Here is a 57428-nt window from a genome sequence, read left to right as displayed (position 1 = left end):
ACCGTGCGCGCGACGGCGGTCGGCGGGCAGACCCTGCTGGCGCAGATCATCCGGATGGTCGAACAGGCGCAGGGCTCGAAACTGCCGATCCAGGCCGTGGTCGACAAGGTGACGCTCTGGTTCGTGCCGGCGGTGATGCTGGCCGCGCTGGCGACCTTCCTGGTCTGGTGGGTGGTCGGTCCGTCGCCGGCGCTCAGCTTTGCCCTGGTCAACGCGGTGGCGGTGCTGATCATTGCCTGCCCGTGCGCGATGGGGCTGGCCACGCCGACCTCGATCATGGTCGGCACCGGCCGCGGCGCGGAAATGGGCGTGCTGTTCCGCAAGGGCGAGGCCTTGCAGCTGCTGAAGGACGCGCAGGTGGTGGCGGTGGACAAGACCGGCACCCTGACCGAAGGCCGTCCGCGGCTGACCGACCTGGAGATCGCCGACGGCTTTGATCGCAGCACGGTACTGGCAGCGGTGGCGGCAGTGGAGTCGCGCTCGGAGCATCCGATTGCCCGCGCGATTGTGGATGCGGCCACTGCGCAGGGCATCGCGCTGCCGGCGATGGTCGATTTCGAATCGGTCACCGGCATGGGTGTGCGTGCCGGTGTGGGGGGCACGCGGGTGGAGGTTGGCGCCGATCGCTTCATGCGCGAGCTGGGCGTGGACATCACGCCCTTTGCTGCGCAAGCCAGCCAGCTCGGAACGCAGGGCAAGTCGCCGCTGTATGCCGCCATCGACAGGCGCCTGGCGGCGATCATCGCGGTCTCCGATCCGATCAAGCCGAGCACGCCCGCGGCCATCGCGGCGCTGCACCAGCTGGGCCTGAAGGTGGCGATGATCACCGGTGACAATGCGGGCACCGCGCAGGCGATCGCGCGTCAGCTCGGCATCGATGAGGTGGTCGCCGAGGTGCTGCCGGCAGGCAAGGTCGAGGCGATACGTCGACTGAAGGCGGTGCATGGGCACGTCGCCTTCGTCGGCGACGGCATCAACGATGCGCCAGCACTGGCCGAGGCCGATGTCGGACTGGCCATCGGCACCGGTACCGATATCGCGGTGGAATCGGCCGATGTGGTGCTGATGTCGGGCAGCCTGCAGGGCGTGCCCAATGCCATCGCGCTGTCGAAGGCGACGCTGGGCAACATCCGGCAGAACCTGTTCTGGGCCTTTGCCTACAACACCGCGTTGATTCCGGTGGCGGCCGGCGTGCTGTACCCGGTCTGGGGCGTGCTGCTGTCGCCGGTGTTCGCGGCCGGTGCGATGGCCCTGTCCAGCGTGTTCGTGCTGGGCAACGCGCTGCGCCTGCGCCGCTTCCAGCCGCCGATGGCGGATGCGCCTGCTGCGACCCGTTGAAGGAGACCTGCATGAACATCGGTGAAGCCGCCAAGGCCTCCAATGTCTCGGCGAAGATGATCCGCTACTACGAACAGATCGGCCTGATTCCCGCGGCCGATCGCACCGAGTCGGGCTACCGGGCGTACTCGCAGGCGGACATCCACCGCCTGCGCTTCATCCGCCGCGCACGCGATCTGGGCTTCCAGGTGGCCGAGATCACCGATCTGCTCGGCCTCTGGAACGACACCTCGCGGCACAGTGCCGACGTCAAGCGCCTGGCCGAACAGCACATCGTCGACCTGGAACAACGCATCGAAAGCATGCGGCAGATGGCCGACACGCTGAAGTCCCTGATCAGCTGCTGCGCAGGCGACGAACGTCCGGAATGCCCGATCCTGGAGCGGTTGGGTAAGGATGAAGAAATGCAGCTGCCGGTGGATGCACCGAAGACCGGCGCGGTGCGGCGGCGCGCGCACAAGCACTGAGACGCTGTCGCGCATATGAAAAAGCCCGCCGGATGTGATTGCACCGGGCGGGCCTGGTCATCGACGCGAGGCTGCGGATCAGGCGGTGCGCGGCGGGAAGCCTGCGTCGTTCACCGCGGCAAACACCCGCTCCTGCGAGGCGGTGGTCTGCACCTTGACCCGCCCGGTCGGCGGGTCGGCCTCCACGCGGGCGTCCGGATCAATCTGCTGGATCGCACGGGTCACGCTGCGCGCGCAGCCGCCGCAGGTCATGCCGTCAACATGGAATTCCATCTGTCGCTCCGTCGCTGCTCTTGAGAGGGATCCAGTGTGCACCTTCCAACGATGGCAGGGTCAAGCGCGGGGCTGAACGCCAGGCCAGCGCCGCCAACGCGTCACCCCTTCCAACAAAAACGGCAGCCACCTGTACCAGCGTGGCTGCCGTGGAGGAATGACCCCGCGCGCGGCGGGGCGGGGCAGCACCGGGTCAGGCCCGGGCCACCCGGTGCGACGTCAGAACTTCCAGGTGGCGCCGAAGTACAGCTGGCGGCCTGCATAGGTGTTGGAGATGAGGCGGGCCTTGCTGTCACTGCCCAGGTGCACGCGCTGTTCGGACTTGGTGGCGTTGATCACCGAGGCGGTCAGCGTCCAGTCCGGGGTCAGGTTGTAGGCAACGTTCAGATCCAGCTGATCGTAGGGCTCGGTGTAGACGGTCAGGCCGTTGTTGAGCCCGCCCACCACCTGGCCACGCCGGTTGAACGAAGCGCGTGCGAGGAACTTCTCGTTCTCGTAGAAGACGGTCACGTTGGCCTGGTTCTTGGCACTGCCGACCAGCGGCGAGGAGCCGATCTCCTGGCCATCCAGCACGATCGATGCCAGGTTGGTGTCGTTGTAGGTGTAGTTGGCCTGCACGCCCACGCCAAAATCGAAGGTGTACTGGCCGTACAGCTCCACGCCCTGGGAAACGCCATCACGGCCGTTGGCCTGGGTCTCGTAGCGCTGCACGGTCACCGCCTCGCCACCGATGACCATCGGCGTGTCACGCACCACCGGCAGGGTGAAGTTGTCCACGTTCTTGCGGAACAGGCCCACGCCGGCAACGGCACCGGGCTGGAAGTACCACTCCAGGCCCAGGTCGAACTGGGTGGCCTTGAACGGCTCCAGCTGCTTGTTGCTGCCCTGGCCGACCCAGCCGGCGGTCGATGCACCGCCCGCCACGCGGCGATCATTGACGTACTCCTGGCTGTAGTAGCTCAGTGCACCGGGCGCGGCGATGTCGGTGTAGCCGGGGCGGGCGATGACCTTGGACGCCGCGCCACGCAGGACCAGCGTATCGGTGATGTCCCAGGCGATGTTGAAGCTCGGCAGCACATCGGTGTAGGTGCGGTCCACGCCGATCAGGTCGTAGGTCTTGCTCTGCGCCAGATCATGCGGAAGGCGCACGAAGCCACTTTCGCAGCTGTAGGTCGGATAGGCCGCCGCGGCCGGATCGGTGCACGCCATCGGCGCGCCGGAGGCGTTGTCCAGGAAGTAGTCGTTGAACTTCTCGATCGAGTCGGAGGACTGGGCGAACTGCTTGGTACGCACCACGCGCACGCCGACATTGCCGCGCAGGCGCTCGGTACGGAAGTTGGCCTGGAAGTATCCGGAGTAGATCTTCTCGTTGACGTTGTAGACGAAGTCTTCCTCGGTCCTGTTGTGCGAACCGCCGTAGGTCTGGTTCAGGTAGTCGATGTAGGCCGGGTAGTTGATGCCCGGGAATACATTGGCGTTGAAGCCGCCGGCAATGTTGCTGATCGGGTTGGACAGGAAGAAGCCCGGCTGCGCGTTGCCGGCGGTCGGGTCGCAGCCGCTCTGGTAGCGGCTGTTGTCATAGTCGGCCGGGTCGCGGCCCGGGCACACCCAGTAGGTATTGCCGGTGTTGCGGTGGACCTTGCCGTCACGGTACTTGGCGCCGAACTGGATCGAATCCAGCCAGCCGGACTCGAACAGCTTGGTCACATCGGCCTGGAAGTAGCTCTGCTTGACCTCGGTGCGCTTCCACGACGAATCGGTGGAGCCGGTATCGACTTCGGCGATGCCGTTCATCAGCTGCTGCTGCAGGTCCGGCGAGAAGGTCGCAGACGGGGTGCCGGTCAGATCCCACGCGCTGTACAGATTGCCGGGCAGGTAGACGTTGCCGTCCTTGCGGCGCGGCTTGGCCGACATGCGGAAGTTCATCGACGGGCCACCTTCGGACCAGGTGCGGCCACCGGTGAACGAAGCCTTCCACAGCGGGCTGATATCCCAGTCGATGCTCAGGTCGGCGGTCTGCGAGAGTGCCTTTTCCTTACTGTAGCCACCGGTCAGCTGCGGGGTGGGAACGGTGCAGTCGTCCGGGCCCCAGCCGCCGGGTGCAAGACCGGCGGCCTTGGCCTCGTCCTCGCTGCAGTAATAGGTTTTACCGGCCAGCTTCTCGAACTGGCCACCGGTGACGATGCTGCCACTGGGATCGAAGTCCAGGCCGTTGAGCAGGCGGCCGCCGGCCCAGTTGCCGTCGCCGTTGAAGCGGGCCATGCTCCATTCGGGAATTTTCAGCATGTTCTGGGTGTAGTCACCCTGAAGCTCGAAGCGGAAGTAGTTCGCGGTCAGGGTGAGGTTGTCGACCGGCTTGAACTGGAAGGTCAGCTGGCCGCCCTTGCGCTCGCGCTTCTCTTCCTTCACCGCGAAATTCACCGAGGTGGGCATGAAGAAGTCGGTGTAGTTCTGGCCGGACTGGTTGTTGAAGCCGGAGCGGCCCCACCAGTAGTGGATGCCATCCTGTGCCTGCGTATTGCCGTAGGCATCACGCGCCTTGCCGGCGCCATACCACTGGTAATCCTCGGTGCTGGCCTCCATGGTCCGGGTGGTGCGCTTCTGCTGGGTCACGCCCACCAGCACGCCGAAGCGTTCGTCCTGGCTGTGCCATGAGTACAGCGCAGACGCCTGCGGATCGATATCGTGATGGGTGTCGGAGGAGGTGCCCTCGAGCGTGACGAAGCCCGAGTTGGATTCCATGTCCAGCGGGCGTCGGGTGTGCAGGATGACCGTGCCGCCGATGCCGCCTTCATCGATGCGCGCTTCCGGCGACTTGAACAGCTCGGCGCTGGACAGCATGTTCGACGGCAGCAGGGTGTAGTTGAACGAACGCGTGGCTTCGTCGTTGGTTTCCGAAGTAGCAACGTAGTTGCCGTTCAACTGGGTCAGGGTCAGGTCCGGTGCCAGGCCGCGCACGCTGACGCTTTTGCCTTCACCGCCACTACGGGTGATGACCACGCCGGGGACGCGCTGCAGCGCATCGGCGACATTCTTGTCGGGGAACTTGCCGACGTCTTCGGCGGTGATCACTTCGACCACGGCGTTGGCGTCGCGCTTCTGCTCGAGGCTCTTCTCGATGGCGTAGCGGTAGCCGGTGACCTGGACACTGTCCAGGGTGGTGGCGTCCTGCGTGCCGGTGCTGGCGGCCTGCTGCGCGGCGGCGCCAGCCGGCAGAACGGCGGCAGCCAGGGCCAGCGCGATGGCCAACGACAATGCGTCCTGGCCATGCGTACGTGTTGAATGCTTCATTCCCATCTCTCCCTCTCTCCTGGATTGATCCGGTGACGTGGCACGGACAACTTGAATCGATCTAATTTGAAGTGACATTGTCGCTGTCGCCATGCAGTGGCAGTGGCACCGTGCGCGTGGCCTGGTACGTCCTGTTCCCGCTTCCCCAACTCCCGGCCATCGCAATGTCGTCTTGGATCGATCTAAGCGATGGGCGGGCGATTTTTAGCATGGGTCGCCCGTGGGCGCATGCTGCTGCGCAATATGGTACTGGCGTGGCAATGCTGTGACGGTTTGCTGAAAACAGTGGAAACGTTTTCGTGCGCAGGGGAGGGTGGGTCGGCAGGGCGGCGCCCTGCACCTGCGGGTAGTGCCGGCCGCTGGCCGGCAACAGCCAAAGCCAAAGCCAAAGCCAAAGCCAAAGCGGCTCTGGGTTGTCTGTGGTTTGGCGGGGCGGTGTCGGATTGCGGGGACGCCGCAAGTACGTCCCTGTAGGCTTGGCCGCGGCATCCATGCCGCAGACACCCCGCAATCCGACACCGCCCCGCCTTCGACAGTTTCCCGGTGACGGTTGGATGGGGCCTGGGGACGGCAGGGGGTAACGGCCTGGGGTCAGATCCATTTTCCGTAGGAAAACGGATATGACCCCGGATTGATTTCGTTATCTGACAGAGATTGATCCAAGCATGGCGTGGATCCGTCGCAGATCGCGGAAATCTGTCGAAGGCGGGGTGGGTCCGGTTGCGGGGGTGTCCGCGGCATGGATGCCGCGGCCAAGCCCCCAGGGACGGGTTTACGGCGTCCCCCGCAACCGGACCCACCCCGGCTCCCCACATGAAACCGGCTTCTGCTGTTGCTTCTGCTGTTGCTGTTGCTCCAGCTCGGAGCAGGTGCAGGGCGCAGCCCTGCCGAACACCCCCATCTCATGCTGCGCCGCAGAATGCATTCGGCTGAACCTGCATGCTCTACTTGAATCGATCTAAAACCACGGTCGCGTGGGTCGGGCGTCATTCCAGGGGGAGCCATCTGCCGATGCGGGCAAGGTTCAGCGGAACGGTGCCGGACGGCCCCGATCGTCTGCCTTCGCGTCATCGACTACAGGAACCCGACATGCGTCCAGTGCCGTCCGCTCCCGCCGTCCCCTTGTCCGAGCGCCCGCTGGCGCGCCTGGCCTGCCTGCTCGCGCTGTCGGCGATGCCGATGCTGCTGCAGGCCGCGCCGGCGGCGCTGGAACGCGAGGTCAACACCTTCATCGGCAGCAAGGACGATGGCAACACCTTCCCGGGCGCATCGGCGCCGTTCGGCCTGATCCAGGTCAGCCCGATCGGCAGCCATTACTCGGGCTGGCGCTACGACGACGAGAAGATCCGCGGTTTCGGCCATTCGTTCATTTCCGGTGCCGGTTGCTGGGAACAGGGCGGCCAGGTGTCGGTACTGCCGGTGACGGGCAGCATCGGCCCGGGCGGCGATTTCGATACCGGCAACCCCAAGCAGTTCGATCACAAGGCCTACGCCGCGTCCTATACCCATGACGGCGAAATCGGACAGGCCGGCTACTACAAGGTGCGGTTGACCAGCTATGGCGGCATCGACGCCGAGGCGACCGCGCGTACCCGCGCCGCCGCCGAGCGCTACACCTTCAGCCAGCGCAGCGGCGACGGCCACGTGCTGGTCAATGTCGGCCAGGCCAACGAGCGCCATTCGGTGATCGGCAGTGTGGTCGACGTGGTCGGTGACCGCGTGGTGGAAGGCAAGCTGGTCACCAAGAGTTTCTGTGGTGGGCACCAGTACACGACCTGGTTCCGCATCGAGTTCGACCGCCCGTTCAAGGCGCACGGCACCTGGGGCGAGGGCGGTGGCCTGCCCGGTGCGCGCCACAGCATGGAAGGCGAGCAGAAGCCGAACGGCGCCTGGCTCAGTTTCGATCTGGCCAAGGGGCAGTCGGTGACGGCGGTCAGTGCGATCTCGCACGTGGACGCCGAAGGCGCGCGCACCAACCTGCGCGCCGAGGGCATGCAGGGTGGGGCGCTGCTGGGTTTCGACCGCATGCGCACGCTTTCCCAGCAGTCCTGGCGCGAGCAGCTGGGCCGGGTGCGCGTGCAGGGCGGCAGCGCTGACGACCGCGCCGTGTTCTACAGCGCGGTCTACCACGCGCTGCTGCAGCCGATGACCGGCAACGATGCCGACGGCCGCTATCGTGGCTATGACGATGGCATCCATCGTGCCGATGGCTGGACCTACTACGAGTACTTCTCGCTGTGGGATACCTACCGTGCGCAGAACCAGTGGCTGGCGCTGACCCGCCCGGACGTGGCGCGCGACATCGGCCGCACGCTGCTGGCGATCGACGAACAGGGCGGCTGGCTGCCGCGCTGGGGCTATGCCAACTTCGAGACCAATATCATGACCGGTGATCCGGTCACCCCGTTCATGGTCGACCTGTGGCGCTTCGGCGCGCTCAAGGGCCGCGAATCGCAGGCCTGGGATGCACTGCGCCGCAACGCTTTCGGCACGCCGCCGCTGAACTCGCGCATGGCAGGCCGTTCCGGCAACCCGACCTACCTGGACAAGGGCTATGTGGTCTATGACCGCGCGTTCCCGTCCAAGGGCATGGACGTCGATCCGCACCACGGCGGCTCGGCGACGCTGGAATATGCGCTGGCCGACTGTGCGCTCTCGCAGATGGCCGATGGCCTCGGCCATGCGCAGGACGCGGCGACGCTGCGCGAACGCGGCCGCAACTGGCGCAATGTGTGGGACCCGCAGGTGCGCGATGCCGAGACCGGCTTCACCGGCTTCCCGCGCCCGCGTACCGACGATGGCCAGTGGTACACCCCGTCCGATGGCCACTACAGCCCGCGTTCGCACCACGGCTTCCATGAGGGCACCGCGTGGCAGTACCAGTGGCTGGCGCAGCAGGACGTTCCGGGCCTGGTCGAAGCGATGGATGGCCGCGAACAGGCCGGCCGCCGCCTCGACGCGTTCTTCGCGATGGACGCGCTGCAGGCCGATCCGCTCAACGCCGCGCGCAAGGAGTGGGTGGTCGGGCCGTACAGCTACTACAACCAGTTCCGCTACAACCCGAACAACGAGCCGGATCTGCACTCTCCGTGGCTGTACACGCTGATCGGCCAGCCGTGGAAGACGGCGGCGGTGGTGCGTGCCGCGCAGCAGCTGTTCACCAATGCCCCCAACGGCGTGACCGGCAACGATGACCTCGGCACGATGTCGGCCTGGTATCTGTTCAGCGCCATCGGTGTCTACCCGGCGGTGCCCGGCAGTGGCCAGTTCCTGCTGCACACCCCGCGCTTTGCCAAGGTGGAAGTGGACATGGGCAATGGCCGCACCCTGCGCATCGACGCGCCGGGCGCCGACGGTCGCCGCCTGCAGTACGTGCAGGGCGTGCAGGTCGATGGCCAGGCACATGCACCGGTTTGGCTGGACTGGAGCCGCCTGCAGCAGGGTCCGCGCCTGCACTTCAGCCTGGACGCCAAGGCACCGCAGCAGGGCTGGGGCACCGCCGTGAAGGACCTGCCGGTGTCCTGGTGCGCGGCACCGGGCAGCGCATTGCGCTGAGCCGGACTGTGCCGTTCGCGGTGACCCAGCGAACGGCACCGCACGACATGGCCGTGATCCATTAGGCTTGAGCCTCCAGCGGAGTCCGGGAAGACGATGAACGACAACGGCAGCAGTTCCAGCAAGCGCGCCGGCAAGGCGGTGACGGTGACCGACATCGCGCGTGCCATCGGCGTGTCACGGGCCACCGTGTCGCTGGTGCTGCGCGGCAGCCCGCTGGTCAACGTCGACACCCGGGCCAAGGTCGAGGCCGAGCTGCGTCGCCAGCGGTATGTCTACAACCGCGCGGCGGCCAACCTGCGCCGGCGCACCTCGTCGAGCATCGCGCTGGTGATCAACGATCTGTCCAACCCGTTCTTCGCCGAATTCGCTTCGGGTGTGGACGAGGCGCTGGGCGGGCGTGGTTACGTGACCCTGCTGGGCAGCACTGGCGAATCGCCGAAGCGGCAGCAGGCGGTGCTGTCCACATTGATGGAGCACACCCCGGCCGGCCTGATCCTGTCGCCGGCCGAGGGCAGCGATACCACGCAGCTGCGCCAGGCACTGGGCGCCAATGCCAACGTGCTGCTGTTCAATCGCGAACTGGACGGCGCCGACTGGGACTTCCTGACCCTGGACAACCAGCACGGTGCCTACCTGGCCACGCGCCACCTGATCGAGCGTGGCCATCGCCAGATCGCCTTCTTCGGCGGCCATGCGGCATCGAGCTCGTGCCACCAGCGCCGCGCCGGTTTCCAGCAGGCGCTGGCCGAGGCTGGCCTGTCCCTGCCGCCGGGCTGGATGATCGAGTCGGCGCCGAACCGGCTGGAGGCTGCCGCGCGTACCGATGAACTGTTTGCCGATGGCCATCGCCCGAGTGCGGCGGTCTGCTACAACGACACCGTCGCGCTGGGCCTGATGCTGGGCCTGAACTCGCGCGGCATCCGTCCCGGCGGTGATTTCGCGGTGACCGGTTTCGATGATATTTCCGAGGCGGCGGTGGCCGTTCCGCCCTTGACCACGCTGACCGCCGACCCGCGCGAGCGCGGCCGGCAGGCGGCGGCGCTGCTGCTGCAGCGGCTGGACGAACCGGATGCGCCGCCACGGCGCACGGTCGCGCCGGTACAGCTGCGCATCCGTGAAAGCAGCGCCGCACGACCGAACTGATCCCTTTCATACACCCCTTCCACGCAACAACGACCTTCCGCGCATCGAGGCGCGTACCGCATGCCGATCTCCGCAACGCCCCGTCCATCGGGTTCTTCGGGCAACGCACCTGCCGTCACCAACGGCAAGGCGCTGGCCGTGGTCACCACGATCTTCTTCATGTGGGGCTTCCTGACCTGCCTCAATGACATCCTGATCCCGCACCTGAAGGCGGTGTTCGAGCTGAACTACGCCAAGGCGATGCTGGTGCAGTTCACCTTCTTCGGCACCTACTTCCTGATGTCGCTGCCCGCAGGCCGGTTGGTCGCCGCGCTGGGTTACAAGAAGGGCATCGTGGCCGGCCTGGTGATCGCCGGCATCGGCGCGCTGGGCTTCTGGCCAGCGGCCGAGCTGCGCGTGTACGGTGCCTTCCTCGGCGCCCTGTTCGTGCTGGCCACCGGCATTACCGTGCTGCAGGTTGCTGCCAATCCCTACGTCGCGCTGCTGGGCCCGGAGCAGACCAGCTCCAGCCGCCTGACCCTGGCGCAGGCCCTGAACTCGCTGGGTACGGCCATTGCACCGATCTTCGGCGGCATGCTGATCCTGTCCAACACGGTCAAGAGTGCCGATGATCTCGCCGCGATGCCGGCCGCCGAGCAGCTGGCCTATCGTGCCGCCGAGGCGCAGGCCGTGCAGGGCCCCTATGTTGGCCTGGCGGTGGCGCTGGTGCTGCTGGCGCTGTTCGTGTTCCTGTTCCGCCTGCCGGCATTGAGTGATGCCACCGAACAGGCCGACCAGGGCCACCACCACAGCTATCTGGATGCGCTGCGCAAGCGCCACCTGCTGCTGGGCGTGCTGGGCATCTTCTTCTACGTCGGCGCCGAGGTGTCGATCGGCAGCTTCCTGGTCAACTACCTGTCGATGCCCACCATCGGCGGCTTCAGCGAGCAGGAAGCCACGCACTATGTGTCGGCCTACTGGACCATGGCGATGATCGGCCGCTTCGCCGGCTCGGCGCTGCTGGCCCGCTTCTCGCCCAGCCGCCTGCTGGCGATCTTCGCGCTGGTCAATGTGGCCCTGCTGGTCACGACCATGATGAGTTCCGGTCACCTCGCGCTGTACTCGGTGGTGGCGATCGGCCTGTTCAACTCGATCATGTTCCCGACCATCTTCGCGCTGAGCATCGAGCGCCTGGGGCCGCTGACCAACAAGGGCTCCAGCCTGCTGATCATGGCCATCGTCGGCGGCGCCGTGGTGCCGTACCTGCAGGGCGTGCTGGCCGACCATATCGGTGTGCAGGCCAGCTTCATCCTGCCGCTGCTGTGCTACGGCTACATCATCTTCTACGGACTGGTCGGCGCGCGTACGCCGGCTTCCGCAACGCAGGGAGGCTGAGTCCGGAATGGGTTCCATCGTTTGCTTCGGCGAAATTTTGATCGATCTACTAGCGCAGCCGCCGGCCTCGGCCGATACGCCGCGCGCGTTCCTGCAGTACGCCGGCGGTGCGCCGGCCAACGTCGCCGTGGCGGCCGCGAGGCTGGGTGCAAAGACCCAGTTCGTCGGCATGCTCGGCCGCGACATGTTCGGTGACTTCCTCGCCGACAGCCTGGTCGAGCATGGCGTCGGCACCGACTACATCGTGCGTACCGACGCGGCCAAGACCGCGCTGGCGTTCGTGGCGCTGGACGCTACCGGCGAACGGAGTTTCAGCTTCTACCGCCCGCCGGCGGCCGATCTGCTGTTCCGTGACCGCGATTTCCAGGCCGCCTGCTTCGACAGCGCGCAGTGTTTCCACGTCTGCTCCAACAGCCTGACCGAGCCGTCCATTGCCGAGGCGACCTTCGCCGGCATGGAGCGTGCCCGCGCCGCCGGCGCGGTGGTCAGCCTCGATCTCAACCTGCGCCCGGCGCTGTGGCCGGCCAGCGAAGATCCGACGCCGCGCCTGTGGCAGGCGCTGGAACGGGCCGACCTGGTCAAGCTGTCGCGCGAGGAGCTGGACTACCTCGCCTCGCCGCTCGGCGATGACGGTGAGCGGCTGGTGCTGCGGCGCCTGCTGGCCGCGCAGGCACGCTGGGTGATCGTCACCGACGGTGCGGCCACGCTGCGCTGGTATACCCGCGACGACCACGGCACGGTCACCAGCTTCCGTGTGGCCACGGTCGATACCACCGCCGCCGGCGATGCCTTTGTCGGTGGCGTGCTGGTCGGCCTGCTGGAGCGGGGTGGGGCCGGCGCTGGTTTCGCTGCGTTCTGCCAGGACCCGCAGGCGATTACTGCCACGCTCCGCTTCGGTGCTGCGGTCGGCGCACTGGCGGTTACCCGCAAGGGCGCGTTCGCCGCGATGCCCTCGCTCGATGAAGTGCAGCAGCTGCTGCAGGCCCAGGACATTACCGCATGAGCACCTCGCCCGATTTCCGTTCGCCCGCCTTCCTGCGCGCGCATATCGCCGACACGATGGCGTTCTACCATCCGCGCTGCATCGATCCGAACGGCGGCTTCTTCCACTACTTCCGTGATGACGGCAGCATCTACGACGCCAGCCACCGCCATCTGGTGAGCAGTACGCGTTTTGTCTTCAACTATGCGATGGCCTACCGCGAGTTCGGCAACGCCGAATACCGCGACGCGGTAGAGCACGGCGTGCGCTACCTGCGCGAGGTGCATCGCAATCCGGCCACCGGTGGCTATGCCTGGACCCTGCGCGACGGCAAGGTCGAGGACGACATGAACCACTGCTATGGCGTGGCGTTCGTGCTGCTGGCCTACAGTTGTGCGCTGAAGGCCGGTGTCGAGCAGGCCCGCGGCTGGATGGACGAGACCTGGCAGCTGCTGGAGGCGCGCTTCTGGGAGCCGCAGCACGGCCTGTACAAGGACGAAGCCGATGGCCAGTGGAACTTCACCGGCTATCGTGGCCAGAACGCCAACATGCACATGTGCGAGGCGATGCTGGCCGCGTTCGAGGCCAGCGGCGAGCAGCGCTATGTCGAGCGCGCGCTGCAGCTGGCCGACAACATGACCCGCCGCCAGGCGGCCAAGGCCGGCGGTCTGGTCTGGGAGCACTATGACGTGAACTGGGAGATTGACTGGGACTACAACCTGGACGATCCCAAGCATCTGTTCCGCCCGTGGGGTTTCCAACCGGGCCATCAGACCGAATGGGCCAAGCTGCTGCTGATCCTCGATCGCCATGTGCAGGCCGATTGGCTGGTGCCGACCGCGCAGCACCTGTTCGATGTGGCCGTGGCGCGCAGCTGGGACGAGGCGCGCGGTGGCCTGTACTACGGTTTCGCACCGGAATCGCGCCGGCAGCCGGGCATGGACGGTGCCCCGATCGGCGTCGACAGTTTCGTCTGCGACGATGACAAGTACTTCTGGGTGCAGGCCGAGACGCTGGCCACGGCCGCGCTGATGGCCCAGCGCACCGGCGAGGAGCGCTACTGGCAGTGGTACGAGCGCATCTGGGCATACTCCTGGGAGCACTTCGTCGACCACCAGTACGGCGCCTGGTTCCGCATCCTGGATGCTGACAACCGCAAGTACAGTGACGAGAAGAGCCCGGCCGGCAAGGTGGATTACCACACCATGGGTGCGTGCTACGAAGTGCTGAACGTGGTGCGTTGAGGTGGGTAGGCCGGGCATGGCCCGGCGCTACCGTGAATCGGATCTGCAGATAGCGCCGGGCCACGCCCGGCGGAAGAACAGGAGCTGTGCGTGCATCGTCCTTCCCTCGTTGTCCGTCTGCTCCTGCTGCTGATCGCAGCCTCTGCTTTCCCTGCGTTGGCGGCCCCACTGCAGGCGCAATGGGAGTTCCGCATGCTGCCGGGTGACGCACAGGGCGCCGCCCATCCCGGCCTGCAGCAGTGGCGTGGCGCCACGGTGCCGGGCAGTGTGCATACCGACCTGCTGGCGCATGCGTTGATCCGCGACCCCTATGTCGGTGCGCCGGAGAGCGAGCTGCAGTGGATCGGGCTGGCCGATTGGGAGTACCGGGCCCGCTTCGACGTGGATGCTGCAACCCTGGCCAAACCCAACGCCGAACTGCGCTTCGACGGGCTGGATACCTATGCCGAGGTCAGCCTCAACGGCAAGCCACTGCTGCGCGCAGACAATGCGCACCGTACCTGGCGTGCCCATGTGGAAGGCCATCTGCGCGCGAAGGGCAACGAGCTGCGGATCGTGTTCCGGTCGCCGATCCGCACCCTGTTGCCAGGCGTGCAGGCAATGCCGCACAGGATTGCCGGCAACTATCCCTCGCCCTATGGCGATGAGCCGAAGGACGCGATGGTCGGCAACTTCGCGCGCAAGCCGGCCTATCACTTCGGCTGGGACTGGGGCCCGCGCTACGTCACCGCCGGTGTCTGGCGCGGGGTCGACCTGCAGGCCTGGGATGCGCATCGGCTGAACGATGTGGCGGTACGCACCGACGCGCTGGATGCCCGGCAGGCGAAGCTGACGGTGCTGCTGCAGGTGGAGCAGGGCAGCGCCGCCGGTTCTGCGGTCGTCAATGTCGACGTGCGCGATCCGCAGGGGCGCAGCGTTGCCCAGGTGCAGCGCACGGTGCTGCTGAAGCCCGGCCAGAACAGTGTGGAACTGCCGGTTGAATTGGCAGAACCGAAACGCTGGTGGCCGGTGGGCCACGGCGCACAGGATCGCTACACCGTGCAGGCACGCCTGGACGGTGGCGCCGATGCAACGCTGGTGCGCGAGCAGCGCATCGGCCTGCGCACGGTTGAGCTGCGCCGCGAGGAGGATGGCAAGGGTGGGCAGGGCTTCGCTTTTGTCATCAACGGTGTGCCGGTCTTTGCCAAGGGCGCCAACGTGATTCCGTTCGACGCCTTCCCCGCACGCGTGGATGCCGCGCGCCTGCGCCAGGTGCTGGTGGCGGCGCGCGATGCCAACATGAACATGCTGCGCAACTGGGGCGGCGGCTACTACGAAGACGATGCCTTCTTCGATATCGCCGATGAACTTGGCCTGCTGGTCTGGCAGGACTTCATGTTCGGCGGCGGCATGCAGCCCGGTTACGATCCGGCGTTCCGCGCCAGTGTGGTCGCCGAGGCCCGCGACAACGTGCGCCGCCTGCGCCATCACCCCAGTATCGTGTTGTGGTGTGGCAACAATGAAGAAGAAACCGCCTGGAAGGATTGGGGCCATGGCCGCGACCTGAAGGCGGCCGATCCGGCGTTCGCGGCCAAGGTCTGGCAGGGTTATGTCGATCTGTTCGGCAATGATCTGCGCCAGGTGGTCGGCGAGGAAGCGCTGGGCGTACCGTACTGGTCCAGTTCGCCCAGCAACGATCTGGACGAGAAGGCCAACGACTCCACCCGCGGCGACAAGCACTACTGGCAGGTGTGGGGCAATCCGGCGTTGCCGGTGCAGGCCTATCTGCGCGAGACCCCGCGTTTCATGTCCGAGTACGGGTTGCAGGCGTGGCCGTCGGTGGCGACGGTGGACCAGATCGCGACCCGTGCCGAGCAGCGCATCGACAGCCCGGTGATCCGCGCACACCAGAAGTTCATGGCCGGCGAAGGCAACAGCCGCCTGCTGCACTACATCGAACTGGGCTACGGCACGCCGAAGGACTTCGAGGACTTCGTCTACCTCAGCCAGGTGATGCAGGCCGATGGCATCGCGCTGGCCGCGTTGCATCACCGCGCCTCGCGGCCGTACACGATGGGCTCGTTGTACTGGCAGCTCAACGACGTCTGGCCGGGCGCCTCATGGTCCAGCGTGGATTATTTCGGTCGCTGGAAGGCGCTGCACTACGCCGCACGCCGCTTCTTCGCGCCGGTGACGGTGGCGGCACTGCGTGACGAAGGCCGTACCCGGGTGCGACTGCTCAATGACGGTGCTGCACGGGATGCGCGCTGGCGGCTGCGGGTGATGGACATGGACGGCAAGGTGCTGCGTCGTCGCGAGCAAGCGGTGAGCCTGGCCGCAGCAGGGGTGACCTCGATCGGTGATTTCACCGATGCGGAACTGCTGGCCGGCGCCGACCCGAAGCGCACGGTGGCGGTGTTCGAGCTGCTGCAGGACGGCAAAGTGAGCGCGCGGCAGGTGGTCGGCTTCGCTGAAGCCAAGGATCAGGTGTTGCCACGGCAGAAATTGAAGGCGACTCTCGCCATCGACGGCGATCACTATCGCCTGCGGCTGCAGAGTGCGGCCTATGTGCGCGCGGCGTGGATCGACTTCGGCGCGTTGGACGTGACGCTTGAAGACAACCTGCTGGACCTGCTGCCGGGCGAAACCCGCGACATCGCGATACGCGGCCCGGTGGACCTGACCACCCTGCGCGACGCGCTGAAGGTGAAGACCCTCAACGACCGTTGAGGGCTGGAACATCCTGCTCTGGTAGATGCCAACCTTGGTTGGCTCACCAGGAGGATGCCAACCAAGGTTGGCATCCTCCTCACTGTTACAGCTGGATCTGCTGGAAGTTCTCGACGCGATCGTGGCCGTTGGCCGCCTGGCCAGTGCGCGGCAGCGGGTAATCGTCCAGGCGGTCGATCAGGCGGGTCTGCAGGCCGGCTTCGCGGGCGGCGTCCAGTTCTTCCACCACATCCGACAGGAACAGGATCTCGCCAGCCGGTACGCCGATGGACTGCACGATACGGCGATAGCTGTCCGCCTCACGCTTGCCGCCCACTTCGGTATCGAACCAGCCCGACACCAGCGGGCTGAGGTCGCCGGCATCGCTGAAGCCGAAGAACAGCTTCTGCGCCGGCACCGAACCGGAGGAGTACACGTACAGCGGCAGGCCCGAGGCGTGCCAGCCCTTCAGTACCGCCGCCACTTCCGGATAGAAGTGCGCGGTGTAGTCGCCGCGACGGTAGCCGGCGTCCCAGATCCGGCCCTGCAGCGCCTTCAGTGCGGTGTGCTTGCGGTCCTGGTCGATCCAGCCCTGCAGCGTCTCGACCACCAGGCTGTCCTGGCAGGCGCCGCCGATCTCGGTGGCCACCGCGTCCAGCCAGCGGCGCACGTCCGGGTCCTGGCCATGTTCGGCAACGAAGCCGGGCAGCGCCTGGCGCGCATAGGGGAACAGCACGTTCTTGACGAACGAGATGCTGCTGGTGGTGCCTTCGATATCGGTCAGGATGACGCGGGGCTGCATGGATCAGGATGCCTGGGTAGGGACGTAACGGGGGAACTTCTGCGCGATGTCGGTGCCGGTGAAATGGCCGACCCAGCCATCCGGCTCGGTGAAGAAGCGGATCGCCACGAAGCTGGGCTCATCACCCATGTCGAACCAGTGGGTGGTGCCATCGGGCACGGCGATCAGGTCATCCTTCACGCACTCGATCTCGTACACCTTGTCTTCCACGTGCAGGGTGAACAGGCCGGAGCCGGCGACGAAGAAGCGCACCTCGTCTTCCTTGTGGAAGTGTTCGTCGAGGAACTTCTTGCGCAGCTCGGCGCGGTTCGGGTTGTCCGGCGCGATCGAGGCCACATCCACGCTCTTGAAGCCGTTCTCGGCCACCAGGCGGTCGATGTCGGCGCGGTAGGCGGCGAACACTTCCTCCTGGCTGGCGCCCGGCGCGACCGGGGCAGTGGCCTGCCAGCGTTCAAAGGTGACGCCGATCTGCTTCAGCTCGGCAGCGATGAGCGCGCCGTCCTGGGTGTCCAGCAGTGGCGATTCGGGGCGGGTGTCGTCGTAGATGCGCAGTCGGCTCATGGCGGCAGCTTGAACGTCTCGGGGGGAAGACAGGGTAGCAGGGTAGGGGCAGGGTGCAGATTCCGGATCGGCATCTGCACCTGCGCGCGGGTTCAGCCGCGCAGCCTGCGCAGCTCCAGCTCGCAGTGGAACAGGAACTCGAAGGCCTCCAGGTGGCGGCGCGCCTCGGCCATGTCACGGCCCCAGGCGTACAGGCCGTGGCCATCGATCAGGTAGCCCCACAGGTTCTGCCGATCGAGCAGGTCGTCGACCTGCGCCGAGAGCACGTTCATGTCCTGGGTGTTGGCGAACACCGGCACATCCACGGCCATTTCATGGGTGCTGTTGCCGGCGAACGCTTTCAGCAGCTCGTAGCCTTCCAGGTGCACATGGCCTTGCGGCGCGTACAGGCGCGAGGCGATGGTCTGCACCGGCGAATGGGTGTGCAGCACGCAGCCCACTTCGGGGAAGCGGCGGTACAGCTGGGTGTGCAGCAGGGTTTCGGCGGACGGGCGCAGCGGGCGGCCGACGGCCTGGCCGTCGAAGTCCACCACCATGATGTCGTCCTCGATCAACCGGCCCTTGTCCTTGCCGGACACGGTGATCGCGGCGTGGCGGTCGTCCAGGCGGTGGGAGAAGTTGCTGCTGGTGGCCGGGGTCCAGCCGGCGTGGGCCAGCTCGCGGACGTTGTCGATCAGCAGCTGGGCCAGTTCGCCCAAGCGGGCGGTGTCGTAGGGGAAGGTGGTGGTGTCCATGGACGGCATTTTACGTGATCCGGCCCGATGCTGGGCCTGCGCGGCGACCGCCTGCCTGCTGCATGGGCAACACGAAGCGGTGTGCTGGCAGGCGGCGCGCAGGGGTTGGATCGAGGCAAGCACAGCGCTGGCTGAATGGGGAGAGCAGCGCTCCCGCTGGAAGCGATTCCGGTCGTGGACAGCCCTCTTGCTGCGAAACATCATCGGATTGCCGCAGAAATTCCGGCGAGCGCCAAGGAAAGGAGTACTTCGATGATCGCGCGCGCGATGGGGATGATGGGGGTGATTGGCATCATGCTTGCCAGCAGTGGCTGCACGATGGAATGGGTGAAGATGGATGCGGGTGGGCGGCCATTCGGCCCCGCCCACGCGAGTTGCAAGGCGCAGGCCGACGATCACTGGCCGGTCAGGAATGAAGTGGCCACGCGCACCGTCTACGAGGACCGCAAGGTGCCCTGCAGGCTTGATGAAGTCTGCGCCATTGACGGCAAGTACAACATGGTGCCGATGCCGAAAGATGAGAGTTACATCGTGGACGTCAACGCGTCCGACCGCAGCAGCGAGTTCAATGCTTGCATGGCCGGTGCGGGCTGGCAGCAGCAGCTCATCTGGTTCAACCGCCGCTAGGCGTGGCGCTCGGCCCGCGCCGGTGGCAAGGAGGGCAGGGCCATCAGGGCCCTGCCACGCGTGACTTACTTGTTGCGCAGACGACTGTGTCGGAACCCGTAGCAGAAATAGATCACGAAGCCGACGAAGGTCCACACGCCCATCAGCATCCAGTTGTGCATCGTCATCGCCGACAACAGCGCCAGGCAGCTCAGCACGCCCAGGCTGCAGATCAGCCAGGCCATCGGCATGCGGAACGGGCGCGGCAGGTCCGGCTGGGTGCGACGCAGGATCAGCACGCCGGCACACACGGCGGCAAACGCGATCAGCGTCCCCATCGACGTCAGTTCGCCGAGGATGTCCAGCGGGAACAGCGCCGCCAGCAGCGCGATGCCGATGCCGGTGATCACGGTGTTGATGTGTGGGGTGCGGTACTTCGGGTGGATCTTGGTGAACACCGGCGGCAACAGGCCGTCGCGACCCATGATCATGAAGATGCGCGGCTGGCCGATGATCATCACCAGCACCACCGAGGACAGGCCGACCAGCGCGCCGACCTCGACCACCCAGCGCAGCCAGTCCAGCTGCGGATGCGCGGCCACCGCGGTCACCACCGGCTCGTCGGTGCCGAGCAGCGGGTACGGCACCAGGCCGGTCATCACCGCGGCCATCGCGATGTACAGCACGGTGCAGACCACCAGCGACAGCATCATGCCGATCGGCATGTCACGTTGCGGATTCTTCGATTCCTGCGCCGCCACCGACACCGCCTCGAAGCCGATGTAGGCGAAGAACACCATCGCTGCGCCGCGCAGCACGCCTTCCATGCCGTACTTGCCGGGGCCTTCGTTGGCCGGGATGAAGGGCGTCCAGTTGCTGGTATCCACGTACTTCCAGCCGGCCACGATGACCAGCACGATCAGGCCGGTCTTGAGCACGACCATGGCCATGTTCATCGCCGAGGATTTGCTGATGCCGACGTAGCACAGCCAGGTCAGCAGCAGCACCAGTCCGGCTGCGGGCAGGTTGGCGATCGCGCCGGTCGGACGCAGCTGTGCGTCCAGTGGCGCGCTGACCAGCGCGGCGGGCAGATGGATGTCGAACTGGCTGAGCAGGCTGAGGAAGTAGCCGGTCCAGCTGACCGCCACTGCCGAGGCGGACACGCCGTATTCGAGCACCAGCATCCAGCCGATGAACCAGGCAGAGAGCTCGCCGAAGGTGGCGTAGGTATAGGTGTAGGCGCTGCCGGAGACCGGCACCATCGAGGCGAACTCGGCGTAGGCCAGTGCGCAGAAGGCGCAGCAGATCGCGGCCAGCACGAACGACAGCATGATCGCCGGGCCGGCGTGGTTGGCGGCGGCCTGGCCGGTGATCACGAAGATGCCGCCGCCGATCACCGCGCCGATGCCAAGGGCGGTCAGGCCCCAGGGGCCGAGGTGGCGGCGCAGGCTCAGGCCGTTGGCGTCTTCATGGGCGGCGTGCGGGTGCTTGGTGGCCCACAGTTGCTTGAACATGTCTGGTGGTCTTGTCGAAGTGCCGTTCGAGGCGGCGCGGGGAAAACGGACGGGCCGGCGCAGGGCCGGCCCGTAGGCGGATCAGGAGGACTTGGCCAGCTTGCTGTTGCGGATGCCGTAGCCCAGGTAGATCAGCATGCCCAGCACGGTCCAGCCGACGAACAGGTGCCAATGCACCACGAACGCCTGCCAGAACAGGAACAGGCAGGTGGCCGCGCCCAGCGGGCAGATGATCCAGACCATCGGCACGCGGAACGGGCGATGGATCTCCGGCTTGGTATAGCGCAGCACCAGCACGCCGATGCAGACCGTGGCGAAGGCCAGCAGGGTGCCCATCGACACCAGCTCGCCCAGCACGTTCAGCGGCACCAGGCCGGCCAGGGCGGCGGCGATCACGCCGACCACGATGGTGGCGACGTACGGGGTGCGGAAACGGGCGTGCACCTTGCCGAAGAACTTCGGCAGCAGACCGTCGCGGGAAATGGTGTAGGCGATGCGGGTCTGGCCCATCATCATCACCAGCACCACCGAAGACAGGCCGGCGATGGCGCCGATTTCCACCGCGGTCTTCAGCCACGACAGCTGCGGGTAGCCTTCCAGCGCGGTGGCCACCGGCTTGTCGGTGCCCAGCAGGTGGTACGGCATCATGCCGGTCAGCACCGCGCAGACGATGATGTAGACGATGGTGCACACCGCCAGCGAGCCGAGCAGGCCGATCGGCATGTTGCGCTGCGGATCCTTGGTTTCGCCGGCGGCGGTGGAAACCGCGTCGAAGCCGATGTAGGCGAAGAACACGATGGTGGCAGCGCGGAAGATGCCGCTCCAGCCGAACTCACCCGGCACGCCGGTGTTTTCCGGGATGAACGGCTGCCAGTTGGCCGGGTCGATATGGGCCGCGCCGATGCCGATGAACAGGCAGATGACGGTGACCTTGATCGCCACGATGATCGCGTTGACGAAGGCCGACTGGGTCACTCCCACGTACAGCAGGCCGGACACCGCCGCCACGATCAGCACCGCCGGCAGATTGAACAGCTTGCCGGAGGCGATGAACTCGCTGCCGGTCCAGGCGATGGGCGCGGCGCTGAGCAGGTCAGGGAACGGCATGTGCAGCGTAGTGGTGATGAAGCTGATCAGGTACGCCGACCAGCCCACCGCGACCGAGGCCGAGGCGAACAGGTACTCCAGCACCAGGCACCAGCCGATGAACCAGGCCATGCCTTCGCCGAGGGTGGCGTAGGAATAGGAGTAGGCGCTGCCGGAGACCGGCATCATCGCAGCGAACTCGGCATAGCACAGGCCCGCCAGGGCGCAGGCGAAACCGGCGATCACGAACGACAGCATCACCGCAGGGCCGGCGTGGTTGGCCGCCGCCTGGCCGGTCAACACGAAGATACCAGCGCCGATCACCGCACCCACGCCAAGCAGGATGAGGTGTTTAGCCGTGAGGGTCCGTTTCAACGTGGCCTCGCCATCCAGGCTGCCTTCGATGGGTTCGCCGGCATCGACGTGCCCGGCCGGCTGGACCGGCTTGACCCTCAACAGAGCTTTCAGCATGCAGTACTTCCTAGTGATCGGATTTGGGTGGGCCGCCGATACGTTGCCGACGGCCTGGAATGGTGAAGGCCGTGCGAACGGCCCGCTGTACCTTAGCCAAAGCTGAAGCCAACGCACAAGCGCAATCGCAACAATGAACGGCGATAATGAGCAGTATTTTTCCAAACGCCGCCCATTCATGAGCCAGACCGCCGAAACCCTTGCCGTGCTTGACGATCGCCTGCGTGGCCTGTTGCGCGACTATGCCCGCCGTGAGCCGGCCCACGACGCGCTGGCTGCCGAATTCGGCACATTGTTGGATGATCCGGAAGATCCGTTCCGCCGCGAACGGCTGGCCGGGCATTTCACCGCCAGCTGCTGGCTGGTCAGTGCCGATGGCCAGCGCCTGCTGCTGACCCATCACCGCAAGCTGCAGCGCTGGCTGCAGCTGGGCGGCCACGCCGACGGCGAGCGCGACCTGGCCCTGGTGGCGCTGAAGGAAGCCGAGGAGGAGTCGGGCCTGAGCGGCCTGGTGCTGGAAGATCCGGCCATCTTCGACATCGACAAGCACTGGATTCCCGAACGCAAGGACGTGCCGGGGCACTGGCATTATGACGTGCGTTTCGTGATCCGGGCGCTGGGTGGCGAGGCCTTCGTGCTCAGCGAGGAATCGCTGGCGCTGGCCTGGCGGGATGTGACCGAGGTCGCGGCCGATCCGGAATCGGACGAATCGATGCAGCGCATGGCGCGCCGCTGGCTGGCGCGCTGACCGGGCCATGCCCGGCGACGCGTTGATCAATACAGGATGCGGGTACGCAGCGTGCCCGCAATCGCGGCCAGCTCGTCGCGCACGGCGGCGGCCTGCTCCTCGCTGGCGGTGATGTCGATCACCACGTAGCCCACCTTCGGGTCGGTGCGCAGGAACTGGCCGTCGATGTTGACGTTGTGGCGCGAGAAGATCTCGTTGACCCTGGACAGCACGCCCGGCACGTTCTGGTGGATGTGCAGCAGGCGCAGGCTGTCGGCATGCTCGGGCAGGGTCACTTCCGGGAAGTTGACCGCCGACAGGGTGCTGCCGTTGTCGCTGTAGCGCACCAGCTTGGCCGCCACTTCCACACCGATGTTGTCCTGCGCCTCCAGCGTGCTGCCGCCGACGTGCGGGGTCAGGATCACGTTGTCGTGGCGGGTCAGCGGCGATTCGAAGATATCGCCGTTGCCCTTCGGCTCGACCGGGAACACGTCCAGCGCGGCGCCGCCGACGTGGCCGCTGGCCAGTGCGGCATCCAGCGCATCAATGTCGACCACGGTGCCGCGCGCGGCGTTGATCAGGTGCGCGCCCTTGCGCATCTTCGCCAGCTCGGTGCTGCCGATCATCCACTGCGTGGACGGGGTCTCCGGCACGTGCAGGGTGACGATGTCGGCGCGGGCCAGCAGGTCGTCCAGGCTGGCCGCTGCACGGGCATTGCCCAGTGCCAGCTTGGTTTCCACGTCGTGGAAGATCACCTGCATGCCCAGTGATTCAGCCAGCACGCCGACCTGGGTGCCGATGTGGCCGTAGCCGATGATGCCCAGCGTCTTGCCGCGCACCTCGTGGCTGCCGCTGGCCGACTTCGACCAGCCGCCGCGATGGCATTCAGCGTTCTTCTGCGGGATGCCGCGGGTCAGCATGATCGCTTCGGCGATCACCAGCTCGGCCACGCTGCGGGTGTTGGAGTAGGGCGCGTTGAACACCGGGATGCCGGCCAGCTCGGCCGCGTCCAGGTCGACCTGGTTGGTGCCGATGCAGAAACAGCCCACCGCGATCAGGCGCTTGGCCTCGGCGAGCACCTCGGCGCTGAGCTGGGTGCGCGAACGGATGCCGACGATGTGCGCCTCGGCGATGCGCGCCTTCAGTTCGTCCTCGGGCAGCGCCTTGGTGTGCGCTTCGATCTGGCTGTAGCCGGCCGCGCTGAACACCTCCACGGCGGTCTGGCTGACCCCCTCCAGCAACAGCACGCGGATATCCTGCTTCGGGAACGAGGTCTTCTTCGGCGACATGGGGCAACACGGCCAGTGGGACAGGGGCCAATCACTATGCCAGATCGCGACGCCGATGGTGCAGTGCGCAATTGGTTGGATCGGTAGCTATCTGCCTGCCTGCGGGGCTGGACGCTGGCGCGTGCCGCTGGCACGCTTGCCCGTTCTTCACGCACCGCGCTGGACCGTCATGACCGATTCCCGCATTGCCTCGCTGCAGCAGGCCTGTCCCGGCCTGAAGCTGAAGACCGACCCGGCCGACCTGGAGCATTACGGGCGCGACTGGACCCGACGCTGGACGCCGGCGCCGCTGGTGATCGCGCTGCCGGCCACGGTCGAGGAAGTGCAGGCGGTGATGCGTTGGAGCGCCGAGCATGGCGTGGCGGTGGTGCCGTCCGGCGGCCGCACCGGCCTGTCCGGAGGCGCTGTGGCGGCCAACGGCGAGCTGGTGCTCAGCCTGGAACGGATGAACAAGGCGCTGGCCTACGATGCGGTCGATCGCACGCTGGTGGTGCAGGCCGGCATGCCGCTGGAAGCCGTGCACAACGCCGCGCTGGACCACGGCCTGATCTACCCGGTGGATTTCGCTGCACGCGGTTCCTGCTCGATCGGCGGCAACATCGCCACCAATGCCGGTGGCATCCGGGTGATCCGCTACGGCAATACCCGTGAATGGATCGCCGGCCTGAAGGTGGTGACCGCCAATGGCGAACTGCTCGAACTCAACAAGGGCCTGATCAAGAACTCCAGCGGCTACGACTTCCGCCAGCTGCTGATCGGCTCGGAAGGCACGCTGGGCGTGATCGTCGAGGCCACGCTGAAGCTGACCGACCCGCCGCCGGCCAGCAACGTGATGCTGCTGGCACTGCCCAGCTTCGAAGTGCTGATGCAGGTGTTCGCCGCGTTCCGTGCGCGTCTGCAGCTGCAGGCCTTCGAATTCTTCACCGACCGCGCGCTGGAGCACGTGCTGGCGCACGGGGCGCAGGCGCCCTTCGATGAGGTGCATCCGTACTACGTGGTGACCGAGTTCGCAGCCAATGACGAGGCGCAGGAAGCGGCGGCGATGGCCGCCTTCGAGGACTGCATGGGCAATGGCTGGGTCAGCGACGGCGTGATCAGCGCCAGCGACGCCCAGGCTGCCCAGCTGTGGCGCCTGCGCGAAGGCATCACCGAAGCGCTGGCGCGTTACAAGCCCTACAAGAACGACGTCTCGGTGCGGATCTCGGCGATGCCGGCGTTCCTGGCCGAGACCCAGGCGCTGATCGGGCAGGCCTACCCGCACTTCGACGTGGTCTGGTTCGGCCACATCGGCGACGGCAACCTGCACATCAACGTGCTCAAGCCCGATGGCACCGGCGACGCCGATTTCGTTGCGCAGTGCGAGCACGTGACCAAGCTGCTGGCGCAGGTGCTGGCCCGCTTCGACGGCAGCATCTCGGCCGAGCACGGCATCGGCCTGGTCAAGAAGGGCTACCTGGACAGCACCCGCGGCCCGGCCGAAATCGCGCTGATGAAGGCGGTCAAACGTGCGTTCGATCCCCAAGCGCGGCTGAATCCCGGCAAGCTGTTCGACGTGTGAGCCGCGCATAGTCTTCACACACCCGTTACGCTCCCCGCATCCCAACAACCGGCTTCGAACCGATGACCCGTCCGCTTCTGCTGCTCGCCCTGCTGTCCCTGCCGCTGGCCGGCTTTGCATCCAGCTTCGCTGGCACCTCGGCCGGTTCGGCCACCGGTGCATCTTCCGGTTCCTCGGGCAGCAGCTCGGGTGATGACAAGGTGGTGCTGGCCGCACGCGATGACGCGGCCGCTTTCGTGGCCAGCGATGGCCAGATCCGTGGCGCGCGCCTGCAGGCGGCGCTGGTCCACCTGCGCGAGCAGAGTGCTGCCGCGCAGCAGCAGAGTGACCTGGAGCTGGCCCGCGCGCTGCTGGCGCGTTGATCCGGGTTGCATGGCACCCGCGATATCGCATTCTGTAGAGCCGAGCCATGCTCGGCTGAACACCTGCACGCCGACCGTGACAGCCGCCGAGCATGGCTCGGCGCTACAGAAGCGTGGGCGCTGGAACCCGGCCAGGCATGGCCTGGCTCTACTGCTGGCGGCTCCGGCCGTTCATGCCGGCGGATACCTGGAACTTGACCCTGCCGGGCTGAGCCCGGCGCAGCAGCAGGTGGCGACGCAGACCCTGGCCGACGTGCAGTCGCTGCTGCCCGATGGCCTGCTGCGCGCGTTGCCGGCACAGGTGCAGGTGCGCTGGAGCGACGATCTGCCGGCGGAGGTGCACGGCCGTGCCTTCGCTGGCGGCATTACCCTGCGCCGCGACCTGCTTGCAGACGCCCTGCCGGGGGCGCGCCGGGCAAGGCGCAGCGCGCTGGTGCACGAACTGACTCATGTGGCAGATCGCAGCGGCGCGGCATGGTCGCGCAGCCCGCGTTGGCGCGATCTGGCCGGGTGGCAGCGCAAGCCCTGGCATCTGGGCCGCGGCGACAACGACTTCCGTGACCGCCGCCCGGATGGCTATGAGCTGAAGAGTCCGGCCGAGTACCTGGCGGTGAATGCCGAGCATTTCGTGCTCGATGCCGATTTCGCCTGCAGGCGCCCGGCGCTGGCGCAGTGGTTCCAGGCCCATTTCGGAACGCCGCCATCATTGCCGCGGCCGCAGTGCGCGACGACGCTGCCGCTGCTGCAGGCCGAAGCCGAGGAGGGGGCGGCGTCGCTGCTGCAGTTGGACCCTGCACGCGTCTACGCGGTGGACTACCTGTTCGCCGAGGGCAGCGCACAGCCGATGAGCCGTTGGGGCCACAGCATGCTGCGGCTGGTGATCTGCCGGCCGGGGCGTGCGCGGGGTCCGGACTGCCGGCTGGATCTCGAGTATCACCGCGTACTGTCCTTCCGCGCCTTCGTCGGCGATGTGCAGATCTCCAACTGGCGTGGACTGACCGGCGGCTATCCCTCGCGGCTCTTCGTGCTGCCGTTGCAGCAGGTGGTGGATGAGTACACCAAGGTCGAGCTGCGTGGGCTGCAATCGCTGCCGTTGCAGCTGCAACGCGACGAGATCGCCAGCCTGCTCGAGCGCACCGCGCAGGTGCATTGGAGTTATGACGGCCGCTACTACTTCGTCAGCAACAACTGCGCGGTGGAGACCGCCAAGCTGCTGCAGGCCGGCGTGCCACGCCTGGGCCAGGCCGGCCTGGCGCAGTTGACCCCGCGTGGGCTGAAGCGCCGCTTGGCACGGCTGCAGGTGCTTGACCAACAGGTGTTGGCCGATCGCGATCTGGCGCAGGCGCAGGGCTACTATTTCGCCTCGGCGCGTGACCATTACCAGCAGCTGTTCGGCGTGGCGGCCGCGCAGCTGGCCTTGCCCGCACGCGATGTACGCGGCTGGCTGAAGCTGCCGGCGCGGCAGCGCGCGCCTTGGCTGCTGCAGGGCGATCTGCGCGCCAGCGCCGGCCTGCTGCTGCTGGAACAGGCCGCGCAACGGCGCGCCGAACTGCGCGCCCGCGATCTGCTCAAGCGGCGCCTGCTGGCGGCAGCGGACAGCGACCAGACCCGCGCATTACGCGGCCTGCTGGAACAGAGTGGGCAGTGGCTGCGCCCGGCATCGTTGTTGGCCGACGGCGGCTACGGACTGCCGCAGGCCGATGAGCAGGTGCCACTGGCGCAGGCGGTGGCGGCGATGAGTGCGCAGGCGGTTCCCGGTTGGCAGGCGCTGCGCGTGCAGCTTCGCCAGCAGCTGCCGGCGAAGCAGCGTGCCGAGATGGACGCCATCGATGCCAACCTGGCTGCACTGGGCGCACACCTGCGCAGGCAGGCGGCGACGCCGGCTACTGGCGAGGCAGCTCGATGACGAAGCGGCTGCCGCCGGCAATCCCCGGCGTGCAGTACGCTTGGCCGCCGTGCGCATCGGCGATCGCCTTCACCACCGCCAGGCCGAGGCCGCTGCCGCCGCCTTGACGCGAGCGCGATCCGTCGGCGCGCATGAATGGGGTGAAGATATCCGCGTGCAGTTCCGGGTCGATGCCGGGGCCCTCGTCTTCGATGGCCACCTGCACATGGCCCGGTGTGTCATGCACGGCGATGCGGACCCTGCCCGGGCTGGCGTAGCGCCGCGCGTTCTCCAGCAGTGCCAGCAGCGCCTGCCGCAGCCGGGTCGGGTCGCAGTGCGCGTTGTGTTCCTCGCGGCTGGTTTCCAGTTCCAGCACGAAGCCGGCGGTGCGGAACTGCGGATCGACCAGGGTCATCACCGAATGCACTTCGGCCACCACATCGGTGCGTGCCCGGCGCACGTCCAGCCGCGCATTGTCGGCCAGGCTGAGCACGCGCAGGTCCTCGATCAGCCGCGACAGGCCCTCGACCTGCGCCAGCAGGCTGCGGAACTGCGATTCATCGGGCTGGAACACGCCTTCGGCCAGCCCCTGCAGGCGGCCACGCAGGATGGTCACCGGCGTTCGCAGTTCATGGGCGATGGCGGCATGCCACATCGCACGCTCGCTTTCCATCTGCTGCAGCCTGCGCGCCATCGCATTGAAGTCCTCGACCAGGGTGGCCACTTCGCCCGGCGAGTTCTCTTCGGCACTGGCACGTGCGCCCAGATCGCCGTCGGCAAGCGCGCGCACGCTGTCCACCAGCGAGTTCAGCGGTGACAGGATGCGATGGGCCAGACGGAAGGACGCGGCGATGGCCAATGCCAGGCCGGTCAGGATCACGCCCACCATCCAGGCCAGTTCAGGGCCGGTCGGCAGCCATCCTTCCGGCTCATCGGTGCTGCCGGGGAAGAATTCCACCAGCACTGCATACAGCAGCCACGACGACAGGATCATCATCACGATGACGCCGATCACCATCAGCGACATCGACACGATGATGTGCCGGCTGAGCCCGGAGCGACGCAGGCCTGCCATCAGCGGTCGGCCATCAGCCGGTAGCCGACGCCGCGCACGCTGGCCGGCACGTTCAGCATGCCGACCTCATCCAGCTTGCGGCGCAGCTTGCTGACGTGGCTGTCGACGGTGCGCTCCAGCGCCTCGCTTTCGGGCAGGCATTCGTGCATCAGTTCGCTACGGCTGAAGATGCGCGTGGGCGCCAGGGCCATGCAATGCAGCAGCTTGAACTCGGTGAGCGTGAGCAGGACCTCGTGGCTGTAGCCGTCTCCTTCCACGTGCACCGCATGGGTGCCCCAGTCGATCAGCAGCGGGCCCACGCGCAGCGCGGTGGGTGCATCGACGCGCGCGGCGCGCAGGGTGCGGCGCAGCACGGCGCGCACGCGCGCGGCCACTTCGGCCGGGTTGAAGGGTTTGACGACGTAGTCATCGGCACCCATGCGCAGGGCGGTCAGCTTGTCCAGGTCCTGGTCCAGCGCGGTCAACATGATCACCGGTGTTTCACCGCGCTGGCGCAGCTGGGTCAGTACGCTCCACCCGTCCAGGCGCGGCAGCTGCACGTCCAGCAGCACCAGGTCCGGGCGGGCGCTGCGGTGCAGGTCCAGTGCGGTGTGGCCATCGGCGGCGCGCAGCGTGCGCAGCCCCTCGCGTTCCAGATAAGCGGTGAGGATGTCGGCGATCTCGGCCTCATCCTCGACGATCAGGACGAGGGCGGCCAGGGCAGGAGAGGCGTGCATGCAGGGGCGGGGCGGTAAGGTGCTTGCCTCCATCGTATCTCCACACTTCCTCCATCGAAACCCCATCATCGGCCCGCACACTGCGCGCTTCAGAACCTATCCGCCGCCTGCGCGGCATTGTGCACAGCAATGAGAACCTTCAGGACGCCGGTCGCGTTGATCGCGGCGCTCACCCTGGCCATGACGGCCTGTTCCTCCCCCGAAGCCACTCCGGAAGCGGCGCCGCGCGTCGGCGTGGTCACCGTGGCCACGCAGGTGGTGCAGCGCGATGACGAGCTGCCCGGGCGCGTCGCTGCGGTGCGCACCGCGCAGATCCGCGCGCAGGTGGGCGGCATCGTGCAGCGCCGCCTGTTCGAGCAGGGCGCCGAAGTGCGTGCCGGCCAGGCCCTGTTCCAGATCGACCCGGCCGCATTCCGTGCCGATGTCGATTCGGCATTGGCCGCTCTGCAGCGCAGCGAGGCGGCACTGGGCCGCAGCCGCGTGCAGTCGCAGCGCCTGCATGCGTTGGCCGCGGCACAGGCGGTCAGCCAGCAGCACCGCGACGATGCCAGCGCCGAGTTCGAGCAGGCCCGCGCCGCAGTGAATGAAGCGCGCGCGATTCTCGCCCGTCGCCAGCTTGATCTGCGTTATGCCACGGTCAGTGCGCCGATCGAGGGGCGTATCGACCAGGCGCTGGTGACCGAAGGTGCGCTGGTCGGCGTGACCGACGCCGAACCGATGGCGGTGGTGCAGCAGATCGATCAGGTCTACGTCGATGTGCGCCAGCCCGCCGCACAGCTGGAGTCGCTGCAGCGCAGTGCCGCCGGTGGCGGCGAGCTGCCCGTGACCATCATCGGGGCGGCCGGCAAGGCATTGCCGGAGCGTGGCCAGCTGCTGTTCTCGGGCATCAATGTCGATGCGCGCACCGGCGATGTGATCCTGCGGATCCTGGTCGACAATCCGCAGCGGCAGTTGCTGCCGGGCATGTATGTGCGCGCCAGGGTGCCGCGTGGTGCGCCGGCCAGCGCGCTGACGGTGCCGCAGCAGGCGGTGCTGCGCAGTGCCGGTGGCCAGGCCTACGCCTGGGTGGTGGGCGCCGACGGCAAAGCGGTGATCCGCACATTGGAGGTGGACGGCAGCGTCAACCGCCAGTGGCTGGTCCGGCATGGGTTGAAGGCGGGCGAGAAGGTGGTGGTCGAGGGCCAGGAGCGCCTGCAGGAAGGCGTGGTGGTCGATGCGCGTGACTGGCAGTTGCCGGTCGCCAGCGCCAGCACCGGCGCGGCACAGGCCGGCAGCAAGGGCTGAGCCTTTCCACGGCAGTCCCTCCAGGGCCCGCTCCTCCAGGAGTTTCCAACATGGCACGTTTCTTCATCGATCGCCCGGTGTTCGCCTGGGTGCTGGCGATCTTCATCATTCTGGCCGGCGTGCTGGCGATACCGCGCCTGGCCGTGGAGCGCTATCCGTCGGTTGCGCCGCCCAGCGTCAGCATCTACGCCAGCTATCCAGGCGCCAGCCCGCAGACGCTCAACGACGCCGTGGTCGGACTGATCGAACGCGAGCTGTCCAGCGTCAAGCACCTGCTGTATTTCGAATCGTCGGTGGATACCTCCGGCGAGGCCTCGATTACCGCCACCTTCAAGCCGGGTACCGACCCGGAGCTGGCGCAGGTGGATGTGCAGAACCGGATCAAGGCGATCGAGCCGCGATTGCCGCGCAGCGTGCGCCAGAATGGCCTGTTCGTGGAGGCCGCCGATTCCGGTTTCCTGATGCTGGTGGGCCTGCGATCGCCCGACGCCAGCGTCAGCGAGGCGGCGCTCGGTGATTTCATGGCGCGCAACATCATCGAGGAGCTGCGTCGTATCGACGGTGTCGGCCGCGTGCAGCTGTTCGGCGCCGAGCAGGCGATGCGGGTGTGGCTGGATCCTGCCCGGCTGACCGGCTACGGCCTGACCATCGGCGATGTGGCCACCGCCATCGAACAGCAGAATCTGGAGATTTCCCCGGGGCGCATCGGTGATTCACCGGGCGTTCCTGGGCAGCGCATCACCGTTCCGCTGAGTGCCGACGGGCAGTTGTCCACACCGGAGCAGTTTGCCGCCATCGTGCTGCGCGCTGGCGCCAATGGCTCGCAGGTGGTGCTGGGCGACGTCGCACGTGTCGAACTGGGCGCACAGAGTTACGCCTGGGGTACGCGCGAGGACGGCCACCCAGCCACCGCCGCCGGCGTGCAGCTGCGCCCGGGCGCGAACGCGGTGCGTACGGCCGCCGCGGTGCGGGAGCGGATGGCGGAGCTGGCGCCGTTGCTGCCGCGCGGCGTGGAATCGAGCATCCCGTTTGACACCGCGCCGTTCGTGAAGATCTCCATCCAGAAAGTGGTGCAGACCCTGCTGGAGGCGATGCTGCTGGTGTTCGCAGTGATGTACCTGTTCCTGCAGAACTGGCGCTACACGCTGATTCCTGCCCTGGTTGCGCCGATCGCGCTGCTGGGAACGTTTGCGGTGATGCTGGCGCTGGGCTTCTCGATCAATGTGCTGACCATGTTCGGCATGGTGCTGGCGATCGGCATCATCGTCGACGATGCGATCGTGGTGGTGGAGGGTGTCGAGCGGATCATGGCCGAGGAAGGCCTGCCGCCGCGCGAGGCGACGCTCAAGGCGATGCGTGAGCTGACCGGTGCGGTGATCGGCATCACCCTGGTGCTGACCGCGGTGTTCATCCCGATGGCGTTCTCCAGCGGTTCGGTGGGCGCCATCTACCGCCAGTTCACCGTGGCGATGGCGGTGTCGATCCTGTTCTCGGCGCTGCTGGCATTGAGTCTGACCCCGGCGTTGTGCGCGACGCTGCTGCGCCAGGCCGATCCTGGCCACCCGGGTCGCGGTGGGCTGCTGGGCGGGTTCAACCGAGCATTCGAGCGGATGACCGGACGTTACCAGCGTGGCGTGGCCGGGGTGCTCAAGCGCAGTGGCCGGGTCATGGCAGTGTTCGTGGCACTGGTGGCGGCCCTGTTGCTGGGACTGCACTGGTTGCCGGGTGCGTTCCTGCCTGAAGAGGACCAGGGCTACTTCATGACCTCGATCCAGCTGCCGGCCGAAGCCACCGCCGAGCGCACGCTGGCGGTGGTGGAAGCCTACGAGCGGCACGTCGGATCGCGGCCGGGCATCGCCTCCAACCAGTCGATTCTGGGCTACAGCTTTTCCGGCTCCGGCCCGAGTGCGGCCCTGGCCTACACCATGCTGAAGGACTGGGGTGAGCGCGCCGGCGCCACCGCTGCCAGCGAAGTGGAGGCGGCGCAGAAGGCGATGGCCGCGGTGGGGGAGGGTGAGGTGATGAGCGTGATGCCACCGGCCATCGACAGCCTGGGGCGGTCCTCTGGTTTTTCGCTGGCATTGCAGGCGCGGACCGGGCAGAGCCAGGCCGAACTGCGCGCGGCACTGCAGCAGCTGCTGAAGCTGGCCGAGGCCAGCCCGCTGTTGTCGGAGGTGCATGCCGATGGCTTGCCGGCCGGCACCAGTGTGCGACTGGACATCGACCGCGCCAAGGCCGAGGCGATGGGTGTTGGCTTTGCCGACATCAGCAGCACGCTGTCTGCGGCGATGGGGTCGCAGTACGTCAACGACTTCCCCAACAAGGGGCGGTTGCAGCAGGTGATCCTGCAGGCCGATGCGCCGCACCGGATGGAACTGGACGACGTGCTCAAGCTCTATGTGCGCAACAGCGAGGGTGGCATGGTGGCCTTGTCCGAACTGGTGGTTCCGCACTGGACCGAAGCCCCCCTGCAGTTGCAGCGCTATCTCGGCTTCCCCGCGCTGAACCTGTCGGGCGCACCGGCGCCGGGCACCTCCACCGGCCAGGCCATGGCCGAGATGGAGCGGCTGGCCCGGCAGCTGCCCGATGGTTTCGCCCTGCAGTGGACCAGCCAGTCGCTGCAGGAGCGCGAATCGGGCGCGCAGGCGCCTTGGCTGCTGCTGTTGTCGATGCTGGTGGTGTTCCTGGTACTGGCAGCGTTGTATGAAAGCTGGTCGATTCCGGTGTCGGTGATGCTGGTGGTGCCACTGGGCCTGCTCGGCGCGGTGGCGGCCGTGCTGCTGCGTGACATGCCGAATGATGTGTTCTTCAAGGTCGGCATGATCACCGTGATCGGCTTGTCGGCGAAGAATGCGATTCTCATCGTCGAGTTCGCACGCCAGCTGCAGCAGCAGGGCCGCGGCCTGGTCGAGGCGGCGTCGGAGGCGGCACGCCTGCGCCTGCGGCCGATCGTGATGACCTCGCTGGCGTTCGCACTGGGCGTGGTGCCGTTGATGCTGGCACAGGGCGCGTCGAAGGAAACCCAGCAGGCGATTGGAACCGGCGTGTTCGGCGGCATGGTCAGCGCGACCGTGCTGGCGGTGTTCTTCGTGCCGGTCTTCTATGTAGTGGTGCAGGGCGCGCGGCAATCGATCGCGCGGCGCCTGCGCAGGCGCCGGCCGATGCCGGAAGGATCCGTGGATGGAACGGAACATCATTGATGATCTGCACGAACGCCAGCTGGCGGTGCTGGAGCAGCGCCTGTGCCAGGCGTTGCTGGAAGATGACCGCGAAACACTGACCGCGCTGGTATCGCCGGCGTTGTTCATGATGGAGGCCAACGGCGGGCGCATGCTCGAGCTGCCATGGCTGGGCGATTGGCTGGCCGGCAATCTGCAGGTCAAGGGACTGCAGGTGCAGGCGGTGGAAACGTTGTTGTGCGGGCGGCTGGCGTTGCTGTCCAGTGATGTGCGATTGGTGGCGCACTGGCGCGGCCGTGAGCATGCAATGGGGCTGCGCCTGCTGCGGGTGTGGACCTGCAGTTCCGGTGCCGGTGGCGCGCAGCTGCTGTCGATGGCGGTGCTGGCTGCATGAATGCGGTCAGCCCGGTTTCAGCCCCCGCTCAGCGCCAGATGGTAGGGTCGGGCTTCCCTGTAGTGTCGACAAGGAGTCGAGCCATGCGTGTAGTTCCCGGTCTGTTGGCCGCTTCCCTCGGCCTGGCGCTGGCTGCCTGCCAGCCGCCGTCGTCTCCTGCCGCGGGCGGTGATGCGGCTGCACCGGCAACGCCGCAGCCCAGCGCCGCGAGCGGCGGTGGCAGCCAAACCACCTACCAGTGTGGTGACCTGAGCGTGCGCGCCACCTTCAACGGCGAGGACGCGGCCACGGTGGTGATTGGCGATCGCACGTTGGCGATGACCTCCGAACGTGCTGCGTCGGGTGCGAAGTACGCTGACCGCCAGGGCAACAGCTTCTGGACCCAGGGCAGCGATGACGGCCTGCTCAGCCTGAAGGGCGAGCCGGACCGCGAGTGCCATGCAGTGCAGGCGACAGAAGGCGATGGCAGTGCCGGCGTTGCCGCCTTCCGTGCCACCGGTAATGAGCCGGGCTGGATGGCGGTCGTCGACGGCGACACGCCGGGGCTGCAGGTCGAAGTCGATTATGGCGAGCGCCGCTTCGACGTGGCCGCGCCCACCGCAGGTGCAGACGGCTGGAGCGGCAAGGCGGCTGACGGCACCGACGTCAAGCTCAGCTTCCAGCGCACCACCTGCCAGGACGACATGAGTGGCGAAGCCTTCGAGGCCAAGGCGATGCTGACGGTGGGGACCCGCCAGTACCATGGCTGCGGCAATTTCGGCGCGAAGTAACGCTTGCTTCCGACACTGCGCTCGCCGGGCGTGGCCCGGCGCTCTTGGCTCAGCCCTCGCAGGGCTTCAGGTCCAGCTCGAACACCAGGTCGTAGCGGCCGTTGATCGCGATCAGTGCCTGGCGGACCACACAGTCGTCGCGATGCCGCGCGACCAGATCGGTGAAGATCTTCTCGCGGCCTTCGCAGTACTCGGCATTGGCCACTTCCAGCTCACGGCGGCGCTCGTCGTCGTAGGGTTCCTCGCCGGCAAAGTGCTGGCAGGTGTTTTCGCGCGCGAGGAAGGCCTGCACATCGCTGGGCATCTGGCAGTAGATGCGCACGTCGTCGGCGTCATACACGTCGGCAGGAACCGGGCAGTCGGCAGCGGGGGGCGGCCCGGCTGTGGGTGCGGCGTTCGGCGCGACGGCGGCGGCGCTGACCGCTGCCTGCGGCGAGCACGCCGCAAGCAGGGACAGGCAACCGATCAGCGCCAGGCGCTTAGTCGGCACGGCCGGCGAATTCGCCGGTGGCGGTGTTCACCAGGACGCGCTCGCCGTTGACGATGTACTCCGGAACCATGATCTCGATACCGGTGTTGAGCTTGGCCGGCTTCGGGCGCTTGGTGGCGGTGCCGCCCTTCAGTTCCGGCGGGGTCTCGATCACTTCCAGCACCACCGAGGCCGGCAGCTGGATCGCCACCGGCTGCTCGTCGATCACCTGCACGTAGATGCCGGTCAGGCCGTCGGTGATGTAGCCGGCGTCGTCGCCGATCACGTCCGCATCCAGGGTGTAGGGGGTGTAGTCCTCGTCATCGAGGAACACGAACGCGTCGCCATCCTTGTACGAATAGGTGGACTGGCGGCGCAGCAGTTCGACTTCGACCAGATTGTCGTCGGCATCGAAGCTGGCATCGAGCTTGTTGCCGCCCGGCACGCTGTACATGATGAAGCGGAAGCGGACGTTGCCGCCGCGACCCTGCGGCGAGCTGCGCTCGATGTCGCGGATCTGGTAGACGCCGTTGTTGTACTCGACGACGTTGCCCTTCTTGATGTCGTTGGCTTTCATGGTGATCTGGCTGGTTGGGGGAGGGCGCCGTCCCGGCGCCCGGGGGAATCACTTCGGAGCGAGGCGGGTAGCGCCGTCCAGGCGGATGGTCTCGCCGTTGAGATAGGTGTTGCCGAGGATGAAGCCGACCAGGCTGGCGAAGTCTTCCGGCTTGCCCAGACGCGACGGGAACGGGATCGAGGCGGCCAGCGACTGCTGCACGGCCTCGGGCATGCCGTCGACCATCGGCGTCCAGAACACGCCCGGTGCGATCGTATTGACGCGGATGCCGAAGCGCGACAGTTCGCGTGCCATCGGCAGCGTCATCGACACCACGCCGCCCTTGCTGGCGGCATAGGCGGCCTGGCCGATCTGGCCTTCGTAGGCGGCGATGCTGGCGGTGTTGATGATCACCCCGCGCTCGCCATCGGTGCCCGCCTCGTTGTGCTGCATGCGGTTGGCTGCGGCCTTGGCGACGTTGAAGCTGCCGATCAGATTGACCATCACCGTGCCCTGGAAACCGGCCAGCGGCATCGGGCCTTCCTTGCCCAGCACACGACCGGCGCCGAGGATGCCGGCACAGTTCATCGCCACGTTCAGGCCACCGAGGAAATCGTGGGCCTGGTCGATGGCCGTAGCAACCGCCGCCTCATCACTGACGTTGACGTTGAAATAGCGGGCCTTGTCGGCGCCCAGTGCGGCAACGGCGCCAGCGCCCTTGTCATCGTTGAGGTCGAACAGGGCCACCTTGCCGCCCTGGGCGACGAGGTGCTGGGCCACGGCCAGGCCGAGGCCGGAGACGCCGCCAGTGATCACGGCACGTACGGAAGACAGCTGCATTGAACGGTCCTGCAGGTTCGAGAACCGCCGATTCTAACGGAAGCGGCGACCGTCGCCGTTGTGCACTGCGCCGCCCCGGCGGGAGCGGCGCAGTGGGGTGTTCAGCCGGCCGCCGCGAGCGCCTGGCCGGTGCGGCTGGCGGTAGCGCGGCCCAGCAGGCCGGCCAGCCAGCGGCCGGTCTCGGCCAGCGCCGGCAGGTCCACGCCGCTGTCCAGGCCCAGCCCCTGCAGCAGATAGACCACGTCTTCGCTGGCAACGTTGCCGCTGGCGCCCTTGGCATACGGGCAGCCACCGGCACCGGATACCGCGCTGTCGACCACGCGCACACCTTCTTCCAGGCAGCTGGCGATGTTGGCGATGGCCTGGCCGTAGGTGTCGTGGAAGTGCACGGCCAGTGCCGTCATCGGAATCTCGGCGGCCACCGCCTGCAGCATCGCCCGCGCCTTGCGCGGGGTGCCGACGCCGATGGTGTCGCCCAGCGAGATTTCATAACAGCCCATCTGGTACAGGGCGCGCGCCACGCGCACCACGTCGGCCAGCGGCACGTCGCCCTGGTAGGGGCAGCCGAGCACGGTGGAGACGTAGCCGCGCACGCGCACGCCATCGGCGGCGGCGCGACGCAGGATCGGCTCGAAGCGGGCCAGCGACTCGTCGATGCCGGCATTGGTGTTGGTGCGGTTGAACGCTTCGGAGGCCGCGGTAAACACCGCCACTTCCTCCACGCCCACCGCACGGGCACGGTCGTAACCCAGTTCGTTCGGCACCAGCACCGGGTAGTGGATGCCGGGCCGGCGCTGGATGCCGGCATAGACCTCGGCGGCATCGGCCAGCTGCGGAACCCACTTCGGGCTGACGAAGCTGGTCGCTTCGATGCTGCGCAGGCCGGTGGCCGACAGCCGGTTGATCAGTTCGATCTTGTCGGCGGTGACCACCGACTGCTTTTCGTTCTGCAGGCCGTCACGCGGGCCGACCTCGACGATGCGTACGTAGTCGCTCATGCCGCCACCTCGCCGGCGGGGCGGTGGCAGACCGCCTCGATGTTGTTGCCGTCCGGGTCGAGCACGAAGGCGCCGTAGTAGTCCGGGTGGTACCACGGGCGCAGGCCCGGGGCGCCGTTGTCGCGGCCACCGGCGGCGAGCGCGGCGGCGTGGAAGGCATCCACCTGGGCGCGGCTGGCGCAGGCGAAGGCCACGTGCACGCCCTGGCTGGCGGTGCCGCCATTGCCTAGCCAGAAGAACGGCTTGCCGTCGCTGCCGAAGCCGATGTGATCGTGGGCGCCGGTCTGCTCGGCGGTCACTTCCATCACCACGCCGATCTGCAGCGGCGCCAGCGCCTGCAGGAAAAAGGCCTTGCTGCGCGCCAGGTCGGCGCTGGTCAAACCAAGATGATCGAGCATGTTCAGGCTTCCGTGACCCAATGGGGTGCGCGCTTGTCGAGGAAGGCGCCCAGGCCTTCCTGGCCCTCGGCGGACACCCGCAGGCGCGCGATCAGGGCGGCATTATCCCGATCCAGCGCGTCACGGTCATGGCTGTCGCGCACCTGCCGGACCAGTTGCTTGGCCGTGGACGAGGCGATCGGGCCGGCCTTGTCGAGCAGCGCCAACTGGCGTTCCAGGGCTTCGTCCAAACGCTCGGGCTCGACCAGCTGGTGGACCAGGCCGATGCGCAGGGCCGTTTCGGCATCGAAGTGCTCGCCGGTGGCGAACCAGCGGCGGGCCTGGCGCGGGCCGATGGCCTCGATCACGTAGGGCGAGATCACCGCCGGCAGCAGGCCCAGGCGGCTCTCGGTCAGGCCGAAGCGGGCCGAGGCGCTGGCAATGGCGATGTCGCAGCAGGCGACCAGACCAACGCCGCCACCGAAGGCGGCGCCATGGACCCGGGCCAGGGTCGGCTTGGGCAGCTCGTCCAGGGTGCGCATCAGCCGGGCCAGGGCCAGCGAGTCCTCGCGGTTGTCGGCCTCGCTGGCGGCGGCCATGCCGCGCATCCACTGCATGTCGGCGCCGGCGGAGAAGGAGGGGCCTTGGCCGGCCACCACCACCGCGCGCACCGCATCATCGCGCCCGGCGGCTTCCAGGGCGGCGGTCAGCCGGGCGATCAGGCCGGCGTCAAAGGCATTGTGCAGCTCCGGCCGGTTCAGCCAGAGGGTGAGGACGGCGCCGCTGCGCTCGATCTGCAAAGCATCGTTCATGGGATTCCAGGGTCACTCCATACCTGTATGGATCATAGCGGGCCATTGGTCATGGGCCATGACGCGACGCGGGAATGTTAGAATCGAGAACCATTTACATCCAGCAGAGATTACGCTAGATGACGCTGTCCGAACTGCCGCTGCACACCTCGGCCGTGGTCGAGTCCGTGCAGGACCTGCATGCCAACGATGCCATTGCCCGTCGCCTGCGCGAGCTGGGTTTCGTCAAGGGCGAGGAAGTGCGCCTGGTGGCCAAGGGTCCGGTGGGAGGGGAGCCGCTGCTGGTGCAGGTCGGCTTCACCCGGTTCGCACTGCGGATCAGTGAAGCCAAGCGCGTCGTGATCGACGCCGCCAGCCAGGAACGACGTGCATGACCGCCACTGCCTCCACCGCCCCCCTGCGCGTCGCGCTGGTCGGTAACCCGAATAGTGGCAAGACCGCGCTGTTCAACCAGCTGACCGGCAGCCGGCAGAAGGTCGCCAACTACACCGGCGTCACCGTCGAGCGCAAGGAAGGCCGCCTGCGTGCGCCGTCCGGCCGCGAATTTGCCGTGCTCGACCTGCCGGGCGCCTACAGCCTGCAGCCGGCCAGCCTGGACGAGGCGATCACCCGCGACCTGTGCCGCGGTTTCTACCCGGGCGAAGCGGCGCCGGACGTGCTGCTGTGCGTGATCGATGCCACCAACCTGCGCCTGCACCTGCGCTTTGCGCTGGAACTGCGTGAGCTGGGCAAGCCGATGGTGGTGGCACTGAACATGGTTGACGCGGCCCAGCGCCGCGGTATCCAGGTGGACGTGGCTGCGCTGGAGCGCGAGCTGGGCGTGCCGGTGGTGGAAACCGTCGCGGTGCGCAAGCAGGGTGCCAAGGCCCTGGTCGAGCGCCTGGACGCGATGGTGCCGCACCTGGACGCGCCGGTGCCGGGCCCGGAAGGCGGCATCGACTACCACGCCAAGGTGCGCCAGATCCTGTCGGTGGCCGTTCGCATGCCGGCACGTACCGCCAAGATCGATGATGCGCTGGACCGCTGGCTGCTGCATCCGGTGTTCGGCCTGATCAGCCTGGCGGTGGTGATGTTCCTGATCTTCCAGGCGGTGTACGCCTGGGCGACGCCGCTGATGGACGGTATCGAGGCTGGCTTTGCCTGGCTCGGCCAGTTCGTCGGCAGCGTGCTGCCGGAAGGGCCGCTGGCCAGCCTGCTGACCGACGGCATCATCGCCGGCGTCGGTGGCGTGGTGGTGTTCCTGCCGCAGATCCTGATCCTGTTCTTCTTCATCCTGGTGCTGGAGGAATCCGGTTACCTGCCGCGCGCGGCGTTCCTGCTGGACCGCATGATGGCGGCCGCCGGCCTGTCCGGCCGCTCGTTCATCCCGCTGCTGTCCAGCTTCGCCTGTGCAGTGCCGGGCATCATGTCCACCCGCAGCATCCAGGATCCGCGTGACCGCCTGGCTACGATCCTGGTGGCGCCGCTGATGACCTGCTCGGCGCGTTTGCCAGTGTATGCACTGCTGATCGGCGCGTTCATCCCGCAGAAGACGGTGTGGGGCGTGTTCAACCAGCAGGGCCTGGTGCTGTTCGGCCTGTACGCCGCCGGCATCCTCAGCGCGCTGGCAATGTCGTGGATCATGAAGAAGTGGCGCCGCGACAAGAGCGAGCACCCGCTGATGCTGGAGCTGCCGTCGTACCGCCTGCCGCACGTGCGCGACCTGGCGGTGGGCCTGTACGAGCGCGGCATGATCTTCCTCAAGCGCGTCGGCGGCATCATCCTGGCGCTGACCATCCTGCTGTGGGTGCTGCTGTCGTTCCCGACGGCCCCGGCCGGCGCCACCATGCCCGCGATCGATTACAGCTACGCCGGCCAGATCGGCCATGCGATGGCAGTGTTCTTCGCGCCGCTGGGCTTCAACTGGCAGATCTGCATCGCGCTGATCCCGGGCTTGGCCGCGCGCGAAGTGGCGGTGGCCTCGCTGGCCACGGTGTATGCCCTGTCGGCGGCCGATGACGATGCCGCCAGCCAGGCACTGACCCCGCTGATCAGCGATGGCTGGTCGCTGGCCACCGCGCTGTCGCTGCTGGTCTGGTACATCTACGCGCCGATGTGCATCTCGACGCTGGCCACCATCAAGCGCGAGACCAATTCGTGGAAGCAGATGGGTTTTGCCGCGTTCTACCTGTTCGCGGCGGCCTATGTGGCAGCGCTGATCACCTACCAGGTGACCGTGGCGCTGGGAGGCGGCTGATGGACGTGGGGCTGCTGCTGCAGTACCTGATCATCGCGGTGGCCGTGCTGGTCAGTGCCTGGGTGGTGTTGAAGAAGCAGTTCCCGGGCACTGTGCGCAAGCTGCGCGGTGCACTGGCGCTGGCGCTGTTGAAGCCGGGCCGCGCGGCCTGGATGCAGGCGCTGGGGCGCAAGGTCGCACCGCCGGCGAGCGGCGGTGGTGGCGCCTGCGGTGGCTGCGACAGCTGCGGCCCCACCAGGAAGTAGCGTCGAGCTTGCTCGACTGCTTCGATCCGCCGAGGGCCGCTCGGGTTCAGACCTCTCTGCGGATGATCGCCCGGAAGCTCCCGTCCTGATTCAACCGGCGCACCGCTTCGCGGTTGCCGTGGGTTGCCGCGAAGCCGGCCACGTCGGCCAGGGCATCGAGCAGCAGGCATTTCATCGCGTCACGATTGCCCGCCTCGAGCAGGTCATCAAGATCCTGCTGGGTGAAGCGCCGGCGAAACCCTGGCGTCTCTTCGATCCGCCAATCGACATGGGGCGTGGGAATGCTGGTGCGGTACCGGAAGGCGTTCTCCAGATCGCAAGGCTCAAGCGGGTGTTCAAGCAGCTCTGCAAAGTAGAGCCCGGCATTGACGTAGAAACCTCGGCTCTCGCTGGCACGCTGGTGATTGATCACCAGCGAGGCGCCTTCCAGCAGCCGGTAGCGGGTGGTGGAGGTTCCGGCAAAGCCTGTCTTCTTCGCGCATTTACTGAAAACAGTTGCGGATTTCATGGGCTGTGCCTGGGCCGGGAGAGGGGCTCCCAGCCTTGAGGCGCGGTGATTCCAGGTCAATTGGCAAAAGCGACACATGAGCCGGGGCCGGCATTCCAGCCACGCATGGCGTGGATCTACCGGGCCCGTGCGCCGAGTTCTGCCGCCAGCGCCAGCCACGTTGCGCGTTGTGCGGGCGTGCTGCTGCGTACCGCGCCAAGCCGGCTGATCTTCACCGGGCGGATGCCGCAGAACGCCAGGATCGTGGCGCGGAGCTGGGCAATGCCCGGGTCGCGGTAGATCCAGCGGTAGTACCACGGTGGCGTGTCCAGCGTGGTGATCACGCGCGCGCTGTGCCCGGCCAGCAGCCGGTCCCACCACACCGAGCCGCGCCGGTAGCGGAAGGCGAAGCCCGGCAGCAGCACGCGATCGAAGAACCCCTTCAGCAGGGCCGGCATCGCGCCCCACCAGGTGGGATAGACCAGTACCAGATGGTCGCAGGCCAGGATCGCATCGGCAGCGTCCTGCAGGTCGGCTTCAAGTGGCTGGATCTGACGGTAGCCGTGACGTAGCACCGGGTCGAACTGAAGCTCGCCGAGTGCGATCAGGCGCACCCGGTGCCCCGCATTCTCGGCGGCGGTGGCGTAGCGATGGGCGAGGGCGCCGCACAGGCTGTCACGATCGGGGTGGCCAAGCAGGATCAGGATGGAGCGGGACACGGCAACCTCGGCAATGGAAAGTGCGCGAGGGTGCGGTCTGCCCCTGGGGCAGAGTCAAACGCCGGTGGCGCAGCCGCTGGCGGCCACAACGCAGTCGCCGCTGCCGGAATGCAGCCACTGCCGTAGTTCATCGCTGACCTGCTGCAGGGCGAGGTCAACCTGCTCCAGTCGCGCGCGCTCGCCGGCAATGTGCTTGCGCTGTTGATCCAGCAAGGCCAGTACGGCCGGCCAGTCGAGTCGGCCGTCGGATGCTTGCAGGCGCGAGATCGCGGCCAGCGTGATGCCCAGCGCCAACGCCTGGCGAATCAGTTGCACCCATGCCACGTCCTGTTCGCTGTAGTCGCGATAGCGGTTCACGCGCGGCACCGGCGGCAGCAATCCACGTGCCTCGTACAGGCGGATGGCTTTGGCACTGGCACCGGTCAGCCGGCTGACCTCGGAGATGCGCACCGGTTCAGTCCCTTACCAGACCGCCATCCACCACCAGGTTCTGGCCGGTCACCGCGCGTGACCACGGGCTGGCGAAGAACAGCGCGGCATCGGCGAACTCGGCCGGGGTGGTGACGCTGCGCAGCGGCGTGTTGGCGGCGATGTAGTCGAATACCGCTTCCGGCGTGGCGGCGCTGGCATCGGTGGTGCGCAGCAGGCCACCGGACAGCATGTTCACGGTGATCCCGTGCGGGCCGAGATCGCCGGCCAGGGTGCGGGTCAGCGACAGCAGCGCGGCCTTCGCCGCGGTGTAGTCGTGGTAGGGCACCACCGGGATCTGGAACAGGTTGGTGCCGATGTTGATGACGCGGCCGAAGCGCCGGGCCTGCATGCCGGGCAGGGCGGCCTGCACCGTGTTCAATGCACCGCGCACGCTGCCTTCGAACTGTGCCTGGAAGGCCGGCCAGCCGATGTCGGCAGCGCCGTCGCGGGCGTCACCATTGAACGAGAATGTGGCCAGCGCGTTGTTGACCACGGTGGTCACGCCCTGGCCGAAGTGGGCCAGCGCGTGCTGCAGCATCGAGTCCACCTGGGCGCGGTCGGTGATGTCAGCCTGCAGGGCGATGGCCTGCCCTCCCAGTTCGCTGGCCAGTGCGCGCGCGGCAGCCTCGCTGTGGCGGTAATTGATGATCACCCGTGCGCCCTGCGCGGCGAAGGCGTGGGCGATGTGTTGGCCGAGGCCGCGACCGGCGCCGGTGACCAGCACCAGCTGTTCGCTGATCTGCATGAGGGGGCTGCCATCCATTGCATGAAAGGGCATGCAGCGTAGCAGTGATGGCGCTTGCCGGAGCGGGCGTGCTGCCGCTAGCCTGCAGGCATGAACCAGACTCCTCTGCGATTGCTCATTCACGGCGCTTCCGGGCGCATGGGCCAGGCCCTGCTGCGGCTGGCCGCCGAACATCCCGACAGCCTGCAGATCGTCGCGGCGGTGACCGGCCGTGCGCCGGCCCAGCGCGTGGTCGATGGCGTGCCGTTCTTCGCGGCCAGCGAGCTGCCCGGTGCGCCGGCGTTCGACGTGGCGATCGACTTCAGCCTGCCCGAAGGCTTCGACCCGATGCTGGCGCTATGCGTGGAGCGCGGCGCCGGCCTGGTTTCCGGCACCACCGGTATTTCCACGGCGCAGCGGCAGGCGCTGGACACGGCGGCGACGCAGATCGCGCTGGTCTGGGCCTCGAACTTCAGCCTGGGCGTGGCGGTGCTGGACGAGCTGGTCGAGCGCGCGGCGCAGGCGCTGGCCGGCTGGGACTGCGACATCGTCGAATCGCACCACACCCAGAAGAAGGACGCGCCGTCGGGCACCGCGCTGACCCTGGGTGCGGCCGCGCAGCGGGGCGGGGCGCAGCCGCACTACGCCAGTCTGCGTGCCGGCGACATCGTGGGTGAGCATCTGGTCCAGTTCACCGGCCCGGGCGAGCGCATCGAGCTGGTGCACCGGGCGACCAATCGCGACATCTTCGCCCGCGGCGCGCTGTTCGCCGCCCGTCAGCTGCGCGGGCGGGCCCCGGGCAGCTACCGGGTGCGTGATCTGCTGCAGTAATACGGTAGTGCCGGCCGCTGGCCGGCAGCCTCGGGGCGGCTGGGGCCGTTGGGATTGCCGGTCAGCGGCCGGCACTACCGTAGGACGAGGGTCCTTTTCCCTAAGGAAAAGGGATCCGACCCCGGCCAGGCCACTTTGCACACGCGGGCGTATTGAAATGAATGCGCAATCGCCTGTTCATCAAGCGCGATAACCGCTGGCGCGAGCGCCCCGGCAGCGCTACAATTCGCACTCGCCGAATCACCAAAGCCGGACCGGTCCTGTACCGTACGTCCGCGCTTTTTTGCAACCCGATTCCCGAGAAGCACAGGCGTGACTTCGGCACCCCCTCGGTAGCCAAAGTGAGATTTCCGTGACCCAAGCCGCAATCCTCGTCCTCGAAGACGGCACCGTATTCGAGGGCGAATCCGTAGGCGCGCCCGGCCTGTCCGTCGGTGAGGTGGTGTTCAACACCGCCATGACCGGTTACCAGGAAGTGCTGACCGACCCGTCCTACGCCCGGCAGATGGTCACGCTGACCTATCCGCATATCGGCAACACCGGCATGACCGACCAGGACAATGAAGCGTCCAAGGTGTGGTCGGCCGGCCTGATCGTGCGCGACGTGCCGCGCCGTCCCAGCAACTGGCGCAGCCAGGTGTCGCTGCAGGACTGGCTGATCCAGCGTGGCGTGGTCGCCATCGCCGGTATCGACACCCGCAAGCTGACCCGCATCCTGCGCGATAAGGGCGCGCAGAACGGTGCGCTGATGGCCGGCGACATCAACGTGGAAAAGGCACTGGAAGCGGCCCGCACGTTCCCGGGCCTGAAGGGCATGGATCTGGCCAAGGTCGTCACTACCGAGAAGACCTACACCTGGACCGAGGGCCAGCTGGACCTGGACGCCAATGCCTTCGTCAGCGTGCCGGCCCGGTTCAAGGTCGTGGCCTACGACTTCGGCGTGAAGACCAACATCCTGCGCATGCTGGCCGAGCGCGGCTGCGAAGTGACCGTGGTGCCGGCCCAGACCCCGGCCGCCGAAGTGCTGGCGCTGAAGCCGGACGGCGTGTTCCTGTCCAACGGCCCGGGTGACCCGGAACCGTGCGACTACGCCATCGAAGCGATCAAGACCTTCATCGACGTGAAGATCCCGACCTTCGGCATCTGCCTGGGCCACCAGCTGCTGGGCCTGGCCTCGGGCGCGAAGACCATGAAGATGGGCCACGGCCATCACGGCGCCAACCACCCGGTGCAGGACCTGGACAACGGCCGGGTGATGATCACCTCGCAGAACCACGGTTTCGCGATCGATGAAGCGACCCTGCCGGCCACCCTGCGCGTGACCCACCGCTCGCTGTTCGACGGTACCAACCAGGGCGTCGCCCGGACCGACGTGCCGGCATTCTCGTTCCAGGGCCACCCGGAAGCGTCGCCGGGCCCGACCGATGTCGGCCCGCTGTTCGACCGCTTCGTGGCGCTGATGGAGCAGGCCAAGGCGTGATCAGTACGCCGCCGGCCCGCCGGTGGCGTCGCGATGGACCGAAAGCCCCCGCATCGCTGCTGCCCCTGGCGCGGCGCTGCGGATCAAGATTCCTGATCGACAGCGTGCGATCACTCCCCCTTGTCACGCTGTACTGACTTAGAGAAGAAAATGCCCAAGCGCACTGACCTCAAGACCATCCTCATCATCGGTGCTGGCCCGATCGTCATCGGCCAGGCCTGCGAGTTCGACTACTCCGGCGCCCAGGCCTGCAAGGCCCTGCGTGACGAGGGTTACCGCGTGGTGCTGGTCAACAGCAACCCGGCCACGATCATGACCGACCCGGAGATGGCCGACGCCGTCTACATCGAGCCGATCAACTGGCAGACGGTCGAGAAGATCATCGCCAAGGAAAAGCCCGACGCGCTGCTGCCGACCATGGGTGGCCAGACCGCGCTGAACTGCGCGCTGGACCTGGCCGACCACGGCGTGCTGGAGAAGTACAACGTCGAGCTGATCGGCGCCAAGCGCGAAGCGATCCGCATGGCCGAAGACCGCGAGCTGTTCCGCGTGGCCATGGGTGAGATCGGCCTGGAATGCCCGACCGCCGCCGTCGCCCACACCCTGGACGAAGCGCTGGAGATCCAGACCCGCGTCGGCTACCCGACCATCATCCGCCCCAGCTTCACCCTGGGCGGCAGCGGTGGCGGCATCGCCTACAACCGCGAAGAGCTGGTGGAGATCGTCAGCCGCGGCCTGGAGCTGTCGCCGACCACCGAAGTGCTGGTGGAAGAGTCGGTGCTGGGCTGGAAGGAGTTCGAGATGGAAGTGGTCCGCGATACCGCGGACAACTGCATCATCGTCTGCTCGATCGAGAACCTGGACCCGATGGGCGTGCACACCGGTGACTCGATCACCGTCGCCCCGGCACAGACCCTGACCGACAAGGAATACCAGCGCCTGCGCGATGCCTCCATCGCCGTGCTGCGCAAGATCGGCGTGGATACCGGCGGCTCGAACGTGCAGTTCGGCATCAACCCGAAGACCGGCCGCGTGGTCGTGATCGAGATGAACCCGCGCGTGTCGCGTTCCTCGGCGCTGGCCTCCAAGGCCACCGGCTTCCCGATCGCCAAGGTCGCCGCCAAGCTGGCCGTGGGCTACACCCTGGACGAACTGAAGAACGAGATCACCGGCGGCCTGACCCCGGCCTCGTTCGAGCCGTCCATCGACTACGTGGTCACCAAGATTCCGCGCTTCGCCTTCGAGAAGTTCCCGGCGGCCGACGCGCGCCTGACCACCCAGATGAAGTCGGTGGGCGAGGTGATGGCGATGGGCCGTACCTTCCAGGAGTCGGTGCAGAAGGCGCTGCGTGGCCTGGAAACCGGCAAGGTCGGCTTCGATCCGACCGGCCTGGACCTGGGCAACGAAGAAGACCTGCAGACCCTGCGCCGCGAACTGAAGGCACCGGGTCCGGAGCGTCTGTTCTACGTGGCCGATGCGTTCCGCGCCGGCATGAGCGTGGAAGAGATCTACGCGCTGTCCTTCATCGATCACTGGTTCCTGGACCAGATCGAAGAGATCATCGCTGCCGAGGCTGACGTCGCTGCCGGTGGCATCGATGCGCTGGATGCTGCACGCCTGCGCAAGCTCAAGCGCGCCGGTTTCTCCGACGCCCGCCTGGCACAGCTGACCGGCACCAACGAAGCGGCCATCCGCGCGCTGCGCCGTGCGCACAAGGTGCGCCCGGTCTACAAGCGCGTGGACTCGTGCGCCGGTGAGTTCTCCACCGGTACCGCCTACCTGTACTCGACCTACGAGGACGAGTGCGAGGCCGCGCCGAGCAACCGCGACAAGATCATGATCCTCGGCGGTGGCCCGAACCGCATCGGCCAGGGCATCGAGTTCGACTACTGCTGCGTGCACGCGGCGCTGGCGCTGCGCGAGGATGGTTATGAAACCATCATGGTCAACTGCAACCCGGAAACCGTGTCGACCGACTACGACACCTCCGATCGCCTGTACTTCGAACCGCTGACCCTGGAAGACGTGCTGGAAATCGTCGAACTGGAACAGCCCAAGGGCGTGATCGTGCAGTACGGCGGCCAGACCCCGCTGAAGCTGGCGCGCGCGCTGGAAGCCAACGGCGTGCCGGTGATCGGCACCAGCCCGGACTCGATCGACCTGGCCGAAGACCGCGAGCGCTTCCAGCAGTTGGTCGACAAGCTCGGCCTGAAGCAGCCGCCGAACCGCATCGCCCGCAACGACCAGGAAGCCCTGCTGCTGGCCCGCGAGATCGGCTACCCGCTGGTGGTGCGCCCGAGCTACGTGCTGGGCGGCCGTGCGATGGAAATCGTCTACGGTGAATCCGACCTGGCCCGCTACGTGCGCGACGCGGTGAAGGTGTCCAACGATTCGCCGGTTCTGCTGGACCGCTTCCTCGACAACGCCGTCGAGTGTGACGTCGACATCATTGCCGACAAGGATGGCAACGTGCTGATCGGCGGCGTGATGGAGCACATTGAAGAGGCTGGCGTGCACTCGGGCGACTCGTCCTGCTCGCTGCCGCCGTACTCGCTGTCGGCCGAGACCCAGGCCGAGCTGCGTCGCCAGGTGGTGGAGCTGGCCAAGGCCCTGAACGTGGTCGGCCTGATGAACACCCAGTTCGCGATCCAGACCAGCGATGAAGGTGCCGACACCATCTACCTGCTGGAAGTGAACCCGCGTGCCTCGCGCACCGTGCCGTTCGTGTCCAAGGCCACCGGCATGGCGCTTGCCAAGATCGCTGCCCGCTGCATGGCCGGCAAGACCCTGGCCGAGCAGGGCGCGACCAAGGAAATCGTGCCGGACTACTACTCGGTGAAGGAAGCGATCTTCCCGTTCGCCAAGTTCCAGGGCGTCGATCCGATCCTCGGGCCGGAAATGCGCTCCACCGGGGAAGTGATGGGCGTGGGCCGTACCTTCAACGCCGCCTTCGCGCGGGCGCAGGAGGCCGGTGGTATCAAGACCCCGCCGATCGGCAAGGCCTTCGTGTCGGTGCGCGATCCGGACAAGAAGCGCGTGCTGCCGGTGGCCAAGGCGCTGCTGGCGCGTGGCTACAGCCTGGTGGCCACCCGTGGCACTGCCGCGTGGCTGCAGCAGCACGGCATGGACTGCGAGATCATCAACAAGGTGGTCGAAGGCCGTCCGCACATCGTCGACTCGATCAAGAACGGCGAGATCGTCTACATCGTCAACACGACCGAAGGTCGCTCGGCGATCAACGATTCGTTCTCGATCCGTCGCGAGGCGCTGCAGCATCGCGTTACCTACTCGACCACCATTGCCGGCGCCAAGGCGCTGGTGGATTCACTGGAATTCCGCGGCACCGGCCCCGTCTGGTCGCTGCAGGAGCTGCACAAGGAGTTGAATGCATGAGAGCCCCCATCACAATGAAGGGCGCGCAGAGGTTGCGCGATGAACTGGATCACCTGAAGTCGGTCAAGCGTCCGAAGGTCATTGCGGCCATCGCCGAGGCGCGCGAGCACGGTGACCTGAAGGAGAACGCCGAGTACCACGCTGCGCGCGAGGAACAGGGCTTCATCGAAGGCCGCATCAAGCAGCTGGAAGGCGAGCTGTCGCACGCCGAGATCATCGACGTGAGCAAGCTCAACGCCGGTTCGAAGGTGGTGTTCGGCGCCAGCGTGACGCTGGCCGACGTGGAAACCGACGAAGAGAAGAAGTACCAGATCGTCGGTGACCTGGAAGCGGACATCAAGCTGGGCCTGATCGCGATTTCCTCGCCGGTGGCGCGCGCGATGATCGGCAAGCTGGAAGGCGACTCGATCGTGATCGACGCCCCGGCCGGCCAGCGCGAGTACGAAATCGTCAGCGTCAGCTACGTGGACTGACGCGTGGCAACGGCGACCCTGCTGTTGCCGGCACGCAGCCGCTTTGCTGCAGCTGCGCTGCCGGATGATGTGGCACGCGCGCTCGGCCGTGCCACCACGCTGCAGGTCGCGCCGGGCGAACGCGCGCAGCTGACGCGCCATTTCACGGTCGCCGCGCCGCATTGGCCGGTGGCCGCGTTGACCCGCCAGCGCGACGTCGGCGACGCCGCCGGCGCCGCCTGGCTGCGCGCCGACCCGGCCTGCATGGTGCCGGACATGCACGGCGCACGGATGATGGCCTACGGCGAAACGCTGCGGCCAACGTTGGCCGACAGTCTGGCCCTGCTGCCGGTACTGCAGCCGCTGTTCGCCGACGCCGGTTTTGTGCTGGATGCGCCCGATCCCTCGCGGTGGTATCTGCGATTGCCGATCGATCTGGCGTTGCCGGATTTCGACAGCCCCGACGAAGTGCTGGGCGATGACCTGTTCTCGCACCTGCCCGAAGGCGAGGGCGGTCGTCGCTGGCGCGCGCTGATGACCGAAGCGCAGGTGCTGCTGCACAACCATTCCTGGAACCAGCAACGTGCCGCGCAGGGCCAGCAGCCGATCAATTCGCTGTGGTTCTGGGGCGGTGGCGTGATGCCTGTGTCGGTCAGCACCGCGCACGCGCAGGTGCGCAGCCGCGACGCGCTGCTGCAGGGCCTGGCCCAGGCCGCAGGCGTTGCCGTCGATGGCGAGCAGGCGGTGGATGCCCTGGTCGACCTGCGCCAGCTGCGTTCATTGCAGCAGTTGGGCAGCGATGCGATCCGCCCGTTGCTGGCCGCGCTCAAGCGTGGCGAGCTGCAGCGGTTGGTGCTCGATTTCGAGGATGGCCTGCAGTTCCAGCTCGACCGTGGCCAGCGCTGGCAGTTCTGGAAGAAGCCGCGCCAGCTTCACGATTGAGCGCCGATTGGATCCGGTAGAGTCGACTGACAGTCGACTGCACCGGTCGGTTGCCGTGGCGGTATCATCGACGGGTCTTTCGTAACCGGCGATGCCGATGTCCCTTGCCGCCGAATCTGTGCAGCCCGCCTCCGATACGCCGATGATCCGCCGCCGCGATGCAGTCATGCCCGGTGCGTGGCCCGACGGCACGCTGCCACTGCTTGCACGCCTGTACGCCTCCCGCGGCGCGCACACCCCGGAACTGGCACTGCCCAAGCTGGGCAACCTGCATGCGCCGGAACTGCTGACCGGCATCGATGATGCAGTGGGACTGCTGATCGAGGCCATCGCCAACGACAAGCGCATCCTGGTGGTCGGCGATTTCGACTGTGATGGCGCCACCGCCTGTGCGGTGGGCGTGCGTGGCCTGCGCATGCTCGGCGCGCAGCATGTCTTGCACGCCGTGCCGAACCGCATGGTGCATGGCTACGGCCTGTCGCCTTCGCTGGTGGAGGAACTGGCCGCACTGCGGCCGGACCTGCTGGTCACCGTCGACCACGGCATCGCCTGCCATGCCGGCGTGACCGCGGCCAAGGCGCGCGGCTGGCAGGTGCTGGTCACCGACCATCATCTGCCCGGCCCACAGCTGCCGCCGGCCGACGTCATTGTTGATCCCAACCTGGACGGCGATGCCTTCCCCAGCAAGTCGCTGGCCGGTGTCGGCGTGATCTTCTACGTGTTGATGGCGCTGCGCCGGCAGATGCGCGAGGCCGGCGTCTTCGCCGATGGCAAGGGCCCGGACCTGACCACGCTGCTGGACCTGGTAGCGGTCGGCACCGTCGCCGACCTGGTGGCGCTGGACCCGAACAACCGTGCACTGGTCAGTGCGGGCCTGCGCCGGCTGCGGGCGGGGCAGGGCTGTGTCGGCCTGCGCGCCCTGATCGAAGCCAGCGGCCGCGATGCTGCGCGACTGACCGCCACCGACATCGGCTTCGCGCTGGGGCCACGCCTGAATGCCGCCGGCCGGCTGGAAGACATGGCGCTGGGCATCGCGCTATTGCTGACCGAGGATCCGCGCCAGGCGCGCGAGATCGCGCAGACGCTGGAGCAGATCAATGCGGAACGCCGCGCGGTGCAGCAGTCGATGACCGACGATGCCGAGCAGGCGCTGACCCGCGTGGTGCTGGAGATGGCCGGGCAACGGCCGGTGGCGGCCTGCCTGTTCGATGCCGAGTGGCATCCGGGCGTGGTCGGACTGGTCGCGTCGAAAATGAAGGATCGCCTGCATCGGCCCGTCATCGCCTTCGCCCCGGCCGAACCCGGTGCCGACACCCTGCGTGGTTCGGCGCGTTCGATCCCTGGCCTGCATATCCGTGACGCACTGGCGTTGGTCGATGCACGCCATCCGGGCCTGATCGAACGCTTCGGCGGCCACGCCATGGCAGCCGGCCTCAGCCTGCGCCTGGATCACCTTGAAGACTTCAAGGCCGCCTTCATCGCCGTCGTACTTGAAATGCTCGACCCGGCAGCACTTCAACAGCAGGTGCTCAGCGACGGCGAACTGGCGGCGGACGAACTGGACCATCGCCACGCTGATGCGCTGCGTCTGGCCGGTCCTTGGGGGCAGGGCTTCCCCGAGCCGCTGTTCGATGGCCATTTCGAGGTGGCCAACTGGCGCGTGCTGAAGGAGCGCCACCTCAAGCTGGAACTGCGCCTGCCGGGCGTGCCCGGCACGATCAACGCGATCCATTTCGGCGGCTGGCATGGCAATGCGCCGAGCCGCCACGTGCGTCTGGCCTACCGGCTGGCCTGCGATGACTATCGCGGCGGCAGCGCCATCCAGCTGATCATCGAGCATTGCCTGCCGGCGTGAGCGGCTGCGTTGCCTCGCGCATCGGCATGCGCGAGGCCGTTGTCAGGCTCAGTGCTGGATCCTGCTGACGACGGTGGGCATTTCCCATGCGCCACCGGCGGTCACCATCCGGCACAGGCCGGAGGTGGCTTCACTGGTTGCCACGAAGCGCTTGCCATCCCAGCCCCAGTCGGCGGTCCAGCCGCAATCGCCGAGGCCGCGGCCCTTCTGCCAGGCGCTGATGGTGGAGCCGTCGTTGTCGGTCCCGGAGGTGGTCACCAGCACGGGCTGGAACGGCGCCTTGTCGTTGGCTACCCAGAAGCCGTAGCCCTCGTTGTACGCGGCGCGCCAGCACAGCGTCGACACCAGTACCTTGTCCTTCGACAGGCGGGTGACACTCAGTTCCTGCGGCTCGCTGATCATCGGATCGCCCTCGGCGCTGATCGCGCTGCAGTCATCGCCCGGCGTCGCGCTGCGCAACGCAGCCCGCAGCGCAGACGACTGCTCCAGCGCGGCATCGCCGGCGCGCGTGGGTGCCAGCTTGGCCAGCACCACCACCGGCACCGGCAGTGCCGGCAGCACCTTGCCTTCACTGGCGCTTCCCTTGCGCATCAGTGCGCCCGTGGTGCCAAGGCGGCCCTGGAATTCGTCCATCTTCAGCAGCACCGCCGAGGCGCCGCGGTCGGACAGCGTCCAGCGCTGCTGGCCGTTGCCGATCACCACGATGCGGCTGCTGCGGGTCAACGCGGCCAGCAGGGCATCGGTCTGTGCGGCGGAAAGCGTGGCGCCGCCGCCCTGCAGCTGCAAGCGGCCCAGATCCTTGCCGTTGATCTGCAGCTGCGCCTGCGCCGGGGGCCTCGGCGAGTCCTCGTCGTACTGACCCAGCAGCAGCTGCGCGTCGACGCGCTGGCCGGGCCCGGCGGCGCGGGTCAGCAGTACCGACACTGGCGCTGCATCACCTTCGTCCTGCTGGTAGCCCGCCGCGCGACAGGTACGGGTGTTGTCGCAGGCCAGGGTCCAGTCGTGGTGGGTGAAGGGGAAGGGCGCCGAAGGGGCGGCAGCGGCCGGCAATGACGCGGCCAACAGGACACAGAGATACAGCGGGCGCATGACACATCCTTTTGAAAGCGGGCGCACATGGTGCGCCTCGGACGCCGTCCTGAACAGCCGTCACATACCCACATATCTGTGATCAAATTCGCACTCCCTTCAATTTTCTTAATCAATTCATCTCCTTATCCAGAGGCAGGTGCGTCAAAAAGCTGGCGCATGTCACAGGTCAATGGCAAAGTCGGGCCACGACCAACATGGGACGACGGAACGCCCGATGTACGCCGAATCACTGCTTCCCGGCGCCGCGCTGCAGCGCCTGCACCAGGACCGACGCCTGATCCGCGTCGAAACCGCCTTGGATCCGGACACGTTCCTGGTCAAGCGCTTCGAAGGAAGCGAGGCGGTGTCGAACCCGTTCACCTACCGCATCGACCTGCTCTCGATCCAGCCACGGCTGGAGCTGAAGCAGCTGGTCGGGCAGCCGCTGCGCCTGCAGCTGGGCGACGAGTTCGGCAACCGCAGCGTGCACGGCTACGTGCGCGAGTTCGCCAGCACCGGCCAGCAGGCACAGTTCAGTGCGTATCGCGCCGAGCTGGCGCCGTGGTTCGCGTTCCTGGACTACACCTGCAACTGCCGCATCTTCCAGGACCGCACCGCGTTGCAGATCGTTGAAGAGGTGTTCGCCGGCTACGCGCAGCTGGCGAAGTTCCGTTACGACCTCAACGCCGGCAAGCTGGCGCCGTTGCCGTACTGCGTGCAGTACAACGAATCGGACTACGCCTTCGTCAGCCGCCTGCTCGAGGACGCCGGGCTGTACTACAGCTTCGTGCACGATGAAGAAGGCCACACGATGGTGATCAGCGACGATTCCACGTTGAGCACCGTGCATGGCGAGCCACGCCCGATTGCCTTCGTCTCCGATCAGGGCACGCTGGCCAGTACCGGCCTGCACCGCTGGGGCGCGCGGCGCCGGGTCGGGCCGAGCGTGCAGACCCTGCGCAGTTTTGATTTCAAGCAGCCCAGCCAGGCGCTGGATGGCAATCAGGGCAACCAGGTGCCACTGGGCCTGCTGCCGCCGCTGGAGCAGTACCGCTACGATGGTGCAGCACGCTTCAGCAACAGCCGCATCGGTACCGCGCTGGCCAATGTACGCAATGAAGAGGTGACCTGGCCGACCAAGCTGTTCGAATGCGCCGGCAATGCCGGTGAGCTCGACGCCGGCGCCTGCTTCGAACTGGAGCGACACCCCGATTTCATCGGCCGCGACGATGCCGATCGCAGCTTCTTCGTGGTCAGCGTGCAGCGCGAAGGCCACAACAACTTCGCCGCCGATTTCGGCAGCGCCGAAGCGCCCAGTGTGGAAGTGCAGGCCGAAGTGCTGCGCCGGCGCATCCCGTACCGCCCGTTGCGGCGCACGCCGTGGCCGCGCATGCCTGGCCCGCAGACCGCCACTGTGGTCGGCCCGCCGGGTGAGGAGCTGCATGCCGACCGCTATGGACGGGTGAAAGTGCAGTTCCACTGGGATCGCCAGCTGGACCGCCGCGAAAACGCCTCGTGCTGGATCCGCAGCGCCAGCCCGTGGGCCGGCGCCGACATGGGCGGCGTGTCGCCACCCCGCGTCGGCCAGGAAGTGATCGTTGATTTCCTCGATGGTGACCCGGATCGCCCGATCATCACCGGGCGCGTCTACAACGAAGACAACATGCCGCCGTTCGGCATGGAAGTGAGCGGCCTGAAGTCGAAGACGGTCAAAGGCGCCGGCTGGAACGAGATCACCATGCACGATGGCGCCGGTGGCGAGCTGCTGAACATGCGCGCGCAGCGCGACATGGTCACCACCGTGCTCAACGACCAGAACGCCAGCATCCAGAACAACAAGTCGACCACGGTGGCGGTGAACCACACCATGGGCGTGGGCGCCAACCAGGACATCAGTGTCGGCGGCAACCGCGGCATCACCGTCACCGGCACCGATACGCTCGGCGTCACCGGTACCCGCACCACCAACGTGACCGGCGCGGTGACCGAGAAGTACGAGACCGGCGAAACCAAGACGATTGCCGCCGCCGGCTACACCGAGACCATCACCGGCGATTTCAAGACCACCCTGACCGGCAACTACACTAGCCAGCGCACCGGCACCTGGACCGAGACCGTCACCTCCACCTCCAGCCGGACCGTGGGTGGCCTGGTCACCGAAACGCTGCAGGCCGCACGCAATGTGACCATCACCGGCCAGGACAAGCGCAAGGTGCAGGGCAAGGTGGACGACAGCAATGTCGGCGAGCGGGTGATCGATGTCACCGGCAATTTCAGCCAGGACGCCAGCGGTACCCACAGCCAGGGCTCGGACGGCGCGATGAGCCTGGAATCGGCAGTCAAGCTCACCAGCAAGGTCGGCGGATCGGTCATCGAGATCACCGACAGCGCGATCAAGATCACCGCCGGTGGTTCGGAAGTGGTGATCGATGCCGGTGGTGTTTCGGTCAATGGCAGCGAGATCAAGCTCAACTGCTGAGCCGCACGGGAGACACACCATGCAGGACACCCCCATGCTGCGCGGCCTGAACGCATTGCGCGATGCCTGGCTGGAGGCTAGCGCCGACAGCAGCCGGCGTCTGCTGGTCTGGCGCTTGCCGGCCGCCGCCAGTCGGTTGCTGGCCGCGTTCTTTGAGATGCAGCGCCACGATGCCGGGCGCGATACACCGGACTACTTCCTGCGCATCGATACCGCCTACGAACTCGGCTTCCGCTACAGCCGGCAACTCAAGCAGGATCTGCTGGAGCGCTATGTGGCCAGCCAGGAGGATCTACGCGCGCAGCAGGTGCCGCTGGGCTGGCGCGGCCCGCATGAGGGGCATCCGGACAGCGCCCACGGCGTGGTCGAGGTGCTGGAGAGTTTCATCGATCACCACGGCGAACACCTGCGCCTGCTGGCGGCGGTGTTGGAGCCGGAGCGCTGCGTGCCCGGCGAAGGATTCGAGCGTTGGCTGGATGCCGCGCTGGCCGCCGGCCCTGGCCCGCGCCTGCGTCTGGTACTGGTGGATACCGAGGAGGATCCGCGCTGGCAGTCGTTGCTGGAACGGCACGGCAGGATCGCGCGCGTGGTCAGTGCACCGATCGACATGTTCGGCATTG

49 protein-coding genes (2 of these 49 cut by a window edge) are annotated in these 57428 nt (G+C 67.2%); 28 read left to right on the top strand and 21 right to left on the bottom strand.

What is annotated here, in order from left to right:
- Window positions 1–1338: the 3' portion of a heavy metal translocating P-type ATPase gene (locus LZ605_RS06400; protein WP_249844165.1), read on the top strand. The gene continues 1155 nt to the left of window position 1, outside the view; 1338 of the gene's 2493 nt are visible here — the last part of the coding sequence; its start codon lies off the left edge, out of view; it ends in the stop codon at window positions 1336–1338.
- Between the two features lie 11 nt (window positions 1339–1349).
- Window positions 1350–1805: a Cu(I)-responsive transcriptional regulator gene (gene cueR / locus LZ605_RS06395; protein WP_249844164.1), complete on the top strand. Its 456-nt coding sequence runs from the start codon at window positions 1350–1352 to the stop codon at window positions 1803–1805.
- Window positions 1806–1883: 78 nt separating this feature from the next.
- On the opposite strand, the gene LZ605_RS06390 is transcribed toward cueR, so the two are convergent.
- Window positions 1884–2078: a heavy-metal-associated domain-containing protein gene (locus LZ605_RS06390; protein ID WP_249844163.1), complete on the bottom strand. Its 195-nt coding sequence runs from the start codon at window positions 2076–2078 to the stop codon at window positions 1884–1886.
- 219 nt (window positions 2079–2297) lie between these two features.
- On the bottom strand, window positions 2298–5375 hold the full coding sequence (locus LZ605_RS06385) for a TonB-dependent receptor (RefSeq protein WP_249844162.1): 3078 nt from the start codon (window positions 5373–5375) through the stop codon (window positions 2298–2300).
- A 1083-nt stretch (window positions 5376–6458) separates the two neighbouring features.
- On the opposite strand from LZ605_RS06385, the gene LZ605_RS06380 reads away from it, so the two are divergent.
- From LZ605_RS06380 to LZ605_RS06355, 6 genes are all read left to right on the top strand, one after another.
- Entirely contained in the window at window positions 6459–8924 is a 2466-nt protein-coding gene (locus LZ605_RS06380) for a GH92 family glycosyl hydrolase (RefSeq protein ID WP_423172550.1), read from the top strand.
- Between the two features lie 96 nt (window positions 8925–9020).
- A complete protein-coding gene (locus LZ605_RS06375; protein ID WP_249844161.1) occupies window positions 9021–10070 on the top strand; it encodes a LacI family DNA-binding transcriptional regulator in 1050 nt (349 codons plus the stop codon).
- Window positions 10071–10130: 60 nt separating this feature from the next.
- Window positions 10131–11444, top strand: a complete 1314-nt coding sequence (gene fucP, locus LZ605_RS06370) for an L-fucose:H+ symporter permease (protein WP_249844160.1) — start codon at window positions 10131–10133, stop codon at window positions 11442–11444.
- A gap of 7 nt (window positions 11445–11451) precedes the next feature.
- Window positions 11452–12447 (top strand): carbohydrate kinase family protein, encoded by a 996-nt coding sequence (locus LZ605_RS06365; RefSeq protein WP_249844159.1) that lies wholly within the window; start codon window positions 11452–11454, stop codon window positions 12445–12447.
- Window positions 12444–13670 carry an AGE family epimerase/isomerase gene (locus LZ605_RS06360; RefSeq protein WP_249844158.1) on the top strand — a complete coding sequence of 409 codons (1227 nt, stop codon included), beginning with the start codon at window positions 12444–12446 and terminating at the stop codon, window positions 13668–13670. The genes LZ605_RS06365 and LZ605_RS06360 overlap by 4 nt, the downstream gene beginning before the upstream one ends.
- A gap of 90 nt (window positions 13671–13760) precedes the next feature.
- On the top strand, window positions 13761–16379 hold the full coding sequence (locus LZ605_RS06355) for a beta-mannosidase (RefSeq protein ID WP_249844157.1): 2619 nt from the start codon (window positions 13761–13763) through the stop codon (window positions 16377–16379).
- Between the two features lie 85 nt (window positions 16380–16464).
- On the opposite strand, the gene mtnC is transcribed toward LZ605_RS06355, so the two are convergent.
- The 3 genes from mtnC to LZ605_RS06340 all read right to left on the bottom strand — a co-directional run bounded on the left by mtnC (window position 16465) and on the right by LZ605_RS06340 (window position 18455).
- Window positions 16465–17160, bottom strand: a complete 696-nt coding sequence (gene mtnC, locus LZ605_RS06350; protein ID WP_249844156.1) for an acireductone synthase — start codon at window positions 17158–17160, stop codon at window positions 16465–16467.
- A 3-nt stretch (window positions 17161–17163) separates the two neighbouring features.
- A complete protein-coding gene (locus tag LZ605_RS06345) occupies window positions 17164–17721 on the bottom strand; it encodes a 1,2-dihydroxy-3-keto-5-methylthiopentene dioxygenase (RefSeq protein WP_249844155.1) in 558 nt (185 codons plus the stop codon).
- A 92-nt stretch (window positions 17722–17813) separates the two neighbouring features.
- On the bottom strand, window positions 17814–18455 hold the full coding sequence (locus tag LZ605_RS06340; protein ID WP_249845001.1) for a methylthioribulose 1-phosphate dehydratase: 642 nt from the start codon (window positions 18453–18455) through the stop codon (window positions 17814–17816).
- 252 nt (window positions 18456–18707) lie between these two features.
- Between LZ605_RS06340 and LZ605_RS06335 the strand changes: the two genes are divergently transcribed.
- Window positions 18708–19082, top strand: a complete 375-nt coding sequence (locus tag LZ605_RS06335) for a hypothetical protein (protein WP_249844154.1) — start codon at window positions 18708–18710, stop codon at window positions 19080–19082.
- A 65-nt stretch (window positions 19083–19147) separates the two neighbouring features.
- On the opposite strand, the gene LZ605_RS06330 is transcribed toward LZ605_RS06335, so the two are convergent.
- Window positions 19148–20575 (bottom strand): amino acid permease, encoded by a 1428-nt coding sequence (locus tag LZ605_RS06330; RefSeq protein ID WP_249844153.1) that lies wholly within the window; start codon window positions 20573–20575, stop codon window positions 19148–19150.
- 81 nt (window positions 20576–20656) lie between these two features.
- The gene (locus tag LZ605_RS06325; RefSeq protein ID WP_249844152.1) at window positions 20657–22132 is read right to left on the bottom strand and encodes an amino acid permease; all 1476 of its coding nucleotides are present in this window, start codon (window positions 22130–22132) and stop codon (window positions 20657–20659) included.
- Between the two features lie 133 nt (window positions 22133–22265).
- Between LZ605_RS06325 and LZ605_RS06320 the strand changes: the two genes are divergently transcribed.
- Window positions 22266–22880 carry an NUDIX hydrolase gene (locus LZ605_RS06320; protein WP_249844151.1) on the top strand — a complete coding sequence of 205 codons (615 nt, stop codon included), beginning with the start codon at window positions 22266–22268 and terminating at the stop codon, window positions 22878–22880.
- Between the two features lie 26 nt (window positions 22881–22906).
- Here LZ605_RS06320 and serA read toward each other — a convergent pair whose 3' ends face one another.
- On the bottom strand, window positions 22907–24148 hold the full coding sequence (gene serA, locus LZ605_RS06315) for a phosphoglycerate dehydrogenase (RefSeq protein ID WP_054171635.1): 1242 nt from the start codon (window positions 24146–24148) through the stop codon (window positions 22907–22909).
- Between the two features lie 169 nt (window positions 24149–24317).
- Here serA and LZ605_RS06310 point away from each other — a divergent pair, with 169 nt between their 5' ends.
- The 3 genes from LZ605_RS06310 (at window position 24318) to LZ605_RS06300 (ending at window position 27974) form a co-directional block, all read left to right on the top strand.
- Entirely contained in the window at window positions 24318–25706 is a 1389-nt protein-coding gene (locus tag LZ605_RS06310; protein WP_249844150.1) for an FAD-binding oxidoreductase, read from the top strand.
- Between the two features lie 62 nt (window positions 25707–25768).
- A complete protein-coding gene (locus LZ605_RS06305; RefSeq protein ID WP_049447145.1) occupies window positions 25769–26068 on the top strand; it encodes a DUF2388 domain-containing protein in 300 nt (99 codons plus the stop codon).
- 142 nt (window positions 26069–26210) lie between these two features.
- Complete coding sequence (locus LZ605_RS06300) at window positions 26211–27974, top strand: DUF4105 domain-containing protein (protein ID WP_249845000.1); 1764 nt, start codon at window positions 26211–26213, stop codon at window positions 27972–27974.
- Here the strand turns inward: LZ605_RS06300 and LZ605_RS06295 are convergent.
- Window positions 27952–29028, bottom strand: coding sequence for an ATP-binding protein (locus LZ605_RS06295; RefSeq protein ID WP_249844149.1), 1077 nt, complete (start codon window positions 29026–29028; stop codon window positions 27952–27954). The genes LZ605_RS06300 and LZ605_RS06295 overlap by 23 nt on opposite strands.
- Complete coding sequence (locus LZ605_RS06290) at window positions 29028–29744, bottom strand: response regulator (RefSeq protein WP_181358678.1); 717 nt, start codon at window positions 29742–29744, stop codon at window positions 29028–29030. Before LZ605_RS06290 ends, LZ605_RS06295 begins: the two co-directional genes overlap by 1 nt.
- Before the next feature lie 129 nt (window positions 29745–29873).
- Here LZ605_RS06290 and LZ605_RS06285 point away from each other — a divergent pair, with 129 nt between their 5' ends.
- The 4 genes from LZ605_RS06285 to LZ605_RS06270 all read left to right on the top strand — a co-directional run bounded on the left by LZ605_RS06285 (window position 29874) and on the right by LZ605_RS06270 (window position 35371).
- A complete protein-coding gene (locus LZ605_RS06285; protein WP_249844148.1) occupies window positions 29874–31028 on the top strand; it encodes an efflux RND transporter periplasmic adaptor subunit in 1155 nt (384 codons plus the stop codon).
- 50 nt (window positions 31029–31078) lie between these two features.
- Window positions 31079–34228 (top strand): multidrug efflux RND transporter permease subunit, encoded by a 3150-nt coding sequence (locus LZ605_RS06280; RefSeq protein WP_249844147.1) that lies wholly within the window; start codon window positions 31079–31081, stop codon window positions 34226–34228.
- Window positions 34209–34601 (top strand): nuclear transport factor 2 family protein, encoded by a 393-nt coding sequence (locus tag LZ605_RS06275; RefSeq protein WP_249844146.1) that lies wholly within the window; start codon window positions 34209–34211, stop codon window positions 34599–34601. Before LZ605_RS06280 ends, LZ605_RS06275 begins: the two co-directional genes overlap by 20 nt.
- Window positions 34602–34684: 83 nt before the next feature.
- Complete coding sequence (locus LZ605_RS06270) at window positions 34685–35371, top strand: MliC family protein (RefSeq protein ID WP_249844145.1); 687 nt, start codon at window positions 34685–34687, stop codon at window positions 35369–35371.
- Between the two features lie 49 nt (window positions 35372–35420).
- Here LZ605_RS06270 and LZ605_RS06265 read toward each other — a convergent pair whose 3' ends face one another.
- The 6 genes from LZ605_RS06265 to LZ605_RS06240 form a co-directional block, all read right to left on the bottom strand.
- Window positions 35421–35861: a hypothetical protein gene (locus LZ605_RS06265; RefSeq protein WP_249844144.1), complete on the bottom strand. Its 441-nt coding sequence runs from the start codon at window positions 35859–35861 to the stop codon at window positions 35421–35423.
- Window positions 35851–36417, bottom strand: a complete 567-nt coding sequence (gene yeiP, locus LZ605_RS06260; RefSeq protein WP_005409468.1) for an elongation factor P-like protein YeiP — start codon at window positions 36415–36417, stop codon at window positions 35851–35853. Before yeiP ends, LZ605_RS06265 begins: the two co-directional genes overlap by 11 nt.
- Window positions 36418–36465: 48 nt before the next feature.
- Entirely contained in the window at window positions 36466–37236 is a 771-nt protein-coding gene (locus LZ605_RS06255; protein WP_249844143.1) for an SDR family oxidoreductase, read from the bottom strand.
- Between the two features lie 101 nt (window positions 37237–37337).
- Window positions 37338–38234, bottom strand: a complete 897-nt coding sequence (locus LZ605_RS06250) for a hydroxymethylglutaryl-CoA lyase (protein WP_249844142.1) — start codon at window positions 38232–38234, stop codon at window positions 37338–37340.
- Window positions 38231–38632, bottom strand: a complete 402-nt coding sequence (locus tag LZ605_RS06245; RefSeq protein ID WP_249844141.1) for a VOC family protein — start codon at window positions 38630–38632, stop codon at window positions 38231–38233. The genes LZ605_RS06250 and LZ605_RS06245 overlap by 4 nt, the downstream gene beginning before the upstream one ends.
- 2 nt (window positions 38633–38634) lie before the next feature.
- Window positions 38635–39423, bottom strand: a complete 789-nt coding sequence (locus LZ605_RS06240; RefSeq protein WP_249844140.1) for an enoyl-CoA hydratase/isomerase family protein — start codon at window positions 39421–39423, stop codon at window positions 38635–38637.
- Window positions 39424–39542: 119 nt separating this feature from the next.
- On the opposite strand from LZ605_RS06240, the gene LZ605_RS06235 reads away from it, so the two are divergent.
- The 3 genes from LZ605_RS06235 to LZ605_RS06225 are packed head-to-tail and all read left to right on the top strand — an operon-like array spanning window position 39543 to window position 41904.
- A complete protein-coding gene (locus tag LZ605_RS06235; protein WP_107232447.1) occupies window positions 39543–39797 on the top strand; it encodes a FeoA family protein in 255 nt (84 codons plus the stop codon).
- Entirely contained in the window at window positions 39794–41659 is a 1866-nt protein-coding gene (feoB, locus tag LZ605_RS06230; protein WP_249844139.1) for a ferrous iron transporter B, read from the top strand. Before LZ605_RS06235 ends, feoB begins: the two co-directional genes overlap by 4 nt.
- Entirely contained in the window at window positions 41659–41904 is a 246-nt protein-coding gene (locus LZ605_RS06225) for a DUF6587 family protein (protein ID WP_249844138.1), read from the top strand. The genes feoB and LZ605_RS06225 overlap by 1 nt, the downstream gene beginning before the upstream one ends.
- 46 nt (window positions 41905–41950) lie before the next feature.
- On the opposite strand, the gene LZ605_RS06220 is transcribed toward LZ605_RS06225, so the two are convergent.
- The 4 genes from LZ605_RS06220 to LZ605_RS06205 all read right to left on the bottom strand — a co-directional run bounded on the left by LZ605_RS06220 (window position 41951) and on the right by LZ605_RS06205 (window position 44326).
- Window positions 41951–42412 carry a DUF4304 domain-containing protein gene (locus tag LZ605_RS06220; RefSeq protein WP_249844137.1) on the bottom strand — a complete coding sequence of 154 codons (462 nt, stop codon included), beginning with the start codon at window positions 42410–42412 and terminating at the stop codon, window positions 41951–41953.
- A gap of 116 nt (window positions 42413–42528) precedes the next feature.
- Window positions 42529–43110 carry an NAD(P)H-dependent oxidoreductase gene (locus LZ605_RS06215; RefSeq protein ID WP_249844136.1) on the bottom strand — a complete coding sequence of 194 codons (582 nt, stop codon included), beginning with the start codon at window positions 43108–43110 and terminating at the stop codon, window positions 42529–42531.
- Between the two features lie 54 nt (window positions 43111–43164).
- Window positions 43165–43560 (bottom strand): MerR family transcriptional regulator, encoded by a 396-nt coding sequence (locus tag LZ605_RS06210; RefSeq protein ID WP_249844135.1) that lies wholly within the window; start codon window positions 43558–43560, stop codon window positions 43165–43167.
- A 4-nt stretch (window positions 43561–43564) separates the two neighbouring features.
- Window positions 43565–44326: a 3-oxoacyl-ACP reductase gene (locus tag LZ605_RS06205; protein ID WP_423172549.1), complete on the bottom strand. Its 762-nt coding sequence runs from the start codon at window positions 44324–44326 to the stop codon at window positions 43565–43567.
- Window positions 44327–44464: 138 nt separating this feature from the next.
- On the opposite strand from LZ605_RS06205, the gene LZ605_RS06200 reads away from it, so the two are divergent.
- From LZ605_RS06200 to recJ, 6 genes are all read left to right on the top strand, one after another.
- Window positions 44465–45136, top strand: a complete 672-nt coding sequence (locus LZ605_RS06200) for a 4-hydroxy-tetrahydrodipicolinate reductase (protein WP_409461441.1) — start codon at window positions 44465–44467, stop codon at window positions 45134–45136.
- Window positions 45137–45488: 352 nt separating this feature from the next.
- Entirely contained in the window at window positions 45489–46616 is a 1128-nt protein-coding gene (carA, locus tag LZ605_RS06195) for a glutamine-hydrolyzing carbamoyl-phosphate synthase small subunit (protein ID WP_249844133.1), read from the top strand.
- 150 nt (window positions 46617–46766) lie between these two features.
- Window positions 46767–50009: a carbamoyl-phosphate synthase large subunit gene (gene carB / locus LZ605_RS06190; protein ID WP_249844132.1), complete on the top strand. Its 3243-nt coding sequence runs from the start codon at window positions 46767–46769 to the stop codon at window positions 50007–50009.
- Between the two features lie 8 nt (window positions 50010–50017).
- The gene (greA, locus tag LZ605_RS06185) at window positions 50018–50482 is read left to right on the top strand and encodes a transcription elongation factor GreA (RefSeq protein WP_170272484.1); all 465 of its coding nucleotides are present in this window, start codon (window positions 50018–50020) and stop codon (window positions 50480–50482) included.
- Window positions 50483–50485: 3 nt separating this feature from the next.
- Window positions 50486–51403: a phosphoglycerate mutase gene (locus LZ605_RS06180; RefSeq protein WP_249844131.1), complete on the top strand. Its 918-nt coding sequence runs from the start codon at window positions 50486–50488 to the stop codon at window positions 51401–51403.
- A gap of 97 nt (window positions 51404–51500) precedes the next feature.
- The gene (gene recJ, locus LZ605_RS06175) at window positions 51501–53258 is read left to right on the top strand and encodes a single-stranded-DNA-specific exonuclease RecJ (RefSeq protein ID WP_249844130.1); all 1758 of its coding nucleotides are present in this window, start codon (window positions 51501–51503) and stop codon (window positions 53256–53258) included.
- 48 nt (window positions 53259–53306) lie between these two features.
- On the opposite strand, the gene LZ605_RS06170 is transcribed toward recJ, so the two are convergent.
- Complete coding sequence (locus LZ605_RS06170; RefSeq protein WP_249844129.1) at window positions 53307–54347, bottom strand: DUF1176 domain-containing protein; 1041 nt, start codon at window positions 54345–54347, stop codon at window positions 53307–53309.
- Between the two features lie 217 nt (window positions 54348–54564).
- On the opposite strand from LZ605_RS06170, the gene LZ605_RS06165 reads away from it, so the two are divergent.
- Window positions 54565–56808, top strand: coding sequence for a type VI secretion system Vgr family protein (locus tag LZ605_RS06165; protein WP_249844128.1), 2244 nt, complete (start codon window positions 54565–54567; stop codon window positions 56806–56808).
- A gap of 19 nt (window positions 56809–56827) precedes the next feature.
- Window positions 56828–57428, top strand: the beginning of a protein-coding gene (locus LZ605_RS06160; protein ID WP_249844127.1) for a hypothetical protein. 1016 nt of this gene lie beyond the right edge of the window; 601 of the gene's 1617 nt are visible here — the first part of the coding sequence; the start codon lies at window positions 56828–56830; its stop codon lies beyond the right edge, outside the window.

The organism is Stenotrophomonas maltophilia (assembly GCF_023518235.1).
GTDB lineage: Bacteria > Pseudomonadota > Gammaproteobacteria > Xanthomonadales > Xanthomonadaceae > Stenotrophomonas.
The sequence above is the reverse complement of the archived record's forward strand: the minus strand, read 5'-3'. Positions and strand labels throughout refer to the sequence as shown.

Coding starts and splice junctions, on each gene's coding strand:
- LZ605_RS06325 (WP_249844152.1), bottom strand. CDS start 22,132: ATGCTGAAAGCTCTGTTGAGGGTCAAGCCGGTCCAGCCGGCCGGGCAC.
- LZ605_RS06360 (WP_249844158.1), top strand. CDS start 12,444: ATGAGCACCTCGCCCGATTTCCGTTCGCCCGCCTTCCTGCGCGCGCAT.
- LZ605_RS06320 (WP_249844151.1), top strand. CDS start 22,266: ATGAACGGCGATAATGAGCAGTATTTTTCCAAACGCCGCCCATTCATG.
- LZ605_RS06220 (WP_249844137.1), bottom strand. CDS start 42,412: ATGAAATCCGCAACTGTTTTCAGTAAATGCGCGAAGAAGACAGGCTTT.
- LZ605_RS06245 (WP_249844141.1), bottom strand. CDS start 38,632: ATGCTCGATCATCTTGGTTTGACCAGCGCCGACCTGGCGCGCAGCAAG.
- LZ605_RS06345 (WP_249844155.1), bottom strand. CDS start 17,721: ATGAGCCGACTGCGCATCTACGACGACACCCGCCCCGAATCGCCACTG.
- LZ605_RS06275 (WP_249844146.1), top strand. CDS start 34,209: ATGGAACGGAACATCATTGATGATCTGCACGAACGCCAGCTGGCGGTG.
- LZ605_RS06280 (WP_249844147.1), top strand. CDS start 31,079: ATGGCACGTTTCTTCATCGATCGCCCGGTGTTCGCCTGGGTGCTGGCG.
- LZ605_RS06240 (WP_249844140.1), bottom strand. CDS start 39,423: ATGAACGATGCTTTGCAGATCGAGCGCAGCGGCGCCGTCCTCACCCTC.
- LZ605_RS06225 (WP_249844138.1), top strand. CDS start 41,659: ATGGACGTGGGGCTGCTGCTGCAGTACCTGATCATCGCGGTGGCCGTG.
- LZ605_RS06235 (WP_107232447.1), top strand. CDS start 39,543: ATGACGCTGTCCGAACTGCCGCTGCACACCTCGGCCGTGGTCGAGTCC.
- LZ605_RS06390 (WP_249844163.1), bottom strand. CDS start 2,078: ATGGAATTCCATGTTGACGGCATGACCTGCGGCGGCTGCGCGCGCAGC.
- LZ605_RS06270 (WP_249844145.1), top strand. CDS start 34,685: ATGCGTGTAGTTCCCGGTCTGTTGGCCGCTTCCCTCGGCCTGGCGCTG.
- yeiP (WP_005409468.1), bottom strand. CDS start 36,417: ATGAAAGCCAACGACATCAAGAAGGGCAACGTCGTCGAGTACAACAAC.
- LZ605_RS06170 (WP_249844129.1), bottom strand. CDS start 54,347: ATGCGCCCGCTGTATCTCTGTGTCCTGTTGGCCGCGTCATTGCCGGCC.
- LZ605_RS06335 (WP_249844154.1), top strand. CDS start 18,708: ATGATCGCGCGCGCGATGGGGATGATGGGGGTGATTGGCATCATGCTT.
- recJ (WP_249844130.1), top strand. CDS start 51,501: ATGTCCCTTGCCGCCGAATCTGTGCAGCCCGCCTCCGATACGCCGATG.
- LZ605_RS06330 (WP_249844153.1), bottom strand. CDS start 20,575: ATGTTCAAGCAACTGTGGGCCACCAAGCACCCGCACGCCGCCCATGAA.
- LZ605_RS06165 (WP_249844128.1), top strand. CDS start 54,565: ATGTACGCCGAATCACTGCTTCCCGGCGCCGCGCTGCAGCGCCTGCAC.
- LZ605_RS06305 (WP_049447145.1), top strand. CDS start 25,769: ATGACCCGTCCGCTTCTGCTGCTCGCCCTGCTGTCCCTGCCGCTGGCC.
- LZ605_RS06380 (WP_423172550.1), top strand. CDS start 6,459: ATGCGTCCAGTGCCGTCCGCTCCCGCCGTCCCCTTGTCCGAGCGCCCG.
- mtnC (WP_249844156.1), bottom strand. CDS start 17,160: ATGCAGCCCCGCGTCATCCTGACCGATATCGAAGGCACCACCAGCAGC.
- LZ605_RS06340 (WP_249845001.1), bottom strand. CDS start 18,455: ATGGACACCACCACCTTCCCCTACGACACCGCCCGCTTGGGCGAACTG.
- LZ605_RS06375 (WP_249844161.1), top strand. CDS start 9,021: ATGAACGACAACGGCAGCAGTTCCAGCAAGCGCGCCGGCAAGGCGGTG.
- LZ605_RS06385 (WP_249844162.1), bottom strand. CDS start 5,375: ATGGGAATGAAGCATTCAACACGTACGCATGGCCAGGACGCATTGTCG.
- LZ605_RS06290 (WP_181358678.1), bottom strand. CDS start 29,744: ATGCACGCCTCTCCTGCCCTGGCCGCCCTCGTCCTGATCGTCGAGGAT.
- feoB (WP_249844139.1), top strand. CDS start 39,794: ATGACCGCCACTGCCTCCACCGCCCCCCTGCGCGTCGCGCTGGTCGGT.
- LZ605_RS06255 (WP_249844143.1), bottom strand. CDS start 37,236: ATGCAGCTGTCTTCCGTACGTGCCGTGATCACTGGCGGCGTCTCCGGC.
- LZ605_RS06295 (WP_249844149.1), bottom strand. CDS start 29,028: ATGGCAGGCCTGCGTCGCTCCGGGCTCAGCCGGCACATCATCGTGTCG.
- fucP (WP_249844160.1), top strand. CDS start 10,131: ATGCCGATCTCCGCAACGCCCCGTCCATCGGGTTCTTCGGGCAACGCA.
- LZ605_RS06205 (WP_423172549.1), bottom strand. CDS start 44,326: ATGCAGATCAGCGAACAGCTGGTGCTGGTCACCGGCGCCGGTCGCGGC.
- serA (WP_054171635.1), bottom strand. CDS start 24,148: ATGTCGCCGAAGAAGACCTCGTTCCCGAAGCAGGATATCCGCGTGCTG.
- LZ605_RS06285 (WP_249844148.1), top strand. CDS start 29,874: ATGAGAACCTTCAGGACGCCGGTCGCGTTGATCGCGGCGCTCACCCTG.
- LZ605_RS06200 (WP_409461441.1), top strand. CDS start 44,465: ATGGGCCAGGCCCTGCTGCGGCTGGCCGCCGAACATCCCGACAGCCTG.
- LZ605_RS06250 (WP_249844142.1), bottom strand. CDS start 38,234: ATGAGCGACTACGTACGCATCGTCGAGGTCGGCCCGCGTGACGGCCTG.
- cueR (WP_249844164.1), top strand. CDS start 1,350: ATGAACATCGGTGAAGCCGCCAAGGCCTCCAATGTCTCGGCGAAGATG.
- LZ605_RS06310 (WP_249844150.1), top strand. CDS start 24,318: ATGACCGATTCCCGCATTGCCTCGCTGCAGCAGGCCTGTCCCGGCCTG.
- carB (WP_249844132.1), top strand. CDS start 46,767: ATGCCCAAGCGCACTGACCTCAAGACCATCCTCATCATCGGTGCTGGC.
- LZ605_RS06365 (WP_249844159.1), top strand. CDS start 11,452: ATGGGTTCCATCGTTTGCTTCGGCGAAATTTTGATCGATCTACTAGCG.